This is a genomic window from Arthrobacter sp. FW306-07-I, assembly GCF_021800405.1.
Classification (GTDB): Bacteria; Actinomycetota; Actinomycetes; order Actinomycetales; family Micrococcaceae; genus Arthrobacter.
The window spans coordinates 733,374-790,728 of sequence record NZ_CP084550.1 but is presented as its reverse complement, the minus strand read 5'-3'; the positions used below and the strand labels follow the sequence as shown (position 1 = coordinate 790,728).

General features: G+C 62.5%; 52 protein-coding genes, 1 tRNA gene, 2 rRNA genes and 2 pseudogenes (2 of these 57 only partly in view). 33 read left to right on the top strand and 24 right to left on the bottom strand.

From position 1 onward, the window contains the following. Positions 1 to 171, top strand: the final stretch of a protein-coding gene (locus LFT46_RS03755) for an Ldh family oxidoreductase (protein WP_236821294.1). 906 nt of this gene lie to the left of the window's left edge; the window shows 171 of its 1,077 coding nt (coding positions 907-1,077); its start codon lies off the left edge, out of view; its stop codon occupies positions 169 to 171. Between the two features lie 11 nt (positions 172 to 182). Then, positions 183 to 1,058 carry a fumarylacetoacetate hydrolase family protein gene (locus tag LFT46_RS03750; RefSeq protein WP_236821293.1) on the top strand — a complete coding sequence of 292 codons (876 nt, stop codon included), beginning with the start codon at positions 183 to 185 and terminating at the stop codon, positions 1,056 to 1,058. Positions 1,059 to 1,768: 710 nt separating this feature from the next. On the opposite strand, the pseudogene LFT46_RS03745 reads toward LFT46_RS03750, so the two are convergent. Then, a pseudogene (locus LFT46_RS03745) lies at positions 1,769 to 2,056 on the bottom strand (integrase core domain-containing protein); the annotation flags it as partial. 43 nt (positions 2,057 to 2,099) lie between these two features. On the opposite strand from LFT46_RS03745, the gene LFT46_RS03740 reads away from it, so the two are divergent. Then, positions 2,100 to 3,497, top strand: coding sequence for an IS30 family transposase (locus LFT46_RS03740; protein WP_168225705.1), 1,398 nt, complete (start codon positions 2,100 to 2,102; stop codon positions 3,495 to 3,497). A gap of 7 nt (positions 3,498 to 3,504) precedes the next feature. On the opposite strand, the pseudogene LFT46_RS03735 reads toward LFT46_RS03740, so the two are convergent. Then, a pseudogene (locus LFT46_RS03735) lies at positions 3,505 to 4,385 on the bottom strand (IS3 family transposase); the annotation flags it as partial. Positions 4,386 to 4,536: 151 nt separating this feature from the next. Here LFT46_RS03735 and LFT46_RS03730 point away from each other — a divergent pair. Then, on the top strand, positions 4,537 to 5,079 hold the full coding sequence (locus LFT46_RS03730; RefSeq protein ID WP_236822112.1) for a hypothetical protein: 543 nt from the start codon (positions 4,537 to 4,539) through the stop codon (positions 5,077 to 5,079). Here LFT46_RS03730 and LFT46_RS03725 read toward each other — a convergent pair. Continuing rightward, a complete protein-coding gene (locus LFT46_RS03725; RefSeq protein WP_236821983.1) occupies positions 5,032 to 5,613 on the bottom strand; it encodes a recombinase family protein in 582 nt (193 codons plus the stop codon). The two genes, LFT46_RS03730 and LFT46_RS03725, sit on opposite strands and share 48 nt — an antisense overlap. A 457-nt stretch (positions 5,614 to 6,070) precedes the next feature. Further along, complete coding sequence (locus LFT46_RS03720; RefSeq protein ID WP_236821292.1) at positions 6,071 to 6,304, bottom strand: hypothetical protein; 234 nt, start codon at positions 6,302 to 6,304, stop codon at positions 6,071 to 6,073. 518 nt (positions 6,305 to 6,822) lie between these two features. Here LFT46_RS03720 and LFT46_RS03715 point away from each other — a divergent pair. Continuing rightward, complete coding sequence (locus tag LFT46_RS03715; RefSeq protein WP_236821291.1) at positions 6,823 to 7,611, top strand: ABC transporter ATP-binding protein; 789 nt, start codon at positions 6,823 to 6,825, stop codon at positions 7,609 to 7,611. Then, the gene (locus LFT46_RS03710; protein ID WP_236821290.1) at positions 7,604 to 8,377 is read left to right on the top strand and encodes an ABC transporter permease; all 774 of its coding nucleotides are present in this window, start codon (positions 7,604 to 7,606) and stop codon (positions 8,375 to 8,377) included. Before LFT46_RS03715 ends, LFT46_RS03710 begins: the two co-directional genes overlap by 8 nt. A gap of 183 nt (positions 8,378 to 8,560) precedes the next feature. On the opposite strand, the gene LFT46_RS03705 is transcribed toward LFT46_RS03710, so the two are convergent. The 5 genes from LFT46_RS03705 to LFT46_RS03685 all read right to left on the bottom strand — a co-directional run bounded on the left by LFT46_RS03705 (position 8,561) and on the right by LFT46_RS03685 (position 10,985). Next, on the bottom strand, positions 8,561 to 8,902 hold the full coding sequence (locus LFT46_RS03705; protein WP_236821289.1) for a ParB N-terminal domain-containing protein: 342 nt from the start codon (positions 8,900 to 8,902) through the stop codon (positions 8,561 to 8,563). Between the two features lie 110 nt (positions 8,903 to 9,012). Beyond that, positions 9,013 to 9,300 carry a hypothetical protein gene (locus LFT46_RS03700; RefSeq protein ID WP_236821288.1) on the bottom strand — a complete coding sequence of 96 codons (288 nt, stop codon included), beginning with the start codon at positions 9,298 to 9,300 and terminating at the stop codon, positions 9,013 to 9,015. 76 nt (positions 9,301 to 9,376) lie between these two features. Further along, positions 9,377 to 9,523, bottom strand: a complete 147-nt coding sequence (locus LFT46_RS03695) for a hypothetical protein (RefSeq protein ID WP_236821287.1) — start codon at positions 9,521 to 9,523, stop codon at positions 9,377 to 9,379. A 271-nt stretch (positions 9,524 to 9,794) separates the two neighbouring features. Then, on the bottom strand, positions 9,795 to 9,971 hold the full coding sequence (locus tag LFT46_RS03690; protein ID WP_236821982.1) for a hypothetical protein: 177 nt from the start codon (positions 9,969 to 9,971) through the stop codon (positions 9,795 to 9,797). A gap of 399 nt (positions 9,972 to 10,370) precedes the next feature. Further along, positions 10,371 to 10,985, bottom strand: coding sequence for a recombinase family protein (locus LFT46_RS03685; protein ID WP_236821286.1), 615 nt, complete (start codon positions 10,983 to 10,985; stop codon positions 10,371 to 10,373). A 570-nt stretch (positions 10,986 to 11,555) separates the two neighbouring features. Here LFT46_RS03685 and LFT46_RS03680 point away from each other — a divergent pair. The 8 genes from LFT46_RS03680 to LFT46_RS03645 all read left to right on the top strand — a co-directional run bounded on the left by LFT46_RS03680 (position 11,556) and on the right by LFT46_RS03645 (position 19,757). Next, a complete protein-coding gene (locus LFT46_RS03680) occupies positions 11,556 to 12,470 on the top strand; it encodes a LysR substrate-binding domain-containing protein (RefSeq protein ID WP_236821285.1) in 915 nt (304 codons plus the stop codon). Then, positions 12,467 to 13,567: a mandelate racemase/muconate lactonizing enzyme family protein gene (locus LFT46_RS03675; RefSeq protein WP_236821284.1), complete on the top strand. Its 1,101-nt coding sequence runs from the start codon at positions 12,467 to 12,469 to the stop codon at positions 13,565 to 13,567. Before LFT46_RS03680 ends, LFT46_RS03675 begins: the two co-directional genes overlap by 4 nt. Before the next feature lie 18 nt (positions 13,568 to 13,585). Then, a complete protein-coding gene (gene catC, locus LFT46_RS03670) occupies positions 13,586 to 13,897 on the top strand; it encodes a muconolactone Delta-isomerase (protein WP_236821283.1) in 312 nt (103 codons plus the stop codon). Positions 13,898 to 14,051: 154 nt separating this feature from the next. Next, positions 14,052 to 14,900 (top strand): catechol 1,2-dioxygenase, encoded by an 849-nt coding sequence (catA, locus tag LFT46_RS03665; RefSeq protein WP_236821282.1) that lies wholly within the window; start codon positions 14,052 to 14,054, stop codon positions 14,898 to 14,900. A gap of 138 nt (positions 14,901 to 15,038) precedes the next feature. Then, positions 15,039 to 15,617, top strand: coding sequence for a flavin reductase family protein (locus tag LFT46_RS03660; protein ID WP_236821281.1), 579 nt, complete (start codon positions 15,039 to 15,041; stop codon positions 15,615 to 15,617). Between the two features lie 32 nt (positions 15,618 to 15,649). After that, positions 15,650 to 17,248, top strand: coding sequence for a 4-hydroxyphenylacetate 3-hydroxylase family protein (locus LFT46_RS03655; RefSeq protein WP_236821280.1), 1,599 nt, complete (start codon positions 15,650 to 15,652; stop codon positions 17,246 to 17,248). A gap of 182 nt (positions 17,249 to 17,430) precedes the next feature. Next, positions 17,431 to 18,579, top strand: coding sequence for an MBL fold metallo-hydrolase (locus LFT46_RS03650; protein WP_236821279.1), 1,149 nt, complete (start codon positions 17,431 to 17,433; stop codon positions 18,577 to 18,579). A 104-nt stretch (positions 18,580 to 18,683) separates the two neighbouring features. Next, positions 18,684 to 19,757 (top strand): maleylacetate reductase, encoded by a 1,074-nt coding sequence (locus LFT46_RS03645; RefSeq protein ID WP_236821278.1) that lies wholly within the window; start codon positions 18,684 to 18,686, stop codon positions 19,755 to 19,757. 395 nt (positions 19,758 to 20,152) lie between these two features. Here the strand turns inward: LFT46_RS03645 and LFT46_RS03640 are convergent, their stop codons facing one another. Genes LFT46_RS03640 through LFT46_RS03630 form a run of 3 tightly spaced genes read right to left on the bottom strand, consistent with a single transcriptional unit; the run spans position 20,153 to position 22,955 of the window. Continuing rightward, positions 20,153 to 20,965, bottom strand: coding sequence for an AAA family ATPase (locus LFT46_RS03640; RefSeq protein WP_236821277.1), 813 nt, complete (start codon positions 20,963 to 20,965; stop codon positions 20,153 to 20,155). Positions 20,966 to 20,967: 2 nt separating this feature from the next. Beyond that, on the bottom strand, positions 20,968 to 22,350 hold the full coding sequence (locus LFT46_RS03635; protein WP_236821276.1) for a Mu transposase C-terminal domain-containing protein: 1,383 nt from the start codon (positions 22,348 to 22,350) through the stop codon (positions 20,968 to 20,970). 8 nt (positions 22,351 to 22,358) lie between these two features. After that, entirely contained in the window at positions 22,359 to 22,955 is a 597-nt protein-coding gene (locus tag LFT46_RS03630; RefSeq protein ID WP_236821275.1) for a recombinase family protein, read from the bottom strand. Positions 22,956 to 24,223: 1,268 nt separating this feature from the next. Between LFT46_RS03630 and LFT46_RS03625 the strand changes: the two genes are divergently transcribed. Continuing rightward, complete coding sequence (locus tag LFT46_RS03625; RefSeq protein WP_236821274.1) at positions 24,224 to 25,117, top strand: hypothetical protein; 894 nt, start codon at positions 24,224 to 24,226, stop codon at positions 25,115 to 25,117. A gap of 111 nt (positions 25,118 to 25,228) precedes the next feature. On the opposite strand, the gene LFT46_RS03620 is transcribed toward LFT46_RS03625, so the two are convergent. The 3 genes from LFT46_RS03620 to LFT46_RS03610 all read right to left on the bottom strand — a co-directional run bounded on the left by LFT46_RS03620 (position 25,229) and on the right by LFT46_RS03610 (position 26,913). Then, positions 25,229 to 25,903, bottom strand: coding sequence for a hypothetical protein (locus LFT46_RS03620; RefSeq protein ID WP_236821273.1), 675 nt, complete (start codon positions 25,901 to 25,903; stop codon positions 25,229 to 25,231). After that, on the bottom strand, positions 25,900 to 26,520 hold the full coding sequence (locus LFT46_RS03615) for an RNA polymerase sigma factor (RefSeq protein WP_236821272.1): 621 nt from the start codon (positions 26,518 to 26,520) through the stop codon (positions 25,900 to 25,902). Before LFT46_RS03615 ends, LFT46_RS03620 begins: the two co-directional genes overlap by 4 nt. 117 nt (positions 26,521 to 26,637) lie before the next feature. Continuing rightward, positions 26,638 to 26,913 carry a DUF6572 domain-containing protein gene (locus LFT46_RS03610; RefSeq protein WP_236821271.1) on the bottom strand — a complete coding sequence of 92 codons (276 nt, stop codon included), beginning with the start codon at positions 26,911 to 26,913 and terminating at the stop codon, positions 26,638 to 26,640. Positions 26,914 to 27,174: 261 nt separating this feature from the next. On the opposite strand from LFT46_RS03610, the gene LFT46_RS03605 reads away from it, so the two are divergent. Next, positions 27,175 to 27,444 carry a hypothetical protein gene (locus LFT46_RS03605; protein ID WP_236821270.1) on the top strand — a complete coding sequence of 90 codons (270 nt, stop codon included), beginning with the start codon at positions 27,175 to 27,177 and terminating at the stop codon, positions 27,442 to 27,444. A 155-nt stretch (positions 27,445 to 27,599) separates the two neighbouring features. Here the strand turns inward: LFT46_RS03605 and LFT46_RS03600 are convergent, their stop codons facing one another. The 3 genes from LFT46_RS03600 to LFT46_RS03590 all read right to left on the bottom strand — a co-directional run bounded on the left by LFT46_RS03600 (position 27,600) and on the right by LFT46_RS03590 (position 31,604). Further along, positions 27,600 to 28,064: a hypothetical protein gene (locus tag LFT46_RS03600; RefSeq protein ID WP_236821269.1), complete on the bottom strand. Its 465-nt coding sequence runs from the start codon at positions 28,062 to 28,064 to the stop codon at positions 27,600 to 27,602. Positions 28,065 to 28,371: 307 nt separating this feature from the next. After that, on the bottom strand, positions 28,372 to 29,058 hold the full coding sequence (locus tag LFT46_RS03595) for a DUF2625 family protein (protein WP_236821268.1): 687 nt from the start codon (positions 29,056 to 29,058) through the stop codon (positions 28,372 to 28,374). Positions 29,059 to 29,342: 284 nt separating this feature from the next. Further along, complete coding sequence (locus LFT46_RS03590; RefSeq protein WP_236821267.1) at positions 29,343 to 31,604, bottom strand: PEP/pyruvate-binding domain-containing protein; 2,262 nt, start codon at positions 31,602 to 31,604, stop codon at positions 29,343 to 29,345. A gap of 102 nt (positions 31,605 to 31,706) precedes the next feature. Between LFT46_RS03590 and LFT46_RS03585 the strand changes: the two genes are divergently transcribed. From LFT46_RS03585 to LFT46_RS03545, 10 genes are all read left to right on the top strand, one after another. Next, positions 31,707 to 32,039, top strand: coding sequence for a PadR family transcriptional regulator (locus LFT46_RS03585; RefSeq protein WP_236821266.1), 333 nt, complete (start codon positions 31,707 to 31,709; stop codon positions 32,037 to 32,039). Next, positions 32,036 to 32,710: a permease prefix domain 1-containing protein gene (locus LFT46_RS03580; protein ID WP_236821265.1), complete on the top strand. Its 675-nt coding sequence runs from the start codon at positions 32,036 to 32,038 to the stop codon at positions 32,708 to 32,710. Before LFT46_RS03585 ends, LFT46_RS03580 begins: the two co-directional genes overlap by 4 nt. Positions 32,711 to 33,131: 421 nt before the next feature. Further along, entirely contained in the window at positions 33,132 to 33,356 is a 225-nt protein-coding gene (locus LFT46_RS03575) for a phage tail assembly chaperone (RefSeq protein WP_236821264.1), read from the top strand. 215 nt (positions 33,357 to 33,571) lie between these two features. Beyond that, entirely contained in the window at positions 33,572 to 34,792 is a 1,221-nt protein-coding gene (locus LFT46_RS03570; protein ID WP_236821263.1) for a serine/threonine-protein kinase, read from the top strand. Further along, the gene (locus LFT46_RS03565; protein WP_236821262.1) at positions 34,789 to 35,199 is read left to right on the top strand and encodes a hypothetical protein; all 411 of its coding nucleotides are present in this window, start codon (positions 34,789 to 34,791) and stop codon (positions 35,197 to 35,199) included. Before LFT46_RS03570 ends, LFT46_RS03565 begins: the two co-directional genes overlap by 4 nt. Positions 35,200 to 35,365: 166 nt before the next feature. Further along, entirely contained in the window at positions 35,366 to 35,572 is a 207-nt protein-coding gene (locus tag LFT46_RS03560) for a hypothetical protein (protein ID WP_236821261.1), read from the top strand. Positions 35,573 to 35,587: 15 nt separating this feature from the next. Then, entirely contained in the window at positions 35,588 to 36,118 is a 531-nt protein-coding gene (locus tag LFT46_RS03555; RefSeq protein WP_236821260.1) for a DinB family protein, read from the top strand. A gap of 588 nt (positions 36,119 to 36,706) precedes the next feature. Then, a complete protein-coding gene (gene mobF / locus LFT46_RS03550) occupies positions 36,707 to 40,282 on the top strand; it encodes a MobF family relaxase (RefSeq protein WP_236821259.1) in 3,576 nt (1,191 codons plus the stop codon). 124 nt (positions 40,283 to 40,406) lie between these two features. Further along, the gene (locus tag LFT46_RS21320; protein ID WP_442863668.1) at positions 40,407 to 40,652 is read left to right on the top strand and encodes a helix-turn-helix domain-containing protein; all 246 of its coding nucleotides are present in this window, start codon (positions 40,407 to 40,409) and stop codon (positions 40,650 to 40,652) included. A gap of 133 nt (positions 40,653 to 40,785) precedes the next feature. Beyond that, on the top strand, positions 40,786 to 41,859 hold the full coding sequence (locus LFT46_RS03545) for a tyrosine-type recombinase/integrase (RefSeq protein WP_236821258.1): 1,074 nt from the start codon (positions 40,786 to 40,788) through the stop codon (positions 41,857 to 41,859). A gap of 122 nt (positions 41,860 to 41,981) precedes the next feature. Here LFT46_RS03545 and LFT46_RS03540 read toward each other — a convergent pair. Together LFT46_RS03540 and LFT46_RS03535 are read right to left on the bottom strand one after the other, a co-directional pair. After that, positions 41,982 to 42,055, bottom strand: a tRNA-Thr gene (locus tag LFT46_RS03540). 147 nt (positions 42,056 to 42,202) lie between these two features. Continuing rightward, complete coding sequence (locus LFT46_RS03535; protein WP_236801125.1) at positions 42,203 to 43,090, bottom strand: DsbA family protein; 888 nt, start codon at positions 43,088 to 43,090, stop codon at positions 42,203 to 42,205. Between the two features lie 177 nt (positions 43,091 to 43,267). Here LFT46_RS03535 and LFT46_RS03530 point away from each other — a divergent pair, with 177 nt between their 5' ends. The 5 genes from LFT46_RS03530 to LFT46_RS03510 all read left to right on the top strand — a co-directional run bounded on the left by LFT46_RS03530 (position 43,268) and on the right by LFT46_RS03510 (position 49,651). Continuing rightward, positions 43,268 to 44,770, top strand: a complete 1,503-nt coding sequence (locus LFT46_RS03530; RefSeq protein WP_236821257.1) for an alpha,alpha-trehalose-phosphate synthase (UDP-forming) — start codon at positions 43,268 to 43,270, stop codon at positions 44,768 to 44,770. Further along, entirely contained in the window at positions 44,760 to 45,596 is an 837-nt protein-coding gene (gene otsB / locus LFT46_RS03525) for a trehalose-phosphatase (RefSeq protein ID WP_236801123.1), read from the top strand. Before LFT46_RS03530 ends, otsB begins: the two co-directional genes overlap by 11 nt. A 216-nt stretch (positions 45,597 to 45,812) precedes the next feature. After that, positions 45,813 to 46,895 carry an ABC transporter ATP-binding protein gene (locus LFT46_RS03520; RefSeq protein WP_236801122.1) on the top strand — a complete coding sequence of 361 codons (1,083 nt, stop codon included), beginning with the start codon at positions 45,813 to 45,815 and terminating at the stop codon, positions 46,893 to 46,895. A 192-nt stretch (positions 46,896 to 47,087) separates the two neighbouring features. Next, positions 47,088 to 48,506 carry a DUF4032 domain-containing protein gene (locus tag LFT46_RS03515; protein WP_236801121.1) on the top strand — a complete coding sequence of 473 codons (1,419 nt, stop codon included), beginning with the start codon at positions 47,088 to 47,090 and terminating at the stop codon, positions 48,504 to 48,506. Between the two features lie 152 nt (positions 48,507 to 48,658). Continuing rightward, positions 48,659 to 49,651 carry an IS481 family transposase gene (locus LFT46_RS03510; RefSeq protein WP_236820561.1) on the top strand — a complete coding sequence of 331 codons (993 nt, stop codon included), beginning with the start codon at positions 48,659 to 48,661 and terminating at the stop codon, positions 49,649 to 49,651. Here LFT46_RS03510 and LFT46_RS03505 read toward each other — a convergent pair. Continuing rightward, complete coding sequence (locus tag LFT46_RS03505; protein WP_236821256.1) at positions 49,648 to 51,018, bottom strand: FAD-binding oxidoreductase; 1,371 nt, start codon at positions 51,016 to 51,018, stop codon at positions 49,648 to 49,650. The two genes, LFT46_RS03510 and LFT46_RS03505, sit on opposite strands and share 4 nt — an antisense overlap. Positions 51,019 to 51,196: 178 nt before the next feature. On the opposite strand from LFT46_RS03505, the gene LFT46_RS03500 reads away from it, so the two are divergent. Further along, entirely contained in the window at positions 51,197 to 52,942 is a 1,746-nt protein-coding gene (locus LFT46_RS03500) for a glycoside hydrolase family 13 protein (RefSeq protein WP_442863686.1), read from the top strand. 2 nt (positions 52,943 to 52,944) lie between these two features. Next, the gene (locus tag LFT46_RS03495) at positions 52,945 to 54,000 is read left to right on the top strand and encodes a LacI family DNA-binding transcriptional regulator (RefSeq protein WP_236821254.1); all 1,056 of its coding nucleotides are present in this window, start codon (positions 52,945 to 52,947) and stop codon (positions 53,998 to 54,000) included. A 9-nt stretch (positions 54,001 to 54,009) separates the two neighbouring features. Here LFT46_RS03495 and LFT46_RS03490 read toward each other — a convergent pair whose 3' ends face one another. The 3 genes from LFT46_RS03490 to LFT46_RS03480 all read right to left on the bottom strand — a co-directional run. Beyond that, positions 54,010 to 54,504, bottom strand: coding sequence for a hypothetical protein (locus tag LFT46_RS03490; protein WP_236801117.1), 495 nt, complete (start codon positions 54,502 to 54,504; stop codon positions 54,010 to 54,012). A 369-nt stretch (positions 54,505 to 54,873) separates the two neighbouring features. Beyond that, positions 54,874 to 54,990, bottom strand: a 5S ribosomal RNA gene (gene rrf, locus LFT46_RS03485). 168 nt (positions 54,991 to 55,158) lie between these two features. After that, positions 55,159 to 57,355: ribosomal RNA gene (locus LFT46_RS03480) — 23S ribosomal RNA — on the bottom strand; it runs 933 nt beyond the window's last position.

The window sequence follows — 57,355 nt, the reverse complement described above, 5'->3', positions numbered from 1 at the left end:
GCACCCGGCAGCGACGCGATCCGCATGCCGGGCGAGATCGAGCTACGCGTCAAAGACAAAAACACCCAGGACGGAATCAGCCTCCCCGCATCCGTCACCGAAGGTCTCATGGCGCTGGCAAGGAAAGCCCACGTCGGCGAGGACCTGATCAACAACCTCCCCACTGCCTGAAAGGACACACCATGCATTTGCTTCATTTCTATGAAGACGACCGCCCAGTCCTGGGACTGAAAACAGACCGGGGCATCTTCAGCATCCCCCGTGCAGCAGCAAAGCTGAGCGAGCAGGTCCCCGGAGACGTCCAAGAACTCATCGCGCAGGGAGATTCCGGCCTCGAACGGATCAAGAACCTTTACGACAAGACCAGCGGCGTAGACGAGCTCTTTACTTCCGAAGAGGAGACACGTTTCGCCCCCGCGGTCCTTCAGCCGCAGAAGATCATCTGCGTCGGCCTGAACTACATCGACCACGCAGCGGAGTCAAAGATGGAGATCCCGAAATCTCCGATCCTGTTCAACAAGTACAACAACGCACTCACCGGACACAAAAAACCCGTTCGCCTGCCCGCAGGGGCAACACAGTTCGACTACGAAGCCGAACTGGTCGCAGTCATCGGAAAGCGGGCCAGCAACGTCTCCGAGGACGAGGCCCTTGACTACGTCTTCGGATACACCATCGGAAACGACCTCTCAGCCAGGGACCTCCAGTTCCGCACCGGACAGTGGATGCTCGGAAAGTCCTCCGACGGATTCGCCCCCATCGGGCCAATCCTCGTGACCCGGGACGAGCTCGACCCGGCGAACCTGGCAATCTCATGCACGGTCAACGGTGAGGTCCGCCAGTCAGCCAACACCAAAGACATGATCTTCAACTGCGCCTACCTGATCAGCTACATCTCCAAATACATGACCTTGGAGCCAGGGGACGTCATCTTCACCGGCACCCCGGACGGCGTCATCCTGGGCTACCCGCAGGAAAGCCAGAAATGGCTGGCACCCGGCGACGAGATCCAGGTCAAAATCGAAGGAATCGGCACGCTGGTCAACACCCTTACCTAGGGCGACCGTCAACCTGTTCGTGAGAGCGCTCCTGAGTACTTAGGAGACCAATGCAGGGTCCTAGCCCATCTTTGGGGGGAGGAGGCTAGGACCCTGCTGCTTTACGAGGCGGCGACGGCTCAATCGCGGGCCCGGAGTGCCCATTTATCAATGTGTTGCGACCCTTCCCCGGGAGGGCTCTATTCTGGCAGCCGGGGGCTCCCCGACGCCGTACTTGATGAGGTAGCGGTAAAGGGTGGCGCACGCCCTGCGGACCGCGTCGACGGCCTGCTGCGCGGCCTTGCCGGTATTCCACATGTGCAGAATGAGTGGAAGCAGGTGCGGCCCCACGCCCGACCCCCACGCACAGCTACGGAATTGTGCAGATCCTGACAGCAGCCTTTAACGGGCACCGCCCCTTTTGGATTACCGTCAGGCTCGACTACACCCCAAGCTGACGTCCCGGGCGTCTGACAAGGGAGGACTCCGCGCGTGAGCGGAGCCATGGCTTGTTTCAGACGCCCGCCCGGTCCCAACATGTGACACAGCCACCCCTTGCCAGGTCAATTCATCAAAAACCAACATTCGTTGGGCTATTACGACTACTACCCACTCGGATCTTCTGCTCCTCCGACTGTCAGGGTGGGATCTGAGAACATGAAGAACCACTGTCTATAAAACGGAATTCGGGACTGCTGAATGTTTAGTTGACAGCTGGGGTTGATATTTTCTTACGCGGCTAAGGCCGCGTTTTTTATTGTCTCAAACTCGATGGGTGTCAGCCGTCCGAGGGCGCGTTGACGGCGTTTTCGGTGGTAGCTGCGCTCGATCCAGGTCGTGATGGCCAGCCGGAGCTCGGCCCGGGTTTCCCATCGTTTCCGGTTCAGGACGTTCTTCTGAAGCAGGGAGAAGAACGATTCCATCGCAGCATTGTCACCGCAGGCCCCTACCCGGCCCATCGATCCGTGCAGGCCGTAGGTGTTCAGCGCCAAGACGAACTTTCTGGATCTGAACTGGGCGTATTCAACCGGTCGAAGCAACACCTGGTCACGGAGGTGTTGGATGTCGGTTCGCAATCGTCAGAAGCAGGTACGGGCGTATAGGGGGCAGATCCCTTCGCCGGGTCGGCCGTCGGTGGCTTGGCGCGAGGACAGGGTGCGGTTCTGGGTCGCGATCGCCTCTGGTGCGAAGACCCGGGACGCCGGCGTTGCGGCAGGCGTGTCAGAACCGGTGGCGCATCGCTGGTTCCTGCACGCTGGCGGTGTGAATCCTCAGCTGGCCCCGACACTGTCCGGGCGGTATCTGTCCTCGAACGACCGTGAGGACATCGCACTGTGGCGTGCGCAAGACTGCGGGGTGCGGGAGATCGCTCGCCGGCTGGGGCGAAGCCCCTCTACGATCTCGCGGGAGCTGCGTCGGAACGCGTCGACGAGAACGTACCGCTTGGACTACAAGGCCTCGACGGCGCAGTGGCATGCCGAACGACGAGCCCGCCGTCCAAAGACCGCGAAGCTGATCACGAACGAGGGCCTCCGCGATTACGTCAACGACAAGCTCAGCGGACACGTCAGAGCCGGCGGAGGAGAACGTTTGGGGCCGGTCGGCCCGGTCTGGGACGGGAAGAACAAACCGCATAGGGAGGACCGCGAATGGGTGAGGGGGTGGAGCCCTCAGCAGATCGCGAAACGTCTGCCGGTCGAGTTCCCGGATGATCCAACGATGCGGATCTCGCACGAAGCGATCTACCAAGCCCTTTACGTTCCGGGCCGGGGCGGACTGACCAGGCAGCAGGCGTGGCACCTGCGCCGGGGGCGCACGAAACGCACACCAAGAGCGCGAACACGTCAGCAAGCCTGGGCGCATGTCACCGACGCCACAACCTTGAAGAAGAGACCCGCCGAAGCCGACGAGCGGAAAGTCGCAGGCCACTGGGAAGGAGATCTCATCATCGGTCTCAACCGGTCAGCGATCGCGACTCTGATCGACCGCACGACGCGTTTCGCCATGCTCGTTCATCTGCCTCGGCAGAAGGGTTACGGCCTGGTCAAGCCGACAAAGAATGGGCCTGCATTGGCTGGCTACGGGGCGGTCACGATGAAGAACGCACTCGTCCGGACCTTCGAGGTGCTGCCGGCGGATCTGCGCCGCTCCCTGACGTGGGACCGTGGGAAGGAGATGTCCGCGCACGCCCTTCTGACGCAGGAAATCGGGTTGCCGGTCTATTTTGCCGATGCGAAGAGCCCGTGGCAGCGCGGGAGCAATGAACATCTCAACGGGCTACTTCGGCAGTACTTCCCGAAAGGCACCGACATCTCTCGCTGGAGCACTCCAGAGATCCAAGCTGTCGCCGACATCATCAACAACCGGCCGCGCGGCGTCTTAGGATGGCGCACTCCAGCGGAAGCCTTCGCGGACCAGCTAAGCTCAGTCCCAATAGCAACTGTTGCTTCGACCGGTTGAATACGCCCTGGGACCCTCTGTCCGAGTGGACTACCGTGCCGGCCGGTTTCCTCAGGGCCACAGCGTGGTCCAGGGCGGCGACGGCCAGGGACGCTTTCATCCTCCCGTCCATCGAGTACCCGACGATCCGGTTCGAATGCAGGTCCTTGATCGCGCACAGGTACAGCTTGCCCTCCGCGGTGTGGTGCTCGGTGATGTCCGTGAGCCATTTCCGGTTCGGTGCCGTGGCACTGAAGTCCCGTTCGATGAGGTCATCGTGGACCGGAGGGCCGGCCTTGAGCCCTGACCGGCGCCGGCGGTGGATCACCGAGAGGATGCCGTTCTGGGAGCACAGCCGCCAGATCCGGCGTTCGCTGGCCACGGGATGGGGTCCGGCGTTGATCTCATCGGCGATGAACCGGTAGCCGAAGGCAGGATCGTCGCGGTGGTGGTCGTGGGCGGCGTTGATCAGGTGGGCTTCCTCCCAGTCCCGGGTGGGGACGGGGTTGGCGGCCCACTGGTAGTAGGCCTGTCTGGAGAAATTCAGTACCCGGCAGGACACTGCCACGGGGACCCTGATCGGGGCGTCCCTGGCAGCCAGCTCGCGGACCAGCGGGTACATCATTTTTTTGGATTGATGTCCCGGGACAGGTAGGCCACGGCACGGCGCATGACTTCGGCTTCCTGTTCCAGGAGCCGGATGCGTTTGTTGGCCTCCCGCAACTTCGCGGCGTCATCGGACACGGCCCCGGACTTCACCCCATCTTCTCTGTCGGCGATCTTCATCCAGCGGTGCAGTGCAGCGGGCGAGACACCGAAGTCCTTGGCGATCTGGGTGATGGGCGCTTCGCCCTTGCGGGCGACCGCGATGACATCGCGGCGGAACTCTTCGGGAAAGGCTTTGGGCATGATGAACATCCTTTCACCAGCAAGGATCAAATCCTCACAGGCAAAGTGTCAATCAAACCTTCAGGAGTCCCTGGCGTCGCAGTTCTGCCTGTGCTGAGTGCCGACGGCGCGTTGAAGCATCTGCAAGCACCCGGTACGAGAGCATCGAGCAATGGAACTGCTCGCCTCACTCGTCGACATTCTTAAAACCGTCGCGATGCCCCTTGGAATAGCACTCGTTACTGCTCAAGTGACGCTCAAAGCTGGGCGTCAACAAATTCGTGCTCACGCAGCTGAGCGCCATGAGAGCCGCCAGTATGAACACGAAAAACGCCTCGAGGATAACGGAGCGTCAGCGCGTGCTGTCCGAGGCGAGACCATCGAAGCCATCAGTGACGCCATTGACCAATACATGGAGGATGTCCGGAGCGAGAAGAACCCCACCACTGCTGCTGTAGCACGCTCCCTATTCCGACTCTCTACCCGGTGCTCTGCAGACCACTTGGCCGATACATGTCGAAGTTACGTTGAAGACGCTGCTCATGCTCCCGACCGGGGGCACGCTGTAGATGCGATGCTCGATATCCGCCGGCGCCTACTTGGATGGCATATCGACCATCTCACCCTCGAAGACACAGAGCGCCTTATACAGGAGGGCCACCGGGAACTAGTGGAGCACCTCGACGATATCCGAGCGGCTGAGGGCACGAGTTAATGAAGAGACGCTGACGCTGAGTATCTGCGCGGTCTCATTGAGAGTCTTTCCCTGGCTGCGCAGTTGCCGAGCAGCCTCCGTTTTCGAAGGAGTCATCGTTCGAGGGCGGCCGCCAAGTCGCCCTCGTGCTTTGGCCGCCGCTAGACCGGCCTTCGTCCGTTCGGAAAGCCGGGACCGCTCGTATTCAGCCAGGGAGGCGAACATGTCAAAAATGAGCTTGCCGTGTGCGCTCGTCGTATCGAGCCATGGTTCAGCTAGAGAGCGGAAACCTATCCCCCGCTGTCCTAATACCGTTACGATATCGGCCAAGTCCGCAGTGCTACGGCCCAGCCTCGTTAGATCAGTGACTGCCAGGACGTTCCCGGGCTGTAGATAATCAAGGCATTCCTTCCAGCGCATCCTTGCCTGGGTGGCGCCGGACGCGTACTCCTGAAACACGCGCACTGCCCCTGTGGCGACGAGTGCATCCACTTGGGAATCCAGCGACTGCCCGCGGGTACTTACCCTCGCATACCCAATTAGGTTCACAGACACGTCAAAAAGCCTCCCTGCTAAGTTTTGACCAAGCTTCATTTCGGAAACCAGTTTTGACCAACGATATGAGCGCATTTTCTTCATTTCGCGTGTCAGTTTCCGAAGTCGTCTGCACAATGTCCAAAGTCGTCTGCACGGGAGTGCTGGTGGATCCGCAGACACTGAGGCCGCGATCAAAGAATCAGTAACCGAAGGCCGGCTGTCCGGGCTGCCGGCCTTCTGCACCTCGTCGGAACCGGGCAAGACATCGTCGAGGAGGAAACGCAGCGGTGCTGGACCGATGGCAGACCTGGCTCAAGGGGCAAGACGCTGATGCCGTCGGCAGCGGGCAGCTACCGGTGATCAACGAAGCCCCCGACGCGGGTTTTACCTCTGCCCATCGAAGGAACGGACCCCCAGTTCACGATGTATTGGCGCTCTTCGGAGCAAGAACGCCCGTAACGGTCCTTCTTCGGAGCTAGTCCGGTTGCTCGTCGTGGAAGCGCCAGCCTCCGTCTTTTGTGAAGGCTGCGATGACTGAGCCCTTACCGAAGGTGGGTTTGGGGTCAGGTGAGAAGAGCAAAGCTGCGCTGATGCATTCCAGACCCCGCAACGCGTCTTTTGCCTTGGCAAGCGCGTGATTGAAGTCCAGGCCGTCCACCGTGAAGCAACCCGCACTAACCTCTGTTAGGTATTCGAGTAAATACGGCATACCGAAAGCCTGACTACTCGGGCGGCTGCCAGCTATGGTCCAAAGACCCGGCTTATTGCACGAATATTCCACATGTGGGAGCTAGACCTGATGTGCGGTAGACAACCTTCCTGGACGGGAAGACGCTCTATGGGCCGGGCGGTGCCTCCCGCCCATCGTTCGCTATACGCTTCCCAGCCTGTACGCGTTCAGGCCAGCCTTGGACAGAGGACGACGCAGCGGCGGTCCGGGATACTGGCGCCCCCTCCGCGGCTACCCACTGGAGGACCAACACAACCTCTAGCTCTGGTGAATCGTGTGTACCCTGTGACCATCAGGGCGTTGAACGTGAACCAGGGACCCTTACCAGCGGGGGATTGTTTGATACAGCGATGGCACCGCTGAGTCACTGACATCTCCGAGCGGGGCGCGGTGAGGCGCCGGCGCCGTGCTCACGGGTTCGGGGTTACTTTCAGTTTCTCCCTTTAGGCTGGAGCCACCGCGACCTGCTCGGGGTCGCGTGGAGGGGATTCGTGCAGATGACTAACGTGAATGAGCCGCCAGCGCCACCGTTGTTGGAGGTCAGCAACCTGCGCGTCGTTTACGGGACTCGAACGGCCGTGGACGGTCTGACCTTTGGCATTCTCCGGGGAGAGATCTTCGGTCTGCTCGGCCCCAATGGTGCCGGGAAGACGAGCACTCTCAGCGCCCTGGAAGGATTGATCAAGCCTGCATCCGGCCGCGTACGCGTCAACGGAATGGATGTTCAACAGCATCCTTCAGAGGTGAAATCCCTGCTCGGTGTGCAGTTACAGTCCTCCAGCTTCCAGGACGAACTGGGCATCGGGCAGATCGTGAAACTCTACGGGGGCCTGTACGGGGTGGAACTCTCGAGGGAGCAGATCAGCGAGAGCATGACCAGCATCGGACTCGGCGAGGAACTCGGTAAAAGGTTCAAACAGCTCTCCGGTGGCCAGCAACAACGACTCGCGCTCTTCATCGCGTCCCTCCACAACCCCCTGCTGCTCCTGCTGGACGAACCAACCGCAGGGCTGGACCCGCAATCCCGGCGCGCATTGTGGGGCCGGATCGACCGGCTGCGCGGTGACGGCAGCAGCATCCTGCTCACCACCCATTCCATGGAGGAAGCCCAGGCTGTGTGTGACCGGGTGGCGATCATCGACCACGGGACGCTGCTCACGGTAGGGACACCCGCCCAGCTGATCACCAAACATAAGGATGATCCCGAGGTGCTGGCCGTAGCACGCGGCCCGGTCACCCTCGAAGACGTTTTCATTGGACTGACGGGAAGTGAGTTCCATGACTGAGACAAGTACCAGTACAGGGCGCGGACGGATGGGCCTTGCGATGCGGTCCCTGCTTCGCGCGGACGCCGCAGTGCTGCTGCGCAGCAGGGTCTCGACAGTGCTCAGTGTTCTCCTGCCGATCGTGATCCTGGTGGCCACGACCTTCGGCAAAGCCCAGCCGCGGCTCGGCAGCCCCGAAGCCGTCCTCGGCCTGGCACTGACCCTCGGCCTGGTCACGTCCTGCCTGCTGGGCTACAGCCTGACCCTGGCGCACGACCGTGAAGTCGGTGTGCTGCAACGGCTTCGCGTCACCCCAGCGCCCACCTGGATGATCATGGCCAGCAGGCTCCTCGTGCAGATAACCTCCAACCTCGTCGCCTCGGTCATCGTCGTCATTGTCGGGACCATCCTGCACGGGCTCTCACTCAGCATCGGCCAGTATGCCCTCGTTATCGCCGTCGCCGTCCTCGGCGCAGCAATGTTCCTCTCTATCGGCCAGGCACTCGTTGCCTTGGTGAAATCCACTGCCGCCATCAACGCCATCGGCCGGGTCCTTTTCATCATCCTGATACTCCTGGGCCTCCTTGGCGGAACCGGGATCCTGGGCGACACCATCAAAGTCATCGCACAGTGGTCACCGATCGGTGCCCTTATGACGCTCTTCTCCGACGCGCTGAACAATGTGGCTTGGAACGATCAGGACGGCTTCTCGCTGCTGGCCTGCGCCGGATACATCGTCGTGTTTTCCTTCGTCGGAATCCGGTGGTTCCGCTGGGAATCCCGGTAACCAGGAGCCGGCCAGACCTCGCCATTGCCCGGGTATTGGAAGACGGCGCAGAGCTTCCTTAACGACAAGTTCAGGCCCCCGCTCTGCGCCGGCCAGAAAAGTCAGTGGATTGGGCCATCAGGTCATCTGTGACAATCCATATTGATCCCAGCAGCGTTTCCAGGGGACGGTGCTTCTCTTACCTCACTGGACTGGTCGTCCCCGTCCGGCGATGGCGTCGAGTACCTGTTCGGTGCTGATGCCGCGTTGCTCTTTGGCGTGATCGATGGCGAACTGAAGCGCTTCGCCTCGTTGCCCTTTTCGGAGCTCAGCTTTCACTCTCGTGCGTCCCAGCTTCTGCGCAGCAGCTACCCGGTGATGGCCGTCCGCCAGTAGCAGCACACCCTCGACGTCGAAGACTACGACAGGCAGTGACTCGTCGAGGTGCTGCAGGTAATACGACACCCGATCGGGGTCCAAGTAGGGACGGCTTCGTTCCAGGGAATCCTCGGCCAGCCGGGAGATTGGAAGGTCCACAGTTACCATGCGGCCAGTCTGACGTCACGCCTTTTCGTTGTCCATGCCTCGGCTACTGGAGACGGTCTAAGGTGACGACACGCTGTCTGCGCTCCGTACCAAAGAAGCTGGAAACTGAGCTACTGGGCTGATAGTTCTTCGACAACCCAGGACAAGATAAGAGCGTCATACTCGTCTAAGCCCAGAAGTCCGTAAATGCCGGCCTCAAAGTCGAGCTCATCGGCGTCGCCGCCGTAGGCAAAATACCTTAGCCAGATCGTGAAGATGTCGATCTCGTCTCGTTGCACCATATCCAATGCTGCTTGGCGCGGATCGCCCATAACGACATTCTCGTTACTGCCGCAGTGACCTTCGCCCGGCGGCCGCTCGCATGATCTTTTATCCCCGCTGTTGGAGTTACCGTCCATGATGACAACTTCCCCCACCCGAAGTCATCCCTTTTCAGCAAAACCGCGCAATGCACCAGGGAACGCCGCGGTAGGTTCACTCGATCCTGGTAGCGCGGCCGGCCCTGCGGTTGCTTTCTTCAACGCCTATCTCGTACCGGACGATGGCGGACGGTTCAGGCGCAGGAGTATCCAGGTCCCGGAAGAGAGCGTCCAGTAGCCCGGCCAGTTGTTCATCGGACATGGCGGAAGTGACGACCTCGGGTCCTGTGGAGTCTTTGATGATTCTGCCAAGGTGTGGGTCCGTCATCGTCAGGTGTCGCCCCTGTGCCAGCTAATGACCAATGCTGCCCCCTCCAGTCCCGCTCTTAGTGGGTGATCCCAGCGTACGGCCGGCAGGGCAGCAGCGACAGAGTGCGCGAGACCGCTGACTATGGAAACCTGTGGAAATTATTCTCTGGCCACCCCGTAACAAGGCGAGAGAGTAGGTGTGGATGTGATCATCCTGTCTGGGCTCAGAGGTGTTCGTTGAGTTCGTCGCGCAGCTGCACCATGGTGAGTTGGCCGCAGATTTCCATTTCCGTCAGCAGCACCCGAACCTTGTCCATCCGCTGCTTCCGGACCGCGTCCTCCATCTTCAGTGCCAACTGCTCAAGCCGGAGTGCTCCCAGCATTCCGGCGGACGTTTTCACACTCAATACCGCATCCATCAACGCCTCGCCATCGGCCGCGTTCAGCGTGGAAACCGTTGCCCAAAATCAGCAAGGAAAGGAAGAGCCGAACACCCCCTCCGGCCCACTGTGCCCTCCCCTCAGGCATGGTCCTTCACACGGTGGTCATGGAGGATCCACGGACGTTTAGGGTTTCATCAGGTTCCTCCCACCGCAGCAGGTTGGCCAATACCTAGCTATGTGGCCTGACCGTTGCCGATGGGATGTGAGCTGGCCGCAGTGGAGCTCGTCAGGGGGCCGGGCCGGGCGGCAGGACCGGAGCGCTGTTCAGCCCCGCCGGCGTGAATCCAAGGTGAAGAAACTTTGACCTGAAGCGTGCCCGCAAGACGGTCGGTCGGGCACAAAGGCACCGAGCGGTGGTCACTTCGATTTAAGAAGCTTTTCGCCGTCGGCGCGCAATTCTCCTTTGGGTGAGACGTGCCTGTAAAGGGTCTGGCGGGTGATGCCGAGCTCGGTACAGAGTTCGCTGACCTTGGTGCCAGGCTTGCCCATGGATGCCATGGCCAGACGGAGCTTCGCCGGGCTCATTTTGTAGGGTCGTCCCCCGTTTCGGCCGCGGGCCCTGGCGGAGGCCAGGCCCGCGAGGGTTCGTTCCGAGATGAGTTCGCGTTCGAATTCGGCGAGGGCGGCGAAGATTCCGAAGACGAGCTTTCCGGAGGCTGTGGTGGTGTCGATGGCGGCGCCCTGCCCAGTGAGGACCCTTAACCCGATGCCGCGTTCTGTCAGGTCGTGGACGATGTTGACCAGGTGCCGCAGGTCCCGTCCGAGCCGGTCCAGCTTCCAGACTACGAGGGTGTCCCCCGGCCGCAATGCTTTGAGGCATGCCGCGAGCTGGGGTCGGTTATCTTTCTTTCCGGAGGCCAGGTCTTCGTAGAGCGAGCCAGCGTCGATGCCGGCGGCCAGGAGAGCGTCGCGCTGCAAGTCGGTGGTCTGGGATCCATCGGCCTTTGAGACCCTCATGTACCCAACAAGCATGGCGCGCTCCCCCCATCACTTATACGTTCGTTTAAGTGACAGCAGACCCTCTGATCGATTCGAAATCGAAACGTGTCACTTATGTGACTGTTCGTTCAGATTGGCGGCTAAATCGCAGCTCAGAATGGCGGTCTGCGGCACCGGTCGTCTTGCATCGCATGGGATACGCGACGCGAAGGTTTTGCGACACCGATTCGGCCAGGAGACGGGGCCAGCCGCGCAAGTCAAAAGCTTTCCTGTGTCCACTGCATGGCCAGGATTACGGGTTGCTGTGTTGAGAGAAAACGCCTCGTTGAATGGGCAGGCCCGGAACCAAGGTCAGCGACCTCTAAGCCGAACTCGGGATCACCCCGCCCGACCCCGTACCGGCCACGTATCACCGAAGGGGAACTGCTGGCTTACGGGGGCGCGCCCAAGGCTGCAGGGCAGCACCGGAGGCGGAGTCTAGCAAAGACTAATATTCAAAACGTCTCATTCATGTCCAAGTTGGTATTTCTGTTTACTAATCTGCGCAGCCTAGTCTGTTTGGGACGGAGAATTCAGCCTGCGTCGGACTTGTGAGGGGCTTCAATGGAGACGCGTCATCTCAAATACTTCATCGCTGTTGCCGAGGAGCGGCATTTCGGCCGGGCAGCGAAGCGGCTGCACATAGCCCAGCCCCCTCTGTCCCAGCAGATCCGCCAGCTAGAGGAACAACTCGGCACGCTCCTGCTGGTGAGGACCACCCGGAAAGTTGAACTGACGCCCGCCGGGCAGCTCCTACTGGACCGCGGACGGCGGTTCGTGGACGCGCTTGAGGCGCTGGAATCCGACGTCGCCCAGGTGGGTGCTGGCGTCACCGGTGTCATCCGGGCCGGCTTCACCGGCACGGCCACGTACCGGCTGATGCCTATCATCGTGCAGTCGGCGCGCCGCCGACTTCCTGGACTGCGTATTACGGTCCAGGGGGAAATGCTGACCCCGCAGATAGAGGCAGCACTTGAGGAGGGACGTCTCGACGTGGCCGTGCTGCGGCCGCCGGTGCGTTCTAGTGAGGTGGAGCTGAAGTTCCTTGAGCAGGACGAGTTGGTGGCGGCCCTGCCGGCCGATTCCGAGCTGGCAGAAAAAGGCACGCTGGACATCAAAGATCTTGCGGAACAGGACTTCATTGGCTATCCGGCGCATTCGTCCGTGAACACGATCTTCATGGACGCCTGTCGGCAGGCAGGTTTCAAACCGCGGATGGTCCAAGAGGCGACAGAGACGTCCACCTTGCTCTCGCTTGTGGCGGCCGGAACCGGCATTGCCCTGGTGCCCATGACATCTCGGATGTTCACCTTCCATGGCGTCGCCTTCCGACCCTTGCGGAATCCGCCGCCTGTGGACCTGGCCGTGGCCTGGAACCGGAACAACCGGACCCCCTTGATCGACAACTTCCTCGCTCTCTTCGACACCCTGCCCAACATTGCGCCGGCAGCGGCCGTAAACAAAGGACTCAGCACATGAAGATTGAGCGCATTGAAGCCATCCCTTATGCCATCCCGTACGCACGCCCCTTGAAGTTTGCCAGCGGCCAGGTGACAACTGCAGAGCATGTCCTGATCCGCGTGTACACCGATACCGGCATCGTCGGTGTGGCGGACACCCCGCCGAGGCCTTACACCTACGGGGAGACCCAGGATTCCATCATCTCCGTGGTGACCAAGGTGTTCGCACCTCAACTGATCGGCCTGGACCCTCTGGACCGGTCAAAGGTCCAGCAGATTCTGCGGCGTACCGTCAACAACCCCACGGCCAAAGGTGCCTTGGACATCGCGCTGTGGGACGCCCTCGGCATTTCCCTGGGAACACCTGTACACAAGCTGCTGGGCGGATTTACGGACAGCATGCGGGTTTCGCACATGCTGGGTTTCAAGCCGGCCGCCAAGCTCCTGGACGAGGCCCTGGAATTCCGCAGCGTGTACGGTATCAATACCTTCAAGCTGAAGACCGGCCGGCGGCCGCTTGAGCTGGATATCGAGGCGTGCCGGGTGCTCCGTCAGGGGCTGGGCCCGGAGACGGAGATCTACCTGGACGCCAACCGCGGCTGGACCGCCAATGAGGCTATGGAGGTGCTGCGCCGCACCGAAGACCTGGGCTTGTCCATGCTCGAGGAACCGTGCGAAGTGGGCGAGGCCCTGGGGCGCCGGAGGCTGGTCCAGCACTCCAGGCTCCCCATCGTCGGAGACGAAAGCATGCCCACCCTGGGCGATGTGTCCCGCGAACTGCTCTCGGGCGGCAGCAACGCCGTGTGCATCAAGACGGCCAGGAGCGGCTTCACGGAAGCACAACAGATTTTGGGGCTCTGCGTGGGCCTGGGCGTGGACGTCACCATGGGCAACCAGATCGATACGCAGGTGGGCAGCCTGGCCACAGTCACCTTTGGCGCGGCATTCGAGGCCAGCTCGCGGCGGGCCGGGGAGCTATCGAACTTCCTGGACATGACAGATGACCTGCTGGCCGATCCTCTGGGCATCGTCGACGGCGCTATCAGGGTCCGCGACGTTCCAGGCGTGGGTGCCGAAATTGATCCCGACAAGCTGGCCAAGTACCGCCAGGACTGACAACCTCTTGGAGAAGACATGCTGTATCTGGTCCGAATGGACGTCACCATCCCGAACGACATGCCCCAGGAAACTGCTGAAGCCATCAAGGCTGAGGAACGCGAGTACTGCCAGGGACTCCAGCGGGATGGCCGCTGGAAGCATTTGTGGCGCGTGGTGGGCGAATACTCCAACTACTCGGTTTTCGACGTTGCCGACAACGATGAACTGCACGCGCTGCTCTCCGGGCTTCCGCTCTTCCCCTACATGGTCATCAAGGTCACCCCGCTCGCCAAGCATCCGTCCGCCGTCGAACAGCCGACGGATGATTCCCCACGGATTCATATGTAAAAGCTTTCAATCTAGCCTAAATAAGTATTTCACTTCGCTCAATTCGACTCCTAGGCTTGTTCCATAATCAGGATGTGATCCGGCGCACAATGGGCCGATTGACTCCGGGCGCCGGAGGAGCATCGCTGAGTCGTTCAGAGACAAAGGAGTCATCATGAAGACGGAAACTCAGGCAACCGCCGCCGCTTCAGGCGCAGGGGCCACCGCCCGGTTCCGGGAGAACAAGCAGTTCACCGCGGCAACGAGCCAGGAGCGCGTCAGCAAGCTCGCAGGCCGTGTCATCAAAGCCGTCAACGACACCGTCCTTGAAGAACATGTCAGTTACGACGAGTACAACGCCCTCAAGGCGTGGCTCATCAAGGTCGGCGAAGACGGCGAGTGGCCGCTGTTCCTGGATGTTTGGGTGGAGCACTCAGTGGAGGAAGTGGCCAACGCCAACCGGCACGGCTCCAAGGGCACCATCGAGGGCCCCTACTACCTGCCGGATTCGCCCGAACAGAACACCCCGGCCACACTCCCCATGCGCGACGACGAGCCCGGCACCCCGTTGCTGTTCCAAGGCCAAGTCACCAACGTTGCCGGCCAGCCGCTCGCTGGCGCCAAGATCGAAATCTGGCACGCCGACGACCTCGGCTTCTACTCCCAGTTCGCCCCGAACCTCCCGGAATGGAACCTCCGCGGCACCGTGGTGGCGGATCAGGAGGGCAATTTCCAGATCAACACCATGCAGCCCGCCCCCTACCAAATTCCCACGGACGGAGCCTGCGGACAGCTCATCGCCGCAGCCGGCTGGCACGCCTGGCGCCCGGCACACCTGCACCTCAAGGTCTCGGCACCGGGGCACCAGCTCATCACCACCCAGCTGTATTTCGAAGGCGACCAGCACGTCGCCGACGACATCGCCTCGGCGGTCAAGCCCGAACTTGTCCTGGCGCCGACCGACCGCACAGACGGTGCGGGCCGGGAAGTCACCTACGACTTCGTCCTCGACCCGCAGGACTGACACCCGGGACCACCCGGCGGACACACACCAACACCCCTCTGGCGGGCCGCAAGTACCGCATGCAAGCAACTGGCCCGAACAAACCACCCACCCTGATACCGCCTTGCCGAAAACAGGCCAAATCCTTAGGAGGCAGCAGTGACTCAGCAAGCAGTCATGGCTCCGATTGACACCCGCGAACTGCGTCACGCCTTCGGCACGTTCGCCACCGGTGTCACGGTGGTCACCACACGCTCGGACGACGGAGTACCGCACGGCGCGACTGTCAACGCCTTCACCGCCGTCTCCCTGGATCCGCCACTGGCCCAGGTGACGCTGACCCGGACGTCCCGGGCCGCCCGCTACCTGGAGGGCGCACCCTTCGCTATCAACATCCTCTCCCTGGAGCAGATGGACGTTGCCCTGCACTTCGCCGGCAAAGTCATGGACGAAGAACCGGAATGGACCGTCGACGGCACCGTGCCCGTGCTGACCAAAAATGCGGCAACGCTCGAATGCCGGCCCTGGAATATCTATGACGGCGGCGACCATATCATCGTCGTCGGCGAAGTCATCGCTATGGAGATCACGCGGCGGCCCCCGCTCCTGTTCTACGGCGGAAAGTTCCGCGAAATCGGAAGGCTGGTTGAAGGCGCCCCCTGGGACCACTCCGGCGACGCCCCCGAGTCCGGCTGGTTTGCTGGCTCCAGCTCCTTCAAACCCTTCACCAACCCTTAACCCTTCCGCAGTCTTTCCTGAAAGGAAATATCATGACCGAGACCCTCGACCAGAATGTTCCTTCATCCGGCCCCTCCATGGATGAAAGGACCACGCCCGCTAACCCGAAGATGCCAATGACGGGGGATGAGTACATCAACTCGCTCAAGGACGACCGGGAAGTGTGGATTTATGGTGAGCGCGTCAAGGATGTGACCACCCACCCGGCGTTCCGGAACTCCATCCGCATGGCGGCCAGGCTCTACGACGCCATGCACAAGCCCGAGTTGCAGGACAAGCTGATGGTGCCTACGGACACCGGGTCCGGGGGCAAGACGATGTCTTTCTTCCGCACCCCGCACAGTGTGGAGGACCTGAAGAAGGACCGCGTCGCGATCGAGACCTGGGCGCGGATGAGCTACGGCTGGCTCGGCCGCTCCCCGGACTACAAGGCAGCTTTCCTGGGCACCCTGGGCGGCATGCCGGACTTCTACGAACCGTTTCAGGAGAACGCGAAGCGTTGGTACAAGGAGTCCCAGGAGAAGGTCCTGTACTGGAACCACGCGATCATCAACCCGCCGGTGGACCGCCACCTCCCGCCGGACCAGGTGGGCGACGTGTTCATGAAGGTCGAGAAGGAAACAGACTCCGGCCTGGTCGTTTCCGGAGCCAAGGTCGTTGCCACCGGCTCGGCCATCACGAACTACAACTTCATCGCCCACTACGGCCTGCCCATCAAGCGCAAGGAATTCGCCCTGATCTGCACCGTTCCGATGGATGCGCCCGGGGTGAAGCTGATCAGCCGCGCCTCCTACAGCCACCAGGCCGCTGTGATGGGCACTCCTTTTGATTACCCGCTCTCGTCCCGGATGGACGAAAACGATTCGGTCTTCGTGTTCGATAAGGTCCTGATCCCGTGGGAGAACGTCTTCGCTTATGGGGATGTGGAGAAGATCAACAACTTCTTCCCGCAGACCGGGTTCATCAACCGCTTCACCTTCCAGGGCGTCATCCGCCTCGCCACAAAGCTGGACTTCATCGCCGGCCTGTTGCTCAAAGCCCTCGAAGTTGCTGGTACCCAGGACTTCCGCGGCGTGCAGACCCGCGTCGGTGAGGTCCTGGGCTGGCGCAACATGTTCAACGCACTCATCGACGGGATGACGCTGAACCCCGACCAAGGCCCCAACGGCACCGTTCTTCCGAAGCTGGACTACGGCCTGGCGTACCGGATGTTCATGGCCATCGGTTACCCGCGGATCAAGGAAATCATCGAACAGGACGTCGCCTCCGGCCTGATCTATCTGAACTCCTCAGCGCTGGACTTCAAGACCCCGGAAATCCGGCCCTACCTGGACAAGTACGTCCGCGGGTCCGACGGCGTGGAAGCCGTGGACCGGGTCAAACTCATGAAGCTCCTCTGGGACTCCATCGGCACCGAATTCGGCGGCCGCCACGAACTCTACGAACGGAACTACTCCGGCAACCACGAGAACGTCAAGGCCGAGATCCTCTTCGCCGCCCAAGCACAGGGCACCACGGACTCCATGAAGGGTTTCGCGGACTTGTGCATGTCCGAGTACGACCTGGACGGCTGGACCGTCCCTGACCTCATCAACAACGACGACGTCAGCCTGTTCCTCAAGCGCAGCTGAGCCTGCTCACACAAGTCAATCATTTTAGGGGCACCCCCGGCCTGGTTTCGGGGGTGCCCCTCGCACAACAAGCACACCCGCCCGCCGGCAGAGTCGCCTGCGGGTGGAGAAATCTGACAGGAGCCACCTTCATGTGCGATGTCCTTGGAAGTTTGGAATCGGCGGGAGTATCCCGCCGTCGCATGCTTGCCAGTTTCGGGTTGGGCGCCGCGGCCGTGACGCTCACGGCCTGCACACCGACGTCGGGAAGTGCCGGAGCGACCGCGTCGGCCAGGAAGTTTGGTCCTGCCGCCGCTGATGGCCACCGCACTCGCCTGGTGCTTTTGGGCACCTCCGGTGGCCCGCCCTACTGGCCGGGCGGAACACGGGAAGGCATTTCCTCGGCACTTGTTGTCGGGGACCGCTACTATCTCATCGACGCCGGCCACGGGGTCATGCGCCAATTGCGGGCAGCGAAACTCGGGCCGAATTTCGACAAGGACCTGGACGGGCCGCTCGACGTGCTCGCGGGGATATTCCTCACGCACCTCCACTCGGACCACGTCGTTGACCTGAACAACATCCTCAGCGAAGGACTGTACAACGGACTCCAGACGGTCAAGAAGATCCCCATCTGGGGTCCAGGCAACCGGGGCCAGGTCCCGGCGCTCTTCGGCTCCGGTGTTGCCCCCGAACCGGTTAGCCCAGGGAACCCGACGCCGGGAACGAAGGAAATGACGGATCTGATCGTTCAGGCCTATGCCACTGACTTCAACGACCGGCTCTTCGACAACCGCAAACCCCGCCCGGAGCAGTTGTGGGAGGCCCATGACGTGCCCGTTCCCGCCCAGTACCTGAAGAGCCCGAACACGCAACCGTGCCCCGAGATGGATCCGTTCACCTTCTACGAGGACGACCACGTCAAGGTTTCGGCAACGCTCGTGAACCACGCCCCCGTGTTCCCGGCCCTGGCCTACCGATTCGACACCGCAGACGGTTCGGTGGTGTTCTCCGGCGACACTGGGAAAAATCCCAACCTCGTGAAGCTCGCCAAGAACACAGACGCCCTGGTGCATGAGGTCATCGACAAGGCATGGCCGGAGTCGCTCTTCCCCACGCCACGCACACCGGCACAGGAAGGACTGTATGAACACCTGGTCAAGGCACACACCTTGATCGAGGACGTCGGCCCCGTGGCACAGGAAGCGCGAGCCAAAACACTTGTTCTCTCGCATCTTGTCCCGGGAAACAGGCCCGATGAGGTGTGGGCGGATTGCGGCAAGGGCTTCGACGGGCAGCTCGTGATCGGCCACGACCTCGACGTCATCGGCATCGGAACCGCCACGGCGTAGGCAGCCGGCAGACCCTGCAGCTGCCCGCAGCAGGGTCTGCAGTCTGGGCACCTAACTGCAGCCTTGACAGTTACGATCACAATTCCAAGGAGGAAGGAGGGCCGATGGCACTTCAATTCGAGCACGTAGCCCCGCACCAACGGGTCCTCTTCGGATCCGGCACGGCTGCCGCGCACCTGGCCGCAGAGGCTTCGCGACTTGATGCACTCCGGGCGATGCTGATATCCAGCCCCAGGGACAGCACAATGGCCCGGAACCTCGCCGCAGGCGTTCCGGTCGTGTTGGACTACCACGGCGTTGCCCAGCACGTTCCTTCGGCCAAGGCCGTCGCGGCCCGTGATGCCGCATCCTCCCACGATGTTGATCTCCTGATCGCTGTCGGTGGCGGGTCCGCAATTGGCCTGGCCAAGGCCATCGCCCTCACCACAGGGCTCCCCATCATCGCGGTGCCCACAAGCTACGCCGGGTCCGAAGCCACGGATGTCTGGGGCATCACCGAACAATCCCGCAAGTCCACCGGCGTCGATGACCGGGTGCTGCCCTCGGCGGTGATCTACGACGTCACTCTGACGTATTCTCTGCCGGTCAGGCTCTCGGTGACCTCCGGGCTGAATGCCATGGCCCACTGCATCGACGCCCTCTGGGCGCCGCGGGCCAATCCGATCAATGCCGCGCTGGCCAGCGAAGGCATGGGCCTCCTTGCCAGGGGGCTGCCGGCGGTCAGTGCCACGCCCTCAGGATCGCACGGACGCGAGCAGGCCCTCTGCGGAGCATATCTGGCCGCGGCGTCGTTCGCTTCTGCCGGTGCTGGACTGCACCACAAGATCTGTCATGTGCTGGGCGGGACCTTCAACCTGCCCCACGCCGAGGTGCACGCCGTCGTGCTGCCCCACGTCACCGCGTTCAACGTGCCGACAGCACCTGATGCCGGCCGGCGCATCGCCACAGCCCTGGCCAGCTCCGAGGCCCTTGCCGGGCTCACAGCCCTCTACGAAGCCCTCGACGCCCCGTCCGCGCTGCGAGACCTTGGCTTCAACGAAGACCAGATCCCCGCAGCCGCCAAACTCATTCTGCCCACCGTGCCGCCATCGAACCCCCGCCGCGTCGGCACCGCGGACCTTGAAAGGCTGCTGCATGCCGCATGGGCCGGAACCAACCCGGCCCAAAGCGGCGCCTGAGCATCCGACAAGAACCTCCCAGCAACTCCGCCGACGGGCAGGACGACGCCGTCCCGCCACCACGCCGCCTCATCAAAAAGGAAACAGACCGTGATCCCGCTGCTGAACCACCTGGCAATGATGCTGTACCAAGAACACCACCTCGATGCCTTCTCATGGGGCGGGCCACCGTCCCCGGCCGGGGGCCGACTGACATCATCCGCATGGGCCGGCTGGTGGTATGAAGAAAGGAACTCCCGGTCAGAGAAATGAGGCGTGGTGGCCCCGTATAGGTACTCGAACCGCGAGGCTGCTGTCGTATGCAAAAACGACCGTTTCCGCTACAAACTCGGAACTTCTTCCAAGAGTGTGGAGTTCGGCGCTCTCTGGCGGTGTTTTGTTGGCGCTCTTTGTCGTTAGTTGCCGATGACCAGGGTGCTGGCGGCTGCTTCGATGACGTCGTCGGTGATGGTTTCAAGTTGATTGATCTTCAGTACGCGCGTGATCTGGGGGAAGAGTCGCTCGAGCAGCCGGAAGTTGCCGCGTGTGATCCGCTCGATCGCGGCTATCGCTTGGGCGTCGGTGAAGTCGTCGGGGTCGAGTGATCGCCCGATTCTTTTCCAGTGCCGGTCCAGGACGAACAGGAGTTCGTCGCGGCCGAGGGGGCGGTAGCGGTGGGAGAATCCGAGGCGGCTGTAGAGCTGGGGGTAGTGGCGGAATCGTTGGTCGATGCCGGGCATGCCGATGAGGATGATCCCGAGCTGGGTGCGATCGTGTTTGTCCCGGAGGAGTTCCAGGGCTGTTGGGGTGAGGCGTTCGGCTTCGTCGATGATTAGCAGTTCAACCAATTTGGTGATGCCGTTCATGAGGCGAGGGGTTGTTGGATCGTTGCGGTGGAGGTGGTCATCGATGCATGAGGCGATCCGGACCTGTGAGCGGTGGATTTCTGCCATGAGTTCTTTGGGGCGGCAGAGTACTTCGGGGGTGTAGAAGACGGCACGGGTCTTGTTGGCGAGTGAGAAGTGCTTGGCGTCTTCCTCTGCGTCGCGGGCCCGCCAGTCCGTTATGTAGGGTTCCAGCGCATCCCAGTTTGCGTAGCGGCGGGCGGAGTAGGTTTTACCGACGCCGGCGTCCCCATGGCAGATACCGATGGTGCGCTCTTTCCGCACGGCGTTGGCGAACTCGGTGAAGCGCCGGTGTTCCTTGGTCACGATGAATGGCTGGTCCATCATCAGTCCTCTTCGTAGGTGCGGAGCCGCGGCCGGCGGCGCGGTGGTTCAGAGATGCGGGGTTGTTCGCGGTCAGCAACGGTAGGGATGCGGTCGTTAATGGTGCGGCGCAGCTCGCGTCGCCGTGCGCGGCGGGCGGCTTCGACGTCCCGAAGACTCAGCCGGAGATTCGGGTGGTCCTCGTCGATGGCGGTGCAGATAAAGGTGTCATGGTCGAAGACACGGATTTCGGAGATGTCGCGGGGGTCGTAGCGGATGGTGATGGTGCGTCCCACGAACGGGGCCAGGGTGGGCGAAAGGTAGCGCTGGCCCTGGAAGTGGATGCCGTCACGCTGCACCACACGGTTTTTCGGAACGGTAAGGAGGAGCCCATCGAGATCTTCCAGGGTGTCCGGCATGCGGGGAAGCCATCCGTCAGCGACCCACGAGTCCCGCGGTGAGATGCCAAGCTCGCTATGTGCCCGGTCGTTGTAGATGGCGATGAAGGCACCGATCTCCCGATCAAGTGCCGGCAGGTCCAGCACAGGCTGTGGTGCGCGGATTCCGGGTCCGAGGCGCCCGGGCAGGGCCGCGAGGACCTCGGTATTGATCGTGCCGAAAAAGCGCTCGATTTTGCCGCGGCCCTGCGGCCGGCCGACGGTGGAATGGATTGTCCGGATATGCAGCGCCACAGCGGTCCGCTCGAGGTGCTCGCTGGTGAAATCGGGGCCGTGATCGACGTGCAGAATATCTGGAAGTCCGCACATCACCCAGGACGGATTCTGTTTGCGCCAGATCGCCTGCCGAAGTGCGAGGGCTGTGTTCAGGGCTGAGGGTGCGCCGGTAAAGACGGTGTAGCCGCAGATTGCCCTGGAGTAGTCGTCCATCACCGTGGTCAGCCAGGGACGGTCCGGTTTACCGCTTGCGCCGAGAATGAGGATGTCGAGCTGGGTGTGATCGGCCTGCCATATCTGGTTCGGCTGTTCCGCCCGGCGGCGGTACACGAGTTCGTGCCGGTCGCGGTAGGACGCCGGCCCCTCAAGGGCGAGGGTGACGAGCCCGGGATCCAGGGCCGAAACGATGTCCCGAACGGTTGAGTACCCAGGCGCAGGATCGTTCCTCTGTCGGGCATCGGCGACAGCGAGCCGGTGCAGGGTTGCAAGGCTGGGGCGGGGCTTAGTCAGCGCGAGCCTCTCGATGAACGCCACGGTTTCCGCTGCTGTGCGGCGCCTGCCGGCATCGACCCTGGGACGTGGATCCAGCGCCGCGATGCCACCGTCTTGGAACGACCGGTGCCAGCGCTCAAGCGTGCGCAGGCTGACCTTTGATTCCCGGGCCAGCTCCGCGAGTGGGATCTCGTCTTCGACGTGCAATCGAAGGATCCGCCACCGCTCCGCGCCTTTCATGACGGCAGCTACATCGTGGTGCTCTCGCGGGCAGCGAGGGCTTGCTGGTGGCGGTAAAGCGTTGCCCGGCTCCACCCGACTAGGCGGGCAGCTTCCTCGGCGGTGCGGCCCTTGGCCCGCGCGTCGGTCACGATCCGCAGCTTGTCAGCTATCACGATGGGGTCCGAGAGCGGGCGGCCGAACCTTGTTCCGCCCTTTCGTGCAGCAGCAATCCCGGCGTTGACCCGTTCGACGATCAACTCCCGCTCGTACTCCGCCAAGGTGGCCAGCATGTTCAGCATCAGCCTGCCCGACGTTGTGGCAGGGTCAATGCCATCCGAGACTGACCTCAGCTGCACACCACGCTCCCGAAGCAGGTTCACTGTGTTCAAGACATCTATGAGGGACCGGCCGAGCCGGTCTATGCGCCACACCACGACCGTGTCGCCCGACTCCACATAGTCCAGGAGCTTCTTCATCCCAGGCCGCTCGATCGCAGTCCTGCTTCCGGAAGTGACATCGGCGAAGACATCACGCTTTTGGACTCCGACGCCGACGAGTGCATCAAGCTGCAGCTTGGCGTCCTGGCCGGCGGTGCTGACCCGCGTATATCCGAGATGTCTCACCGGCTCATTCTGCCTTAGAAAACCCCTTCCGGCATCCGTCTAAGACAAAACACGGCGAGACAACTTTCCAAGACAACGAGATGCCCGTCCGGACGCCGCTTCAGTTCGGCTTCCCAGGGAAAGAGGCAGTGTCTTGAAAAGCTGCAGTTTTCCGAGACATCCATTTGGTCAGACTTCGCAGGAAGCCAGGTAGCTGTTAGCGCCCCCTCATCGTTCATTTCATCGTGCGGGTCTTACGTACATGGCGTGGGCTAGCAACCGCGCGGAACGTGGTGGCTGACTTCCACGGCATGGTGATCGACCGGCTTACGGGCGCACTCATTTACAGGCCATCTGTTGCTACTCGGTTTCGAACGGAGGCAGCGAGCCAGGTCAAGACACGCTGATCTAAGCTGACGCAATGAGACCGTTGGAGCGATGGCTGACCCTTATCGGATGCTGCGGCGGCGCCGTCATGGCTGTCTACGGTGCCATAATAGGATCCCCGTGGTGGGTTCTGGGGCTGTTGGTGTCTCTGTTCGCCGCCTACACACTGTGGGTGACGCGGCGGAAGAAGAAAGCATGACGTCCTTGTAACCATCCCCTATCGAGCGGCGAACCGCGTCTTTAACAGCGGGGACACGCACTGGCGCTGGCTTGTCAGGATTTAGCCGCCCACCACCTGCAGATGCACATTGCCCGGTTCCCGGAGATCATTTACCCAGATGTTCTCTTCTCCTGGTCAACCTGCTTGCGGCAACGGACATCGTCGGCAGCTGACCGAAGAAATGGGATTGCGTAAATAATCGCCAGGATCACGAATGCCGCGGTTGTCGCGCCTAGGAAGCTGATCGGAATGTAGAAAAAAGGACTCGTGACATTCGGGCGTGTAATCAAAACCGTTGTGACGACCACTATCGCTTCGCCCACGTTGACCAGCCAAGCGATCAGAAAGAACTTTTGGAAGCGGTTTAGGTAGTTCCGGCTTTTGTTGCTAAGCCGTGTGAGCCGACCGAGGCCACGCTCACTTTTCGGTTCCTCTCGTCCTTTGTCCGCTCTCGCGCAGGCTATCATCCGCCGCGGCCCTGGAGAACAGCGACGAGGGACAAAGTTGAAGGTCATTTACCGCTCAGTGGAACCTGTGCGGCAAGGGATCCGTAATCGTGCTCTGAAGTGCGCGGTCGACCACCGTCTTCCGGACGTTGTCTCATCAGGGTCACCGGCAGCGATTCATCCCTCAATTGGCAGAACCTAATCAGTACCGGTGCAGAGGCCTACACTTTTCAGCTATGGGGGACTCAGAGTCGAACGGCGGGACAACTCCGGTGATCGGGCGGGTAGCAGTCGGCGTCTGCGCCGCGGCCACCCTGACCATTGTGGGTCTGATCGTCACACAAGTGGCATCCAGCAGCGCCGCCGCGGTCTTATCCGCCATGGGCCCACCATCCGGGCGCCTCGGTCTACTGGCGACCGCCCTCCACGCTTCCATCATCATCGGCTCGATCTTCGCGGTGAACTCCCTGACCGGTCCCGATCCCGACTACGGGAAGATTTTGAATCTCTTCCGGCGCAACAACCTGAAGGGATTGAGCGAGGCCGCACCCGCGATGCCGCTCCTGGAATACTCGTTCCTGAGCTACTGGACTGGCTGCATCGGCGTAATGTACACCGCGTGGCGAGCCCACGAGCCGGGGTCTGCCATGTCAGCGGTGGCCGGCGCCCTCACGCTCGTCGGCGCGGCCGCCCTGGCTCTGTGGATGATCCTGGTGGCTCTCGGCAAGAGGTCACTTCGCTCGGCAGGAAGTGGCCCACAAGAGCACGACCCGGTACTCTTGCCGACCACACACAGCCGACCGGAGAGCCGAAGACCGATGGAGCCTTATCGAAGTAACGTCGGCATCGAGTACCGGACAATCCGCGCCACGATACCGCTCGTAGAGCTCACCGCGACCGAGGAGGAACTCAATTTTAGGTTTCGGTTGGGTCTCGGACTCATGTTCGGGCCATGGCACTTCCGCAGGGAACAGGTACTCGAGGTGTTCACAACACGCGCACTATTTTCCACGCGCATCCACATCCGCGGGGAAGGCTTTGAGATCTACGTCTACGCCTCACCCCCAGAGCCACTGCTGCTAACCCTCGAGGAACTCGGCTACCCCGTGGACTGGATCATAAGACGATGACAGTGCCGGAATGTACAGGTTTATTCGGGTTCGGTGGAGGATCCGCTTAGAGGGATCCTCCACTGAGCATGACAGGGCCGTCGCCCGAGGCGTCCAGCCGCACCGCCTTGCCTACTTCTCCAGGGAGGGGATTCCGAGGTGGGCGCAGATTTCGGGTCCGCCTGGGATGACGGCGACGCTGTTGTCGAGGACGCATGCGGTCAGTTGGGGGACGTAGTGGCCGATGAGTTTGTTCGGCCCGGCGGGGCCGCTGAGTGGATTGCCGTACTTATCGCTTGGCATGCCGTTGGCGCTGGACTTGCTGGGGTCGGCCGTGGGCTTGGTTTGGACGAAACCGGGCGGGATGAGGTCATCGGTGATTCCTTGGGGGTTCATCATTCCCAAGTCCCAGTTCCGGCCACACTGGTTGACGGGGTCGCTGATCTGTTGCATTCCTGCGTCCGGGTCCCCCGGGTTCGGGTTATTCTTGGCGTCGAATCCCGGGAGGAAGTTCCCTGTGGTGATGTACGGCGGCATGATCACTTTAGGGTTCGCTTTGACGGGGTATGTGGTGGTGAGGTCGGCTCGGTAATAGCAACGGATGCCGCGTTTGTCGTTGACCGGGGCATTGGCCGTGTAGACCCCGGCGGCGGTGGTCCCGGCCAGTGCTGTGCCGGCCACAGCGATCACGACGGGCAGGGCAAGCCATTTGCGTTTCCGTTTCGGTGTGCGGCGTGCTTCCTGGACGAGCAGGTTCCGGACGCGGTCTTTCGTTTCCTGTGGGTAGGTTACTTCGGGCAGGTTCATGACAGCCTCGCTTCAACGATCGTGGTGTCCAGGTGTTCGACGTGCACTGTGGTTTCGTTCATCTGGGCCAGTTTGGCTTTTGCCCGGTGCAGTCTTGATTTCACGGTCCCGACGCGGATGCCGAGGGTTTTGGCTGCGTCTTCCTGGCTGATCCCGTTCATCAGGCACAGGATCACGACGTCCCGTTCCCCCTCGTGCAGCCCCGCGGTGGTGTCGAGCAGTTCGCGGACTTCACGTTCGGCGTCGACCCGGGAGGTGACGGATTCGGCGTGGTCTGCTTCGTGTTCACGGTGCCTGGGATCAGAATGCGGCAGCCTGGTCAGGAAGTCGGCGTACCGCCGTGACGCCCGAGCCCTGTTGAGGTTCGCGTTTGTTGCTACCCCGAGGAGCCATGGGAGGAGGCTGTCCTTTTGTGGTTTGAGCTTGTTGCGTTGCCGCCAGGCCTCCAGGAAGGTGATTGAGACGAGTTCTTCGGCGTCGTGCCAGGATCCGCAGCGGGAGAGGCAGTACCGGAAGACCGCGTCGGCGTGCCTGTTGAACAGGGCGCCGAAAGCGTCAGCGTCGCCGCCGACGCACGCACTCCACAGGTTCTCGTCGGATTCCCCCATATGCCTCATACCTTGTAGTGTCCGCAGGACCGGAAAAGGTTCCCGCTCCTCGAATCGTTTTCGCAGCGGAGATGCTCGGGGCGTGACCGGTGTTTCGCCAGAGAGGGGCAATCCATGAGGCGGTGTTCACTCAAGCCGGTTTACGGCGAACCGGATGCCGTAATCAATGAGTCTTTCCGATGCCAAGGCAATAAGTTCCTGAACCTCTGCAGTGGGCGTATTCACGCAGTCCAGTTGGATGCATACGGGATGTCCGGCCGCCTCGGGGTAGGAGCGCAGGAGGCCCTCATCAAGGACGAACATGGCGTAATTGTTGATCTTCTCTTTCAGCTGTTCCAGCTGGCCGGGAGCGGTCGCCCATGGACGGTTTTCGACCATGATCAGCTTGTATTCGTCGTGCACGGGATCGTGCGTTACGAGATCGATGACGTTAGGTTCGTGGATTCCGGACAGGGCAGTCTCCTTGTGAGTTAAAGCGGGGCATGCATGTCGACACAGTTGATCCCGGATGCAGGAGAGTCGACAGCAACGCCAGCCTACCCGGGGGACGGACTCGTTGCCGGTTCGCCGCCGGCCCGCGCCTGCGGCTGGTCTTTCCTGCGTCGCGTACGCTCGCTCTCATGGAAAACGCAAAGGTCGACCGTGCTAGGGATTGGGCCCAAGATGAGTACTGATTTTGAGCCAAGAGGACCAAATGCAATCGCGTCTAAAGACGGTGAACTCCATATCGCTCGCGTGGGTTTATCTGTGAGCTTTCGGGGACACAAATATGAGATTGACTCAGAAATGCTTGCCCCTCCCATGAGCATAGCCATCTATTTCCGGAACAGCTCGGCGGCGAAGGCGGCTGCGAAGGCGCATGAGTCAGAGCAACTACGAGAATTTGTCCGAGATGCGCTGACGTTCGGCGGGTTCTATGTTGAGTTTGACTAGCCTTCGTCTTCTTGGAGGACCTTTCTAGACTTCATCGCTGATTGCAGCTGGGCGTCTGTCTTGAGCTCCGCTCGGGTTCACCAGAAGGCCCGCAAGCGGTCGCTGAAAGGAGCGGTGACCACCCCTTTAGCCGATCCTCCAGTGCGCACCGGGGCCTAGGCGAAGCCGTGCAACCATTCGTTACCCCTAACTGGCTGGGGCTTGTGAGGCCAGTTACTCGTGTCCCCTTCGATGAGCAATCCGTCAGAGCCGTAAAAACCTAGATTGTCTCGCTCAATGCCCAGAGCACGACAGTATTCGTTCAGGGAATCAAGTGTGAACCGGTCCTGGATCTTCTTTGCCTTGTAGCTTTCAAGGTTCTCGAAGGGTTGCGGATCACCGAAGAGCGTCCACTCCCAGCGGGATTGATAGCTCGCCTGGATGGAACGGATATGACGCGCTCCGGCGTGAATCCAGAGCGCTGTGCTGCCGTAGCTGACGATCTTTCGATCACGAATGATGTGGGGTTGGTGGGACGTGCGGATGTTGAGGCAGTCGAGACGCGCACCGACAACATTCGCACTCGCTATATCGCTGCCCTGGCTAAACACTGCGGTCCATTTGTCGGCGGAGGTTGCCACCACGAGCTGTTTCCACGAGGGCATAGCCCATGGGTCGAGGTGGTGAAGCATGGACGGGAGTGGCTCTCGGAGACGAGTGAAGTTTCTGCCTCCCAACCCATTGAGCCATTCAGTGGCTTCTGTGACGACTCGCTCGAAGGGTGCCTCGTGAACCAGATTGGATCCGTGCATGGCAGCTGCATTTCCAAAGTATGCCCCGTCCGGGACCAGAAAACTGTCCGAGCCACGCGCGCCGGTAAGCCGGTGGCCTAGCGTGCGCTTCGGCCGTTCGATAGGGGATCGCTCACCGGATGCCAGTTGGCGGCCCTTATTCTGATCTCGCGCTGAGGCTTTTGGCCATGTGTTCGTTCAGAAAGAGCAGCTCCCGGAAGGGCACAGCTTTTCTTGCCGCCGTCGCAATGTTCCGCCCCTCTTCCGTGAAGAGAAACGGGTAGACGCTGATGCCCTCGTCGAGGGACAGAGCTGCGACCTCTTCTTCCCATCCCGGCCATCGCAGCTCGCGGTAGAACTCCGTAGCTCCGCCCCTGACGAGCCACTCGACGAATGCCGTGTGGCCAGCTCCCAGCGGTGTCCAGTCCAGAGTGTCCGGACCCCAATAGCAGACTTCACCGGGCTCGGCAGGAAGATCATCGTGATTGATAGCGAAGACACCACCCAGAACGTCGTAAGCGATGACGAGATGACCTGGGGGCGCTGCACGATGATCGGGATCACCTAAAGCGTTTACTGTAGCGATGTCCTCGATTCCATGGGCGCCAGCGCCGAGAATGCGTACCCATCCGTGATCGATGATGATAGCCGCGCCGTTCGACGCAATTGCTCCCAGCGTCGACGCGGCAGTCACTTGTAGACGGAAGAGAACGTCCCTTTTCGACGTGTCGTCCGCTGACAACACTTTGAAGTCGACGACCGCGCCAGCCAAGAGTGTTTCCAGCCACGGCCACGCGGGAGAATCGACGCCAAGAAGCTCATCAGCAGATCGTGTTGGAGTCATAAACAGATGCTGTCACAGGTGGCGCTTGCCCGCTTGCCGCGACTCCCGGAATGACAGACCAGCCAGGCCCTTTCCGGCGGCGCGCTGATCCCCTTCATGCGCACGCTGAAGGATCCCCTTTCGCGCTGAACCATGCGCCAAACAGCGCCGCAAAAACACCGCCATTTATCGCCGCGAGTCACACCCCCGGATTCTCGATTCAAGCCGTTCTTGAAATCCTTCGTTTTCAATAACTCGTTGTGGTTTCCTCTTCTGACGCTGGGTCTTGAGGTTCGCTGGCGTGATCAGTTGTCTGTCTGGGCCGGCATGACTATCCCGGTACCGCCGTCTACGGTGATTCTTTGTCCTGTGCGGAGCAGGTGGGTGGCGTTGCGTGTTCCGACGACGGCGGGGATGCCGAATTCGCGGGCAACCAGGGAGGCGTGGGCGGCCAGCGTTCCGCCGTCGGTAACGACGGCCGCGGCGCGGGCGAAAAGAGGGGTCCAGGCCGGTGCCGTCGATTTGGCTACGAGCACTTCGCCTTCGAGGAAGCTGTCGAAGTCTTCCGGGCCGCTCATGATACGGACGGTTCCTGTCGCCCGTCCTGTGCTCGCGGGATGGCCAACGATGGCACCTTCGGGCAGGTCGTGCGAGGTTCTTGCCGCCTCCACGGCCCGGGCGATTGGATCTCCAATAAGCCCGGTGGGCTCGCCCAGCGTCAGCGGGGCGTCCAGGCTCCGCTGACGCTGCCAGGTCTGGCGTCGGCTGCTCACCGGCGGCCGGTTGCCCGGGGAGGGGCGGGTGGCTTCGTGCAGTGTCAGGAAGTAGACGTCTCCGGCATCGTCGATGATTTTCTCGGCGACCAGGTGTTCGCCGAGCCGGCGGGCGCAGCGGCGCAGAACCGGCCACCCCAGACTGAGGTCGAGCGCCTGTTCCTCACGCAGCAGCGCGTAGTGCTGCGCGACACGAAGGAGGGCATGGAACCGTGCAAGGACCCGCGGCTGTTCCTTGAGTGCATCGCGGGCGGCCGCCTCGGAGGCGGCCCTTTGTGCTTTGAGGGCCGCAGACCTACTGCGGTGGACCGGCGGTGATTCCTGCTTCTGGTGTGCCGGGGGCGCCTCGGCCGCGGTGGGGTGATACCAGTCCAGAGAGTAGACGGCGTGGGCAGCCTGCGTGGACGTGGGTGCGCTCAAGCCGCGTAGAAGAGCCTGATGGCCTGTTTCCCCGGCCGTTGTCCCGTGCAGAGGCCCGGCTAGATGCTTCTGCCAGAACCTGGCCAGCGCAGACTCCATTTTCCAGGCCGATCCCCCGAGAATAGCCAGTGACCACGAATAGATTCCCGCGTGGTGACAAACAGTGTTGATTAGTTCGACCAGCCTTGCCGGGGAAGCGGAATCGATGTCCTGCCCGGCCCTTTCCACCAGCTGGCGGTACGCCGGAAGCAGCTCTGTTCGCCATTTGAGTTCCAGAGCATGAAGTACTGCGCGGTCGGCGGCCGCGGGATTATGGGAGACACGGGAAAGGGCGTTGAATAGGAACCAGGGTGCCCGGCCGCGGCCCTCCCGGATCACGCTCGCGAGGACCCGCACGGAGGGTATCGGCGGGGCGTTGTAGTACCAGCCGTTGACGGAGGCGTAGCGGAAGGGGACCCGCGCGCCGATGTCAGCGTGCATCCCGTCCAGGAATCCCGATTCGATCCGGGGCAACAGCCAGTCCTCAAACAGCGGGGTCATCGGGTCCGGTAGCCATTCGCCGAGGCGGAAGTTCCGTGACCACATGCCCTTGCCTGGCGCCGCCCAATCAACAGGGTCAGGCAGGGCGGTCATCGGCCTGGCCTGCAGAAGGAACAGCACCCCGTCCGCATCGATGGCCCATTCGATGTCCTGCGGCACTCCCGCGTGGGCAGCGACGCTGTGGGCCAAACCCGCGACCTCGAGCGCCTGCGCTGCGGTAAGGATCCCCGCGTTCCGGGTGCACGTTGCCTCCTGATCCCGGATGATCCATTCCTCTCCAATGGCATCACCGGCCACGAGGGATTCACCCAACCCCTGGACGGCGTTAATGATGCTTTCGCTCCTGTTGCCGGTCAGCGGGTTGGCGGTAAAGGCGACTCCAGCGGCAACTGGTTGGACCATCTGCTGGATCAGTGCCGCCATGGCCGGTACCCCAGTTTCCGGCTGACCCGACGTGCCGCGCGCCGATTTGTAGGCAGCCACTCGCCCGTGGGCAGCGGAGGCCAGACACCGCCGTATCCCATCATGAAGCTCACCCCGTTCGACGTTGAGGAAGGTCTCGTAAAGGCCCGCATAAGAGGCCCCGGGCAGGTCCTCCGCGGCGGCCGAGGACCTGACGGCAAATGGTCCGGGCCCGGTCCGGTCCGCTGCCTCGGCCAGCTCACCGGCGAAGCGGGACCCCAGCCGTTCACCAGCCTCTGCGGTGACGACGAAGCCCGGTGGAACGCGGAAGCCTTTGGCTGCAAGCTCATTGAGCGTGGCTGCCTTACTGCCCAACAACGCCTGTCCCGCGGCAATCTCACCGAGCGGAGGAAACACCTTTTCCGTGCCCACCAGTCAACCTCCAATAAGTAGCAATGCTATATGTAGCGATGCTACTCTAGGGTTGTTCCCGCAGCCGGTCAGCGGGCGAATTTCTTGAAGAGGGGGACTCGGATGCTTCCGATCAGGCCGGAGTCACTCAAGGGGCACCTGGACGCACTCCTCCTATCGGTGCTGGAGAAGGGACCACGGCACGGTTACGCCATTATCGAGAGCGTCCGTGAGGGCAGCGGAGGGGCCTTCGACCTGCCTACGGGCACCATCTACCCTGCGCTGCACAGACTCGAGCGGGCCGGGTTCATCCGTAGCGAGTGGCAGGCCTTCGGCGGACGCCGCCGCCGCGTCTACGAACTAACGACGTCAGGACGCCAGAGCCTCATAACGGAGCGGGTTGCCTGGGCGAAGTTCTCCGATGCGGTAAGCGCCCTGCTCGGAGGGAAGGCATGAAGTCACCTGGGGACGACAAAGTCGTCATTGAGTACCTGTCCGAACTCCGCAGATTGCTCCACGGCCCCGCACACACCAAGGCAGCTGTCGTCGAAGAAGTTCGTGGAGGGATATTGGATGCCGCCCAAGCCTTCACAGCCAGGGGACTGTCGCCCGCCTCCGCCGCTGAGGCGGCCGTAGCTGACTTTGGCGAGCCAGCCCTTGTCGCCTTGGCGTTCGCCAGCGAGTTGGCCATGGCGCAGGCCCGCAAGATCCTCTGGTCCCTACTGATCACTGGACCCCTAGTCGGCATATGGTGGTTTCTGCTGTGGGTGCCGGCGTATGGGAGATCATTCCCTGGCGCACTGATTTCGGCCGTCCCCGTGCTCCCGCTCGTTGCGGCGGCCGTGGTGGCTGGAGTGTTTGTCCTCGCCACCAGCGGATCGCTGATCCGCTGGATACCCGAAGTGACACCAGGGCAGGCGTTGCTCGCCGCCGCCGTCATCGGCGGAACCTGCATCGCCGCCGACGCAGCAGTTCTCGCGATCCTCTGGGCACGCATGGCGGCGGGAGACGCATTTCCGCCACTTCTCGTGAGCGCGGCCGTCACAGCCAGCTTCGCGCGTTTGCTCGCCGCGGGCTGGGCCGTCTTCAGGTGCTTGCGCACCAAGAGTCACCTCAGCGAGCCCTGATCCGTCCGGAGGCGCGTGCAGACGACTTTGGACATTCCGTGCAGACGACTTCGGAAGAAGACCCGCCGAGCAGAGGTAACGGCGGGCCTTCTCCTAGCCCTGGAACAGCTCCGGCCAGTCCGGCGGAGGAACGAGTTCCACTCTGCTGCAGAAATCGGCTCACAGGGCCACGAGCCGCGTCTGCTTCACGGAACGGTTCAGGTTAGCCCGCGTGCCTCAAGATTCGGTTAAGGGACTCCCATTGTTCGCCCAGGTTTTGAAGTGGACCGCCTCCCGCCCGTCCCTGACGCCGCCCTGCGACGCAGCTTTTGAGGTGAAAAAGCACCCCCATAAGGGGTTCCTAAACCATCAGATCATAAGTAGCCTTACCATGTTGTAGCGTTGCGCAGAAGCTTTTGAGCGAACGAAGGCGGTGGACGTGATGGATATGCAACCCAAGGACACTTCGCTGATTGGCGCGGAGTATGCACCGCAATTGCAGATCCAGCTGCAAGCCATGGAAATCATCGATGAGATTCTCAGCGGTACCGACTTGGCCGAACAAAGCGCCCGAGAGTCATTACGAGGGCATGTGAGCCGGTGGCCCGGCCAGCCCGAACGTGCCCTGCTCGCGCACATGATGACCATCCAGCGCACCGATCGTTGACGTTCCCACGGGCTTTTTGGAAACAGGCTGCGGCCATTCCTTCTTGCTGGATGCCATCACCCCCGGGGCGGGTAGAGACCCCTGTTCACTGAGACGGAACGGGCTGAACGTATGATGAACCCTGGACTTGACCGGGCTTCATCAGCGCCGCCGCGCAGGCCGGGCTTTACGTCAGACCGGCTGGGCTTCACCGTCTACAGGAAATGGGAGTGGCAGTGTCCGAGGGTTCATTCGTTGGCTCGCCGGATGCTCTGCTTGCTGGACGGTACCGGATCACTGCCCTGATCGGGCAGGGCGCTACAGCGGCGGTCTACCGGGCACGGGATGAACAACTGGGCCGTGAAGTCGCCCTGAAGATTTTTCCCACCGAACCTCATAACGCAGCCGGCGGCCGGGGCCGGGTCGATTCGGAAATGCGGCTCCTGGCCACCTTCAACCACCCCGCCCTGGTAACGCTGTACGACGCCGGAACTGATACGACGGTGCCGGACGGCCCCCGGACTTTCCTGGCCATGGAACTGATCGACGGACCCGACCTGCACACCAGGCTGGGCCGCGGCCCCCTGCCCGCCACCGATGTTGCCCGGATCGGAGCGGAGCTCGCCTCAGCCCTGGACTACATCCACGTCCGCGATGTCATCCACCGGGACATCAAACCAGCCAACATCCTTTTGCCAGGAACCCTGACCCGCCGCTCCCAGCACGCCAAACTCACGGATTTCGGGATAGCCCGCCTGCTCGAAGGCTCAAGGCTTACCGCGACCGGCACTACCGTCGGAACGGCCCCGTACCTCAGCCCCGAACAAGTCTCGGGAGCCCAGCTCGGAGTGGAAAGCGACGTCTACTCCCTCGGGCTGGTCCTGCTTGAATGCCTGACCGGGACTATTGAATACCCCGGGACCCACGTCGAGTCGGCCATCGCACGGCTGCACCGCCCACCGCGGATTCCGGCCGGTCTCGGCCCGCAGTGGAGTGCCATCCTCGAAGCCATGACAGCAACCGAACCCGCTGCCCGCCCCACGGCACGGGCGATTGAAACAGCACTCACTGAGGGAACCGGCAGCGGCGTGCCCGGAGCGCTGCCGGGGACGACACGGGAGACAACGCCGGCAATGCCCGCCAGGCCGGAGCGTCCGCCCCAGGCAGGAACATCACCTGCACGCACCCGCGTCCTGATCCCCAGCCTCCCCGCCGACAGCGATGAATACCCCGCCGTCATCACGCCGGCCCCAAGCCCGTCCCGCCTGGGCCAAACCCGGAAGCTGCAGTCCAGGGCAGTACTGTTCCTCGGTGTCGGCCTCGCAGTGGTCCTACTCGCGGTCCTGGTCGCCGCTGTCCTCCACGTGCAGGCGCCGGCGCCTGCACAACCCTCGCCAAGTATCTCCGGAGACCTGGGAAAACACATCGAGCAGCTGAGGCGAAGCATCACACCATGACCACGAGATTGACGCGATTCCTCAACACCGCAGCCATGGCCCTGCTAACCGCCGGGATCCTCGCAGGATGCGCGAACACCCCCACCGACCTGCAACCAGGCGCCGCCGCGAAGCTCCAAACCCGCCTCCAGTCACTTTCCCGGGACGCCGCCGACAACAACCTGCCCGCCGCGAAAGCCGAACTTGACCTGTTCACCAGCGAATTCTCCACCGCCGCAGCCAACGGCGAAATCTCACCAACACGCCGCCAGGACATCCAGAACGCCATCGACCTCATCCGCGCGGACCTCGCCGCAATGACCACGACACCCGCACCCGCGCCCACCCCATCACCCACCGCCCAAACGCCAACGCCGGTCGCACCCCAACCGCCGGCCAAAGGCAAAGCTAAAGGCAAAGACGACTAACAGCAGGAGCCGGACAGCGCTCCCACCCATCACTCAAGGCTGAAATACTGGAGAACTATGGACTACGAACTGCGGATCATCCCCGAATGTCCCAACAGCGTGTCGGCCCTGGCCCTGTTCCGCCAGGCCATCCGGGCTACCGAAAACGGCGATGGAGACCTCCGTATTGTTGAACTTGACACGGAGGAACAAGCTCACGCTGCACTTCCTCGGCTCGCCGTCCTTCATCGCGGACGGCCGTGATCTGTTCCCTTCGGCAGCGGCACCTGCGCTGAGCTGCAGGGTCTACCTCGGCGCAGACGGCATGAGCGGCCTGCCCTCGCAGGAGGACCTCCAGGCCGCACTGCGCTCACGAACCGGCAACGAAACCTAAGACGCGGGGTACGACGTGGAACCAAACAAAGCAGACATCATGGCCGAATACGGCCGGGCACGTGCTGACCTTGACCATTGGCTGGAGAGCGCAACCGCGGACGACCTTAGCCGCAGGAGCAACGGCACAAAGTGGACCAATGAGGAACTGCTCTTCCACATGGTTTTCGGCTACATGGTTGTCCGCGCACTGCTTCCCCTGATCCACGTCATCAGCCGACTGCCCAAACCCGTCGGCGCGGCCTTCGCCGCACTCCTGAATTCAGGTACGCGCCCATTCGACGTCATCAATTACTGGGGATCCCGGGCAGCGGCCATGGTCTACAACAAGCGACGGATGGGCCGGAAACTCGACACGACTCTCCTTGCGATCACCCGCAGACTTGAACACGAAAGCCCTGCCTCGCTGTCACGGTCCATGCCGTTTCCGGACCGGTGGGACCCGTTCTTCAAACCGCTGATGACACTCACCGACGTCTACGCATACCCCACAAATCATTTCGACTTCCACGCCCGACAGTTGAGTATCAGGCGCCACCAGCAATAGACGCCTGCTGCTGCTCCCTGCCGAACAGTACCCACACCATCGGGGCGTGCATGAGAGACGGGCACTCCGCCACGATTTTGGCCGGCGTGCAGAGGACTTCTGACATTCCGTGCAGACGACTTCTGAAAATGACACCTGACGTCAGTAAGAGCGTCGGTAGAAGTCAGGATTGGGTCGGAATTCGATATTCCTGACACCGGCAGTCCAGGGTCTCAGATTTCAACCGGACACTCTTCACTTCGAGGGCGGCCTCTGTCAAGAAACCCTCACCGACCAACAACCCAGCAATTCTCGTCCCCCTCGCGTCAAGGAACTGGCGCATACATGGCAGCTGTCAGCAACATTCACACCTCTGGCACCTAAGGCGCGGCCGTGAGCCCCGACTCAAGGCGGGTCATGCCGCCAGGTGATTGGAGAGGGATGAATCACCGTGAGGACGAATCATTACAAGGCGTCCGAGGACGGTTTTAACCCATCCCAGACGTCGCAGCGTTTCTGTTCGCCAGCATGGCCGACGGACCAGGCGATCGTCGGCCGGGGTCCTCTTACAGCCGCCGCGGGGCCGATCCGCGAGGCAAGGCTTAGCGCATGACTATGTCGATCGCCCGGCTCTCTGCCCAGTCCGGGCTCAGGTATCTGTTCAAGACCACCATGATGGATGATCTGCCCCTCGCCCCGGTTGATGCCACCAGCTACTACCTGAAGGCCGGGACGCCACCGGGCCGCTGGATCGGCTCAGGGCTGCCTGGCATCAGCCGCAGCGCCAAAGATGCTGTCACGGAAATAGACGCGAAAGCACTCTTTGAGTACGCCGTCCATCCGGACACCGCCGCCCCTTTGGGCCGGCCACACAGCAAACCCACGGTCGTCAGAACAGCGCGGGGCCGGACCGAAACGCGCCATGCCGTCGTCGGCTTCGACCTGACCTTCAGCGTCCCGAAATCCGTGTCGGTCCTCTGGGCACTGAGTCCGCGGTCGGTCCAGAACGAGATCCTGCAAATCCACCACGCCGCCGTCAAATCTGCCCTGCAGTGGCTCGAGGATACCGTCGTCCACACCCGTTCCGGACGCGGCGGCATCGCCCAGTTCGGTACCAGGGGTGTGATCGCCGCTGCCTTCGACCATTGGGAATCGCGTGCCGGGGATCCACAGCTGCACACCCACATAGTCATCGCCAACCGCGTCCAACGCATCACTGACGGCGCCTGGGTCACCCTGGACTCACGAACCCTCTACAAGGCCGCCGTCGCTGCAAGCGAGCACTACAACGGCCTGCTCTTCGATGCCCTCCACCGGAACCTCGGCACCGATACGGAAATCCGCATACCGGCTTCGGGCACCCACAACCCCAGACAGCATCTCACTGGCATCGACGACGATCTGGTCCGCGAATTCTCGAACCGCTCCCGCCTCATCGACCTCGAAACCGACAAGCTGGTCGCCGAATGGACCACACAGCACGGCGCTCCCCCGACGGCAACCGCCACCCTCAAACTCCGCCAACAGGCAACCCTCTCCACCAGAACCCCCAAGCCCGAAACCATCGCACCGCTCCACGAGCTCTCGGCGCTTTGGCAGGCGCGGGCGAAGGCCCGGGGTTTCGAGGCAGGCCTCGTCCTGGCCGATGCCATTCGCCGCTCTCACCCAACACGGTTCACCGCTAACGACTTCTCCGCGGCATGGATCGATGCTGTCGCAACCTTGACCCGGCAACGCGTCGCGGCCAAACGGGCCACCTGGAACCGCTGGAACCTCCTCGCCGAGGCAGAACGAGTGTGCGCCGACGTCCGCTGCGACACGCCCGCGGACCGTAACGCGATGATCGACGCCGTCGCGACCGCGGCAGAGACTCAATGCGTCGCGCTCAACGAACACCGATACAGCCTGCCGCCGGACGCCGGGCCCGACCTCCGGTTCAGGAACGGGGCGGTGTTCGACTTCCACGGCTCCCGTCTCTACACCGACACCCAGACTTTGGCCTGCGAGGACTCCGTGATGGCGGCTAGGGACGACGACGGCGGACCCGCTGTGCGCCCCGCCCTCGCCATGGAGGCACTCACCAAATACCGACATCACGGCCGCTTTGAGCTGCACGCCGATCAGCGCGCCGTCGCCGGCGAGGTCCTCTCGAGCGGCAACCGGCTCGACGCCGTGGTCGGACCGGCCGGTACCGGCAAAACCACCACGCTCGGCGCGATCAAAGCAGCCTGGGAAACAGAGCACGGTGCAGGTAGCGTCATCGGGCTCGCGCCGGCTGCGGCGAGCGCAGAAATCCTCGGCCGCGAACTGGCGATGACAACGGAGAACGTCGCCAAGTGGCTGCATGAATCAGTCGGTCGAGGCGCTGCCCAACGGGCAGAGCAGTTCTATACTTTGGAGCGGCGGTTCGGTGATACCGCACTCCCTCGAACTCCTCTGGCGACCAGGCTGGCGCAACAAGCCACCCGGCTCGCTGCCGAACAGAACAGATGGCGGTTCCACCCCAACCAGCTCGTTGTCGTCGATGAGGCCTCCATGGTGTCCACTCCCCAGCTCTCTTCCCTGGTTACCCAAGCCCGGGACGCCGGAGCCAAAATCCTGCTGGTTGGTGACCCTGCCCAGTTGGACGCGATCGACGCCGGGGGCATCCTGGGCTGGCTGGACCGGCAACACAAAACGGCGCGGCTGACTACCATCTGGCGCTTTAACCAGCCCTGGGAACGGGACGCCTCCCTGCAACTCCGTGCGGGGAACTATTCAGCCGTCGCCGCGTACGACCAACACCAGCGGCTGCGCCATGGCAGCTACCTGGACATGGTCGACCTGGCCTACCTGAACTGGCAGACCGATACCGTCGCCGGAAAGGCATGCATCCTTATCGCCCCGGACAACGACACCGTCCACATGCTCAACGAACGCGCCCAAGCAGCCCGCGTCAACCAGGGCGTCGTGGATGCCGAACAGACGGTCAACATCAGCGACGGGCAACGGGCCGGACGGGGAGACACGATCATCGCCCGGCATAACGACCGCACCCTCAGGGACAGCAACGGCGACTTCATCCGCAATGGAACACTGCTCGACGTCGTTTGTGTATCCGGGCGTGACAGCTCAGTCCTGGCCGCCCGGCGAGACACCGGCGCAACTGCCATTCTGCGCCGGGACTACCTTGAAGCCTCTGTCGAGCTCGGGTACGCGACCACGGCACACCGGGCACAAGGCATCACCGCCGACACCAGCCATACTGTCGTAACCCAAGGACGCCTTACCCGCGAACTGTTCTATGTGGGCATGACCCGAGGACGCACAGGAAACCACGCCTACGTCTGCGAAAACGACCCGCTCGACGACGAGGTTCTCGGCCCTGGAGAGCGGCCGTCATGGCGCCAGATCCTCGGGGAAGTCCTCGCCGCCGAAGGCGCGGAACGTACCGCCCACGAAACCCTCGAAACAGAACAAGCAACGGGAGACAGCCTGGAACGGCTCAGCGCGGAATTCGACTACCTCGCGCAAATCGCCGGGGCAGAGGACCTGTCCAAGCTAGTCGAGTCCCACGACGCCGGAGCAGTTGCCGGGTTTCAGCAATCCCCTTCCTGGGGTGCCGCCGTCGCGGCCTGGCGCCGGGCATCGTCAATCAATCGCCCGGGCGCAGAACGCCTTGTACGCGGCGTTGTGGAAACGGTCGCCTCCGCAAAGGACCCCGCAGCCGTCCTTCACCACCACTTCCGTCAATACATCGCCAAGATGCCGACGAACGGGCCAGCCGATATACACGAAACTGTCCGGACAGCTCGTCCCGACGTCGCCAACTTGATGGAACAGGTCCGGGCCCGGATCCAACACCGGCAAGAACAGGTAACTCAGGACGCTTTGATGCTGGAGACCGAGTGGAAGCACAACCTTCTCGAATCCCTGCCTCGAGTTGTCCCTCCAGAAGTCGTTCTCAAAGTTTTGAGGGGAGTCGCAATTTTCAGGGACACGTGGGGCGTTGGCGACTCTCCGCTCCCCTTGGGTCCCGTGCCTGCAGACTACGAATGGGCACAGCAAAAGGAACGCGCCAGCCTCGAACAAGCCATCGACCAAGCTCGCCGCTACCGGCCGCCAGAGAATCTGGGACACACGAACTGGGTCAACAACGGGCTCCACACGCAAGCATCATCTAGTGCTGCTGGCTGGGAACTTTAGGCCCAGAGCAGTAGAAGAGGCGGCAAGCCCAGTCAAGCGCACCCTCGACGCTGTAGACCCATTTAGAGAGTCGACGGCAGCATTGTCATGCGGTCCAGAGCGATTACTCCCATGAACCAGTACCATGCCGGCAATAGACACAGCGGAGACCCTCATGACCACAGTGCCAGAACGAAGCAGCTCAATAGACGCGGTGGAGGACAAATGGCTGACACCGAAGGAGATTTGCGCGCAGCTCCAGATTCCCGAGCAGACTTTCTACCAGTGGCGCGCGAAACACGTGGGTCCTCCGGCGTACCGTATTGGAAGGCATCTGCGGATCAGCAGTCGGGACTTTGCCGCGTGGCTTTCCCTGCACGCGGAGCAATAACTCGCGGCGAAGGAATATGAGCAGGCAACCCACTCCTCTCGGCACGTGGGGAGTCGTTCGCGTTGATCGGGCTACGGCCAAGACGTGGCGCGCGAGAGCCCACTACCGCGACATGGACGGGAAGCTCCGCAAGGTGGAAGCGCGCGGCCCGTCAGCAGCCTCGGCGCGTCAGCAACTGCACCTCAAGCTGCAGCATCGCCAGACACCCCGCAGCTCCATCGTGAGCGCGGCCAGCACGATCGGGCAATTGGCCGAGGTCTTCCTCGTGGAGCTGGAGCGATCCGATAAAGCTTCCAGAACCAAAGACAAGTACGCCACCACCGTCAAGAAATACATTGCCCCAAAGCTGGCATCCATCCGGATAGGTGAAGCGTCGCCCGGAGTCATCGACTACTTCATCCGGAACGTTGCCGACAACACGGGACCGTCCACGGCGAGGACCTGCGGAGCGGTGCTGTCCTGGATGTTCAAAATTGCTCTCCGGCACGACGCCGTGTCCGTCAATCCCGTCCTTGGTCTATCCATTCCAAGGACGCAAACGGCCAAACCTCAAGCATTGGACGCTGCACAATTCCAGGAACTCCGGACCAAGCTGATCGCTTGGGAAAAGGAACCTGCCTTGGGCCGGACCCGGACGCAGGAGCTCCACGAAATGGTCGATTTCCTCATCAGCACCGGGGTAAGGCCTGGCGAACTCCTCGCATTGCGCTGGGACGATCTCGACTTGGAATCCGACCCACCAACGATCTTCGTGAATGCAACGGTTATCAGGACGAGCAACGGGGGCGTCGCCATCCAGAACCATCCAAAATCCCAGCACGGCATTCGCCATGTCACCGTCCCTGCCTACCTGGTCGCCCAGCTTCAGGACAGGCGGGAACGACAAGTGAAGGCCCTCACGCCCAACCCGCTCAATCTAATCTTTCCTTCGTCCACAGGTACCGTCAGCGACGCGAACAACGTGGGAAAGACCTGGCGCAAGGCAGCGGACTCCATCGGGTTCGGCTGGGTCACCCTCAAGACGTTCCGCAAAGCGAATGCCACCCTTATAGCCAGAACCATGGGCGTTGAAGCCGCGGCCTACCAAGCGGGGCATTCCAAGGTCTCAATGACCGCCAAGCATTACGTCGAGGAGTACAAGGAAGCCCTGGACACCCGCGCGGTCCTCGAACCGTTCAAGCCCCCATCTGGTCCGTCGATGAGCTGAAAATCGCCCTCACAGAGGACGTTCCTGAAAGTCAAAATGGTGAGTTTATGGTGAGTTAAGTCGGAATGGGCCCACTTTGGGCGACCCACTCGGGATAAAACCGCAGGTCAAAAGGGATTGAGAGCCCCCTGTCGGATTCGAACCGACGACCCCCGCTTTACAAGAGCGGTGCTCTGGCCAACTGAGCTAAGGAGGCGCGCCCCTGGGGGCATGCGCCAGAAGGCGCTAGATAAGCGTAGCCCAACTCCCGCCGGGCGTAAAAACGCTGCTGCAGGTGTTGCCCGAAAGCAGGGGCCCGCCCCGGAAACGTTCCGGAACGGGCCCCTGCCAGCGCTGTTGATTCCTAGCCCTTGGCGGCGATGGCGGCCTGCAGGAAGTCGGGGAACGGCGTCTGGGCGCTGTCTCCCTTGCCCCACTGCTTGCCGTCCACGAAGACGGTGGGCGTACCGGTAACGCCGATGGCGGACGCTTCCTTCGTCGTGAACTTCACGAACGGGCGGTAGGTCTTGTCATCCACGCAGGAGTTGATGTTCACGCCCATGTCGGACGCCATCTTCTTCAGGTCGTTGTCGGACAGGCCGGCGCTGCCCTCTGCGGGCTGCTGGGCGAACAGGGCGTTGAAGTAGTCGGAGTACTTTTCCGGGGCCGTGTTGGCCACACAGGCTGCAGCGTTAGCGGCACGGGACGAGTAGTTGGTGGTGGACCGGCTGTCCAGGAATCCAAGCGCGCGGTACTCGACGGTGATCTTGCCATCGTTTCGCAGCGTGGTGAGCTGGTCGTTGTACTGCGTTTCGAAGTTCTTGCAGACCGGGCAGATGAAGTCGATGTACAGGACCACCTTGACCGGTTTTCCGGCCTCAGCCTCTGCACCGGGGGCCACCACCTGGGCGGGCGGAGTCTTCGGAGCATCACCCAGGGAACTGGCGTCAACGGTGGCCGGCTCCGTCTTGGCTACCTCATTATTGGCCAGCAGCGTCACGCCGCCGTGGGCGTTGGCGTTGGCAGGAGTGGGTCCCTGGTCCGCGATCGGGGCATTCCGCTGGATGTTGCCGGCAACCACCAGGCCCACGACCACCAGGATGGCCACCACCGCCGCCACGATGCCCCAGCCGATCAGCAGCTTGTTGCGCTTGTCCTTCTTTGCCTGGGCTTCCCGGATCAGGCGCGCTTTTTCGCGCGCCTCCGCCGTTCGCTCAGCCTTGGACTTACGTACTTCGTTTGCGGGGCTCATGAGTTCCTTGGGTCGGTCGACGTAGGGGACCACTTCGTGGCACCCCAACATTTTAGGGGAGAAAGCTGATGGCTTGCGGGTTCAACTATTCCTTCGGCTTGACCAACGGACGAATAGCCCCGATGATTCCGTCCGGCTAGGGTGGCTTAGAGGCACAAGCAACCCCAGGGGGCCGCAATGCAAACACCCGTCCAGGAAAAACCCGCCCGCACAGCAACGGCCGGCGGATCCGGTTCCAGCCACGCCGGCCATACGAAGTACGACTTCATGGTGGTCTCCAACAGACTGCCTGTCGACCGCGTGACGCCGGGCGACGACAGCGACGACGGCTCCGGTTGGCGCCGGTCCCCCGGCGGCCTGGTGACCGCGCTGGCGCCCATGATGACCAAGACCGACGGCGCGTGGGTCGGCTGGCATGGAGCACCGGACGAAACCGTGAAGCCGTTCAGCCACGGCGGCATGGACCTGGTCCCGGTCCAGCTCAGCACCGACGACGTGGAGCTGTACTACGAGGGCTTCTCCAACGCCACCCTCTGGCCGCTGTACCACGACGTCATCGCCCCACCGGAGTTCCACCGCACATGGTGGGACGCCTACCGCAAGGTCAACCGCAGGTTCGCCGACGCCGTCGTCCGCCACGCCGACCAGGGCGCCACTATCTGGGTCCAGGACTACCAGCTGCAGCTGGTTCCCCGGATGCTCCGCGAGGCCCGGCCCGATCTGCGCATCGGATTCTTCAACCACATCCCATTCCCGCCGCCGGAAATCTTCGCCCAGCTCCCGTGGCGCCAGGCCATCATCGACGGCCTGCTCGGCGCCGACCTGGTGGGCTTCCAGCGCGTCAGCGATGCCGGCAACTTCATGCGCTCCGCCCGCCGCTTCCTGGGTGCCAGCGTCAAGCAGCAGCAGGTGCACGTCAAGGACCACAACGGCCAACTGACGCACATTGCCCGCGCACAGGCCTTCCCCATCTCCATCGACGTCAAGCAGATCAGCGAGCTGGCCGCCAGGCCCGACATCATCGAACGTGCCCGGCAGATCCGGCAGGACATGGGCAACCCCAAGACCATCCTGCTCGGGGTGGACCGGCTGGACTACACCAAGGGCATCCGGCACCGGCTGAAGGCCTTCGAGGAACTCCTGGCGGACGGCCGCCTCACCGTGGGCGATGCGACCCTGATCCAGGTGGCCTCCCCCAGCCGCGAGCGCGTGGAACAGTACCGTCTCCTCCGTGAGGAGGTCGAGGGCACTGTGGGCCATATCAACGGCACCTACGACACAATCGAAAACACGGCGGTCCGCTACCTGCACCACAGCTACCCGGTGGAGGAGATGGTGGCGCTGTACCTGGCGGCTGACGTCATGCTGGTCACCGCCCTGCGGGACGGGATGAACCTCGTCGCCAAGGAATACGTCACCGCCCGCAACAACAACGACGGCGCCCTGGTGCTGAGCGAATTCGCCGGCGCAGCAGACCAGCTCAAGCAGGCCCTGCTGATCAACCCGCACGATATCGCCGGCCTCAAGAACACCATCATGACCGCCGTCGAACTCAGCCCCCGCGAAGCCGCCCGGCGTATGCGGTCCATGCGCCGGCAGATCCTGGACCACGACGTTGACCACTGGTCCGCCGATTTCCTGAACGCGCTGAACGAAAAGGTGGTCCGCGATGACTCCTGACGGCCGCGGCACCAGGGCACCCCTGGCGCTCACTCCCGAACTCCGGGAAGCCCTGCGCCGGATCGCCCGGACGGAGCACCTGCTGGTGGCCATGGATTTTGACGGCACCATGGCGCCGATCGTGGACCGTGCACCGGATGCCCGGCCGCTTCCGCGTTCAGCCGCAGCGTTTGCGGGCCTCGCCGTGCTTCCACGCACGACGACGGCACTCATCTCGGGCCGCGCCCTCGCCAGCCTGCGGGAGGTTGCGTCCCCGCCGGTGGACACGCTGCTGATCGGCAGCCACGGCGCCGAAGCGTGGCTGGGCCCAGGCTCCACGGAACTTTCTTTGGAAGAGGACCAAAAAGCGCTCCTGGAAGAAGTGCGGGCCGAGTTGGCGGACATCGTGGCCCACGCTCCCGGCACCTCCCTGGAGTACAAGCCTGCCGGCGTCGTCCTGCACACCCGCCAAGCCCCGGACGACGTGGCGGAGGACGCAGTGTCAGCTGCCAAGTCGGTTCTGCAGGACCGCAGGGGCGTGTTTTTGAAAGAGGGCAAGCGCGTCCTGGAGACCTCGGTGGTTCACGCCTCCAAGGGCGAAGGCGTTGCTTTCCTGAGGCAGGCAACGGGGGCCACCGCTGTGCTGTTCGCAGGCGATGACGTCACGGACGAGGACGCCTTTGGCAGGCTCGAACCCAGCGATGTCGGGGTCAAGGTCGGCCTCGATTTCACCCAGGCCCAGTACCGGGTGGAGGCTCCTCTCCACGTGGCAGAGCTGCTGGAAGCACTGCTCCAGGAGCGGAGCATCGCCGTGGCTGAAGAAGACCCCCAGGCGGCCTCCGGTTAAGGGACGGTCAGCAAGAGTTGTGACGTTCGTAACATTTACGCTAAAAAGAGCAACCTCTGGCATACTCTTTGTGTGATGTGGCGCACAACAAGCGTGCGGCGTCACTCGATGCTCCGCGGAAGCCGCGGAGCATTTTGCAGGAACAAAACTGAATAAAAATGAACCATTCACAACGGATCGTCCGGCACGTACCTGCCGGTGAAGGGATTGATAACTGTGGCTACAGTTACTTTTGACAACGCTACGCGTCTGTACCCGGGCACCGAAAAGCCCGCCGTCGATAAGCTCAACATCGACATCGCCGATGGCGAATTCCTGGTCCTCGTTGGACCCTCCGGTTGCGGCAAGTCCACCTCCCTGCGCATGTTGGCAGGCCTCGAGGACGTCAACGCAGGCCGCATCCTGATCGGCGACCGCGATGTCACCGATGTTCCCCCGAAGGACCGCGACATCGCGATGGTTTTCCAGAACTACGCGTTGTACCCGCACATGACTGTGGCCGACAACATGGGCTTCGCCCTCAAGATCGCCGGCGTCTCCAAGGAAGAGCGCGCCGAGCGCGTCCGCGAAGCCGCAAAGCTCCTTGACCTCGAGCAGTACCTGGACCGCAAGCCGAAGGCACTCTCCGGCGGCCAGCGCCAGCGTGTTGCCATGGGCCGCGCAATCGTCCGTAACCCGCAGGTCTTCCTCATGGATGAGCCGCTGTCCAACCTTGACGCCAAGCTCCGCGTCCAGACCCGCACCCAGATCGCATCCCTGACCCGCCGCCTGGGCGTTACCACCGTTTATGTGACGCACGACCAGGTGGAGGCCATGACCATGGGCGACCGCGTCGCCGTGCTGAAGGACGGCCTGCTGCAGCAGGTTGACACCCCGCGCAACCTCTACGACCGCCCCAAGAACGTCTTCGTTGCCGGCTTCATCGGCTCCCCCGCCATGAACCTGCTGGAACTCCCCGTAGTCGACGGCGGCGTGCAGTTCGGCGGCACCGTCTACCCCGTGCCGCGGGACGTCCTCGAAGAGGCCCACGGCTCCACGGTCACCCTGGGCAGCCGTCCCGAGGACCTGGAAACCGCTCCGCACGGTGAAGGCCTGAAGGTGGAGGTCGACGTCGTCGAAGAACTCGGCGCCGACGCCTACGTCTACGGCCACACCACCCTTGATGGTAAGGACCACGACATCGTGGCCCGCGTCGATGGCCGCCGTCCTCCGATGAAGGGCGAGGTCATCTACGTCCGTCCGCAGTCGGGCCACGTGCACCTGTTCGACACCAAGACCGGCCTGCGCCTGGGCGACTAGTCCTCCCCACCGGCACCCTAGCCTCGCTTCGCTTCGGCCAGGGAACCCTGCCGGCGTGGGCCCAACCGGCACCCTGTCCATCCCACGCACGCAACTGACGGCGGCCCTCCTTACTGGCGGGCCGCCGTCGGCCTTTAACCCATGCCTGCATGGGATTTAGCCGCCCTGCCCCGAGTACGGAAGAATTGAGCCATGACCGAGGAATACAGCGCCCAGTGGCACGACGAACCCACCGACTACGCGCAGATCGGCAAGCTGCCCCGGTTCGTGGCAGCCAGCGCCGATGACAACAAGGCGGCCTCGGTAGCTTCATCGCTGAACATCACGGCCGCGGCGGCTGATCCCGAACTGCTGGACCTGCCATGGCATATCGCCTTGGAGGAGTGGCCGGCAGAGTACCTGGCTGCACTGCCCCGCGGCATCTCCCGGCACATCGTGCGGTTCGCGCACCTGGGCGGCTCCGTGATCGCCATCAAGGAAACCTCCGAGCACGTGGCCCGCCACGAATACCACATGCTCCGCAAACTGGCCCGTCTGGACGTCCCGTGCGTGGAGCCGGTGGCGGTGATCACGGGGCGCACTACCCCCGACGGGCGCCCACTCAACCCGGTGCTCGTGACCCGCCACCTGAAGTTCTCCATGCCCTACCGCGCGCTCTTTTCCCAGATGCTTCGCAAGGACACCCTCACCCGCCTCATCGACGCGCAGGCACTGCTCATGGTGCGGTTGCACCTCATCGGCTTCTACTGGGGCGACGTCTCGTTGTCCAACACCCTGTTCCGCCGCGATGCCGGTGCTTTCGCCGCGTACCTGGTGGACGCTGAAACCGGTGAGCTCTACCCGGACCTTTCCACCGGCCAGCGTGAATACGACCTGGAGATTGCCCGTGTGAACATCGCGGGCGAGCTGATGGACCTGCTGGACGGCGGGCTTATCGAGGAAAAGGTGGACCCGGTGGCCACCAGCGAGCTGATCATGGACAGCTACCGGCGGCTGTGGGCTGAGCTGACCGAGAAGGAATCCTTTGAGCTCGGCGAGCGTTGGCGCGTGGGCGCCCGCATCCGGCGGCTGAACGAACTCGGCTTCGACGTCGAGGAGTACGCCATCAAGACCACCCAGAACGGCTCCACCATCCAGCTGCAGCCCAAGGTGGTGGACGCGGGACACCACCAGCGGCGGCTCCTGCGGCTCACGGGCCTGGATGCGCAGGAGAACCAGGCCCGCCGCCTCCTCAATGACATGGACTCGTTCCGGGCCGACAACAACCCGGAGATGGACGAGGAATACAGCGCCCACCTTTGGGTGAGCCAGATCTTCGAGCCGATCGTGCGCTCCATCCCGAGGGACCTCTCCGGCAAGCTCGAGCACGCCGAGGTGGTGCATGAGGTCCTGGAGCACCGGTGGTACATGTCGGAGAAGCAGGAGCGCCACATTCCGCTGGCAGAGGCCGTGCAGTCCTACATCGACTCGATCCTGCGGCACCGGCGGGACGAGGCCGCCATCATGCTCAACCCGGACACCGAGCTGCTGAAGATCCTCGAGGTGGAAAACGAGGAGTCCCGCTACGGGGCCGACGAATCCGCGGACGAATACCCGGACTCGGACGACTGATTAACTTCGTATGACCGGGTCCTAGATGTACTACCCAGGGACGTTGGTTGGGTGAATGTGATGACTCGCTGGAGTCGTTGACCCAAAGGTGAGGACCTCCGGTTGCACAGTGGAGTTGCTTAGACAACCGCTGCAGCGACCAGGAGGTCCTCATGTCCCACGCTAATGCCGCTTTGACTCCGCGCCAACGTTTGCGCGTCGCGCGTCTGATCGTGGACCACGGCTGGCCAGTATCCCGGGCTGCCGAGCAGTTCAACTGCTCCTGGCCGACCGCGAAACGGTGGGCGGCCCGTTACGCCGCGATGGGTGAGGCCGGTATGGCTGAGAGGTCCTCCCGCCCGTACCGGGTGGCCAACCGGACGCCGCAGCAGCTGGTGCGCAAAGTCGTGCACCTGCGCTGGAAGCAACGGCTGGGACCGGTCGCGATCGGGGCGAAGCTGGCCATGCCGGCCTCGACCGTGCACGCGGTCCTGGTCCGGTGCCGGCTGAACCGCCTTCATCACGTGGACAAGCGCACCGGAGAAGTCATCCGCCGCTACGAACACGAGACTCCCGGAGCGATGATCCACGTCGATGTGAAGAAGCTCGGCAACATCCCCGACGGCGGCGGCTGGCGCTACGTCGGCCGGCAGCAAGGCAAACAGAACCGTGCTGCGACTCCCTCAAAGCCCCGCAGCAAACACCGCAACCCGCTGATCGGGACCGCCTACGTGCACACGGTCATCGACGACCATTCCAGGGTCGCCTACGCCGAGATCCACGGCGATGAAACGGCAGCCACCGCAGTAGCAGTCCTGCAAAGGGCTGTGTCCTGGTTCGCTGCCCGCGGCGTCACCGTGGAACGGGTTCTCTCTGACAACGGGGCGGCCTACAAATCACATCTCTGGCGCGACGCCTGCCGGGAGCTGGACATCAGGGCAAAGAAGACCCGACCCTACCGGCCGCAGACCAACGGCAAGATTGAACGTTTCCACCGAACCCTTGCCGACGGGTGGGCATTCAAACGCTTCTACGCTACGGAATCAGCCCGCAGAAACGCCCTCCCGGCATGGCTGCACCACTACAATCACCACAGGCCCCACACCGCAATCGGAGGCCACCCGCCCATCAGCCGCTTAACCAACCTGCCTGGGCAGTACACCTAGATCGCCTTTCCGGGGTTGAGGATCCCGGCGGGATCGAACAGGTCCTTGATCCTGCGCTGGAGTTCCCGGATAGGTTCCGGCTGCTCCTGGCCCAGCCACCGGAGCTTGTACTGGCCTACACCGTGCTCCCCGGTGATAGTGCCGCCCATGGCCAGGGCCGCAGTGATCGACTCGTCCAGCGCCGCCTGCAGCCGCTGCATGGCGCCCGCGTCCACGGTTGCCCCCTGCCGGTCGATCCAGAACGTGGGGTGGAGGTTGCCGTCGCCGGCATGCGCCACCACTTTGAGGTGCACCTGCTGTTCCGCAGCCATGGCTTCAAGGGCTGCCACATAGTCCACCAGCCGGGACCGCGGAACAGCCACATCTTCACCGACGCGGTACTCATCGTCCACCTCGGCGCCCCTGCTGTGCCGGCGGAGCTCCACCAGCCGCTCAGCCTCGGCGCTTGCCTCGGTGGTTACGGTGGCACCGCCATCGCGCAGGACCTGGCGCACCACGTCGGCCTCCGCGGCAGCTCCGAACCCGTCCGTCTGGATCAGCAGCAGGGATTTTCCACGGGTGCTGAGGTCAGAGCCGTGGATCTCATCGAGCTGGGCCAGCGTCCCGCCGTCGAGCAGCTCCATGATGGCGGGCTGGACGCGTGCCCTGCCCACGGCCAGGACTCCCGCAGCAGCCATCCGGAAGTCCGGGTAGAAAGCCGCCACGGTGTGGACTTCCCCGGGCAGGTACTTCAGCCGCACGGTGATGCCGACGACGATGCCCAGGGTTCCTTCGGACCCGACGAACAGGCTCGTGAGGTCATAGCCCGCCACGCCTTTGAAGGTTTGGTGGCCGGTATGGATGAGCGACCCGTCAGAAAGGACGACATCCAGCGCCAGGACGGAGTCCCTTGTGACGCCGTACTTGGCGCAACGCAGGCCACCTGCGTTGGTGGCCACATTGCCGCCGATGGTGGAGCTGCGGAAACTGGCCGGATCCGGAGCATACATGAGGCCGTGCCCTGCGGCTGCTTCGTTGAGGACGGCGTTGACTACGCCGGGCTCCACGACGGCTGTTTCGTCGTCGGGATTCAGCGCAAGGATCCGGTCCATCCGCTCCAGCGACAGGATGATGCAGTTATTCGTGGCGTGGGCGCCGCCGGACACCCCGGTACCGGCCCCGCGGGGCACGAGGGGTACCCCGCTGCCGGCGCACACCTTCACCGCAGCTTGGACATCGGCCACCGATTCCGGGAACACCACAGCCAGGGGAAGCTGGAAGTCAATGACCGGCGCCTGGTCGATCGCATACCGGCGGAGCGACACCTCGCTCACATCCAGCTGCCCCGGAGCCAGGACCGCTTCCAGTTCGTCAACGATGCTTCCCACACAGCCTCCATCCGTCGTCGGACATATCTTCCCAGTCTAGGACGCGCTTTTGGGTCGACTCCGAACTACCCTGAACCGCAACCGCTTCCAGTTCCTTTCCGTGGTTGGTGGAGAAGACGGTCACGCGTTGCGAGGAAACAAAGATGGAAGCGTTTTCATTAAATCACCGCACGTGGTTATGCTGACTTCCATGTCCGTCGAAACTGTGATCCACGACACTTCCACCTCCGCTGGCCCACTCACCCTCATCCACGCCGCCGATCCGGCTCCGGGCTGGTGGCGCTCCGCCGTGATCTACCAGGTCTACCCCCGGTCGTTTCGGGACCTGAACGGCGACGGCGTGGGCGACCTGGCCGGTATTACCGAGGAACTGCCGCATCTTGCGGACCTGGGCGTCGACGCCGTCTGGCTGTCCCCCTTCTTCCGTTCCCCACAGCGCGATGCCGGTTACGACGTCAGTGACTACTGCGACGTGGACCCCATCTTTGGCACGCTCGGCGATTTCGACGTCATGATGGCTGAATCGCACCGGCTGGGCCTGCGGGTGATCGTGGACCTGGTGCCAAACCACTGTTCGGACCAGCATCCTGCATTCCAAGCGGCCCTTGCAGCACCGGCCGAAAGCCCGGAGCGGGACATGTTCATCTTCCGGGACGGAACCGGGCCGGACGGACAGGAACCGCCGAATAACTGGCAGTCACACTTTGGCGGGCCCGCCTGGACGCGAGTGCTGGGGCCCGACGGCCAACCCGGTCAGTGGTACCTGCACCTCTTTGATTCCTCCCAGCCGGACTTCAACTGGGACAACCCCGCCGTCCACGCGGAGTTCGAGCGGGTGCTCCGCTTCTGGCTGGACCGCGGCGTCTCTGGTTTCCGGGTGGACGTGGCCCACGCCCTGGTCAAAGCGCCGGGCCTCCCGGAATGGGGCGGACGCGCTGACGGCGGCAGCAGCGATGGGTACCCCGGCCACGAGGCACCGATGTTCGGGCAGCCCGGCGTCCACGATATATACCGGAAGTGGCGGCTGGTCCTGGACGAATACGGACCAGACCGAATTCTCTGCGCCGAGGCAAGTGTTGACCTGCAGCGGCTGGCACACTGGGTTCGGCCCGACGAGATGCACCAGGCGTTCAACTTCCCTTATCTCCACGCGGGCCTGGACGTGTACCGGCTGCGTTCTGTCATCACCGACTCGCTGACGGTCCTGGACGGTGTTGGTGCCCCGAGCACTTGGGTGCTTTCCAACCACGATGTTGTCCGCCATGCCACGCGTTTCGGCTACAACGGCCAGGGTCCACGGGACGGGGACGGCATTGGTTCCGCAGACCCCCAGCCGGACGAAGCACTGGGCCGTCGCCGCGCTGCCGCCGCCTCACTGTTCATGCTTGGGCTGCCGGGTGCCGCATACCTGTACCAGGGGGAAGAGCTGGGCTTGCCGGACGGCATCGACATCCCGGGCCACCTCCGCCAGGATCCGACATTCGGCCGGACCGCCGGACAGCGGCTTGGGCGCGACGGCTGCCGGGTGCCCTTGCCATGGCGCGCTGGTGACCAGCACCTCGGCTTTGGTTCGGGTGAAGATCCGTGGCTGCCCATTCCAGCCTCCTTCGGGTCACTGGCGCGGGATCTGCAGGCAAAATCACCGTCGTCCCACCTCTCCCTGTACCGTGATGCCCTGGAGCATCGCCGGCAGCTGGACTTGGGCAGGGGCTCATTGTCCTGGGCAGAAGACTGGTGCACAGGGTCGTCCCTGGGCTACCTGAACGGCACTACGCTGGTCCTCATGAACCTGAACCATGAGCCGCTGCCGATGCCGGCGGGCCACGTGCTGATCCGCAGCCTCCCCACGGAGACCGCCCATGCCCTTGCCTCCGGCGAGACCGCATGGATACAGCTTGGACCGGACTTCACCATCGCAGATTGACCATGGCAGGTATCAAAGAGGTTGCCAGCCGGGCTGGCCTGTCAGTGGCAACAGTCTCGAGGGCACTGAGCGGCAAGACGAACGTCTCGGCGAGGAGCCGCCGGCTTGCACAGGAGGCGGCCCGGGAGCTCAGCTTCGTCCCTTCCTACCACGCGTCCAGCCTGGCGTCCGGGCGCAACCACAACATCGGGCTAGTGGTGCCCAACGTGCAGCGCTGGTACTTCTCCTCCGTGCTGGAAGGCGTTTCGGAGACCCTGCTGGACGCGGGCTACGACTTGACCCTGTACAACGTGGGCGAGCAGCCTGAGCGACGCAGCAGCATCCTGAATGACTTCCTGCTCAGAAAACGCCTGGACGCCGTCATTGCCGTGGCGCTGGTACTCAGCGAGGACGAGATCCAACAGCTGCTGGCAGTGCACCGCCCCATCGTGGGCATCGGCGGTGCGCTGCGGGGAGCGTCAACGATCAGGATCGACGACGAGGGGCTGGCTGCCCTCGCCACCCGCCATCTGATTGGGCTGGGCCACAGCAGGATCGCCCACATTACTGGATACGGGGAGTTGAACCGCGACTTCAAGCTCCCGCGGCTGCGCCAGAAGGGTTTCGCCTCCGCCATGGCTGCAGCCGGGCTGACGGTAAGGCCCGAGTGGAACGCGACCGCCGACTTCACCATCCAGGGCGCCTATGCGGCGGGCCGCCGGCTGCTGGGCACCAGCTCCGAACGCCCTACCGCAGTTTTCGCTGCCTCAGACGAGATGGCCGTGGGCATCATGCTTGCCGCCCGCGACTTTGGACTGCAGGTTCCGCAGGACCTCTCCGTCGTCGGGATCGACGGGCACGAGCTCGCCGAAACTTTTGGACTCACCACCGTCAACCAGGATCCGCGGGGGCAGGGCCGATTGGCGGCCGCGACTGCCTTGTCTTTGCTCGAAAAGCCGGGCGGGGATTCCGACGGCGGCACGGCAGCGGCCGCAGCACAGGACCAGGAGTTCCCCACGGAGTTCGTTATCCGGACCAGCACAGCTGTCCCGCCAGAGGCGGCCAGACAGCGCGCTTAGGCAGGAAGTTCAGGCTGCGCTGCCCATGAACCGGGCAAACCTCTCGAGGATGAGCGGCCAAGCTTCCTCATATTTCCGCCGCGCTGCTGCGGGGTCCTCAGCGCCCTCCCAGCCCTCGTGGAAGACGCGGACCTCCGTACCCGTTTCCACCGCGCGGAACACTACCAGGAGCTCGGTGGACCAAAGGGCTGTGGTGCCGGGGTGCCAGGTGGCATGGAAGGACAGGGGCGGCTGCCAGTCATCAAGGGTTCCCCAGATGGTGGTGCGGCCGTCGTCAGCTGTCTCGAGAATCAGGTTTTCTTCGAACTCCACGTAAGAAGCGGCGCCATACACCCCATGCTGTTCCAAGGGCCACCACAGGTGGGCGTGGTCGGTAAAGCCAGCGAACGCGCGGGCGACTGGCCCTGGAACAACCATTGTGTTCACCACAGGTTCCAGGGGGTCAGCTGCTGGCCGCCCGGCTTCTTCGAAAGGATCCTGGGCGTGGCTGAAGATGCTGCTCATGAGGGACCATCCTACCCGCGATGCCCCCATCAGCTCCTGCCGCTCCCCCGGCGCCGGCTCGCTTCTGGCGGGTTCTCCCCCGGCGCCCGCTCACGTCTGGCAGGTTTTCGCTGAACGCCCGCTCTCAAGGCATCGTTACCAGGTGAGCGGGGGTCGATGGTTTTCCCGCCAGAAGTGAGCGGGGGTTGATCGCTTACCCGCCAGAAGTGAGCGGGGGTTGATCGTTTACCGGTCAAAGGTGAGCGGGGGTTGATGTTTTACCCGCCGGAGGTGGGCTGGGGTTTCTGGGGGCCGTCCCCGGTACCCTTTTTGGTTGTTAAATGTGGGAGGCCCCAACCGTGTGGTTGGGGCCTCGACCAGTTAATGATGTTCCGGCGGTGACCTACTCTCCCACACCCTCCCGGGTGCAGTACCATCGGCGCTGTGGGTCTTAGCTTCCGGGTTCGGAATGGGACCGGGCGTTTCCCCCACGCTATGACCGCCGTAACCTTTTCACCCGAACCCCTTAGGTGTTGCCGGGGGTGGGAAGACTTTGTGGTTACAACATTGGTGGTGTTATTGTATTCAGTTGTTGGTTCCGTGCCATCGACCCGTGTTGGGGGTTGTTGGTTGGGAACCACATAGTGGACGCAAGCAGAGTTTTGTATGTTCTGTGTGGTGTAAGTTGTTGGCCTATTAGTACCGGTCAGCTTCACGAGTCGTTAGTCCTCGCTTCCACATCCGGCCTATCAACCCAGTGGTCTGGCTGGGGGCCTCTCACACCCGAGGGTGTATGGAAATCTCATCTTGAAGCGAGCTTCCCGCTTAGATGCTTTCAGCGGTTATCCCATCCGAACGTAGCTAATCAGCGGTGCACTTGGCAGTACAACTGACACACCAGAGGTTCGTCCGTCCCGGTCCTCTCGTACTAAGGACAGCCCTTCTCAAATTTCCTGCGCGCGCAGCGGATAGGGACCGAACTGTCTCACGACGTTCTAAACCCAGCTCGCGTACCGCTTTAATGGGCGAACAGCCCAACCCTTGGGACCTACTCCAGCCCCAGGATGCGACGAGCCGACATCGAGGTGCCAAACCATGCCGTCGATATGGACTCTTGGGCAAGATCAGCCTGTTATCCCCGAGGTACCTTTTATCCGTTGAGCGACGGCCATTCCACAATGTACCGCCGGATCACTAGTCCCGACTTTCGTCCCTGCTCGAGATGTCTCTCTCACAGTCAAGCTCCCTTGTGCACTTACACTCGACACCTGATTGCCAACCAGGCTGAGGGAACCTTTGGGCGCCTCCGTTACTTTTTAGGAGGCAACCGCCCCAGTTAAACTACCCATCAGGCACTGTCCCTGACCCGGATTACGGGCCGAAGTTAGATGTCCAAAGTGACCAGAGTGGTATTTCAACGATGACTCCACCCGAACTGGCGTCCGGGCTTCAACGTCTCCCACCTATCCTACACAAGCCACTCCGAACACCAATACCAAACTATAGTAAAGGTCTCGGGGTCTTTCCGTCCTGCTGCGCGTAACGAGCATCTTTACTCGTACTGCAATTTCGCCGAGTTTATGGTTGAGACAGCGGGGAAGTCGTTACTCCATTCGTGCAGGTCGGAACTTACCCGACAAGGAATTTCGCTACCTTAGGATGGTTATAGTTACCACCGCCGTTTACTGGGGCTTAAATTCTCAGCTTCGCCTTACGGCTAACCGGTCCTCTTAACCTTCCAGCACCGGGCAGGAGTCAGTCCGTATACATCGTCTTGCGACTTCGCACGGACCTGTGTTTTTAGTAAACAGTCGCTTCCCCCTGGTCTCTGCGGCCCCGATCCCCTCCCACCAGCGATGTGGTGTTCAAGGTTGGGGCCCCCCTTCTCCCGAAGTTACGGGGGCATTTTGCCGAGTTCCTTAACCATAATTCTCTCGATCGCCTTGGTATTCTCTACCTGATCACCTGTGTCGGTTTGGGGTACGGGCGGCTAAAACCTCGCGTCGATGCTTTTCTCGGCAGCATAGGATCACCAAATCCCCCCATACGGGGGTCCCATCAGATCTCAGGCCATATGAATGGCGGATTTGCCTACCATTCGCCCTACATCCTTAGACCGGGACAACCATCGCCCGGCTCGGCTACCTTCCTGCGTCACACCTGTTAATACGCTTGCCTCCCGGGATCAGGTCCTGCGCTCCACCAAAACCCTTCCGTCCAAAGGACGGTCGGGCAGGTTTCGGGCAGTTAGTATCCCCCGCTCAGCATGGGCGGTTTTTCGCCGGTACGGGAATATCAACCCGTTGTCCATCGACTACGCCTGTCGGCCTCGCCTTAGGTCCCGACTTACCCAGGGCAGATTAGCTTGACCCTGGAACCCTTGATCATTCGGCGGACGGGTTTCTCACCCGTCTTTCGCTACTCATGCCTGCATTCTCACTCGTGTAGGCTCCACCACTGGTTTACACCGCAGCTTCACCGCCCACACGACGCTCCCCTACCCATCCACACTCCTGAACCACGAAGGCTAGGACAATATGTGAATGCCACAACTTCGGCGGTGTACTTGAGCCCCGCTACATTGTCGGCGCGGAATCACTTGACCAGTGAGCTATTACGCACTCTTTTAAGGGTGGCTGCTTCTAAGCCAACCTCCTGGTTGTCTGGGCAACTCCACATCCTTTCCCACTTAGCACACGCTTAGGGGCCTTAGTTGGTGGTCTGGGCTGTTTCCCTCTCGACTATGAAGCTTATCCCCCACAGTCTCACTGCTGCGCTCTCACTTACCGGCATTCGGAGTTTGGCTGACGTCAGTAACCTTGTAGGGCCCATTAGCCATCCAGTAGCTCTACCTCCAGCAAGAAACACGCAA

Coding starts and splice junctions, on each gene's coding strand:
- LFT46_RS03750 (WP_236821293.1), top strand. CDS start 183: ATGCATTTGCTTCATTTCTATGAAGACGACCGCCCAGTCCTGGGACTG.
- LFT46_RS03740 (WP_168225705.1), top strand. CDS start 2,100: ATGTCGGTTCGCAATCGTCAGAAGCAGGTACGGGCGTATAGGGGGCAG.
- LFT46_RS03730 (WP_236822112.1), top strand. CDS start 4,537: ATGGAACTGCTCGCCTCACTCGTCGACATTCTTAAAACCGTCGCGATG.
- LFT46_RS03720 (WP_236821292.1), bottom strand. CDS start 6,304: ATGCCGTATTTACTCGAATACCTAACAGAGGTTAGTGCGGGTTGCTTC.
- LFT46_RS03715 (WP_236821291.1), top strand. CDS start 6,823: ATGACTAACGTGAATGAGCCGCCAGCGCCACCGTTGTTGGAGGTCAGC.
- LFT46_RS03710 (WP_236821290.1), top strand. CDS start 7,604: ATGACTGAGACAAGTACCAGTACAGGGCGCGGACGGATGGGCCTTGCG.
- LFT46_RS03705 (WP_236821289.1), bottom strand. CDS start 8,902: ATGGTAACTGTGGACCTTCCAATCTCCCGGCTGGCCGAGGATTCCCTG.
- LFT46_RS03700 (WP_236821288.1), bottom strand. CDS start 9,300: ATGGACGGTAACTCCAACAGCGGGGATAAAAGATCATGCGAGCGGCCG.
- LFT46_RS03695 (WP_236821287.1), bottom strand. CDS start 9,523: ATGTCCGATGAACAACTGGCCGGGCTACTGGACGCTCTCTTCCGGGAC.
- LFT46_RS03685 (WP_236821286.1), bottom strand. CDS start 10,985: ATGCTTGTTGGGTACATGAGGGTCTCAAAGGCCGATGGATCCCAGACC.
- LFT46_RS03680 (WP_236821285.1), top strand. CDS start 11,556: ATGGAGACGCGTCATCTCAAATACTTCATCGCTGTTGCCGAGGAGCGG.
- LFT46_RS03675 (WP_236821284.1), top strand. CDS start 12,467: ATGAAGATTGAGCGCATTGAAGCCATCCCTTATGCCATCCCGTACGCA.
- catC (WP_236821283.1), top strand. CDS start 13,586: ATGCTGTATCTGGTCCGAATGGACGTCACCATCCCGAACGACATGCCC.
- catA (WP_236821282.1), top strand. CDS start 14,052: ATGAAGACGGAAACTCAGGCAACCGCCGCCGCTTCAGGCGCAGGGGCC.
- LFT46_RS03655 (WP_236821280.1), top strand. CDS start 15,650: ATGACCGAGACCCTCGACCAGAATGTTCCTTCATCCGGCCCCTCCATG.
- LFT46_RS03650 (WP_236821279.1), top strand. CDS start 17,431: ATGCTTGCCAGTTTCGGGTTGGGCGCCGCGGCCGTGACGCTCACGGCC.
- LFT46_RS03645 (WP_236821278.1), top strand. CDS start 18,684: ATGGCACTTCAATTCGAGCACGTAGCCCCGCACCAACGGGTCCTCTTC.
- LFT46_RS03640 (WP_236821277.1), bottom strand. CDS start 20,965: ATGGACCAGCCATTCATCGTGACCAAGGAACACCGGCGCTTCACCGAG.
- LFT46_RS03635 (WP_236821276.1), bottom strand. CDS start 22,350: ATGAAAGGCGCGGAGCGGTGGCGGATCCTTCGATTGCACGTCGAAGAC.
- LFT46_RS03625 (WP_236821274.1), top strand. CDS start 24,224: ATGGGGGACTCAGAGTCGAACGGCGGGACAACTCCGGTGATCGGGCGG.
- LFT46_RS03620 (WP_236821273.1), bottom strand. CDS start 25,903: ATGAACCTGCCCGAAGTAACCTACCCACAGGAAACGAAAGACCGCGTC.
- LFT46_RS03615 (WP_236821272.1), bottom strand. CDS start 26,520: ATGAGGCATATGGGGGAATCCGACGAGAACCTGTGGAGTGCGTGCGTC.
- LFT46_RS03605 (WP_236821270.1), top strand. CDS start 27,175: ATGAGTACTGATTTTGAGCCAAGAGGACCAAATGCAATCGCGTCTAAA.
- LFT46_RS03595 (WP_236821268.1), bottom strand. CDS start 29,058: ATGACTCCAACACGATCTGCTGATGAGCTTCTTGGCGTCGATTCTCCC.
- LFT46_RS03585 (WP_236821266.1), top strand. CDS start 31,707: ATGCTTCCGATCAGGCCGGAGTCACTCAAGGGGCACCTGGACGCACTC.
- LFT46_RS03580 (WP_236821265.1), top strand. CDS start 32,036: ATGAAGTCACCTGGGGACGACAAAGTCGTCATTGAGTACCTGTCCGAA.
- LFT46_RS03575 (WP_236821264.1), top strand. CDS start 33,132: ATGGATATGCAACCCAAGGACACTTCGCTGATTGGCGCGGAGTATGCA.
- LFT46_RS03565 (WP_236821262.1), top strand. CDS start 34,789: ATGACCACGAGATTGACGCGATTCCTCAACACCGCAGCCATGGCCCTG.
- mobF (WP_236821259.1), top strand. CDS start 36,707: ATGACTATGTCGATCGCCCGGCTCTCTGCCCAGTCCGGGCTCAGGTAT.
- LFT46_RS21320 (WP_442863668.1), top strand. CDS start 40,407: ATGCCGGCAATAGACACAGCGGAGACCCTCATGACCACAGTGCCAGAA.
- LFT46_RS03535 (WP_236801125.1), bottom strand. CDS start 43,090: ATGAGCCCCGCAAACGAAGTACGTAAGTCCAAGGCTGAGCGAACGGCG.
- LFT46_RS03530 (WP_236821257.1), top strand. CDS start 43,268: ATGCAAACACCCGTCCAGGAAAAACCCGCCCGCACAGCAACGGCCGGC.
- otsB (WP_236801123.1), top strand. CDS start 44,760: ATGACTCCTGACGGCCGCGGCACCAGGGCACCCCTGGCGCTCACTCCC.
- LFT46_RS03515 (WP_236801121.1), top strand. CDS start 47,088: ATGACCGAGGAATACAGCGCCCAGTGGCACGACGAACCCACCGACTAC.
- LFT46_RS03510 (WP_236820561.1), top strand. CDS start 48,659: ATGTCCCACGCTAATGCCGCTTTGACTCCGCGCCAACGTTTGCGCGTC.
- LFT46_RS03500 (WP_442863686.1), top strand. CDS start 51,197: ATGCTGACTTCCATGTCCGTCGAAACTGTGATCCACGACACTTCCACC.
- LFT46_RS03495 (WP_236821254.1), top strand. CDS start 52,945: ATGGCAGGTATCAAAGAGGTTGCCAGCCGGGCTGGCCTGTCAGTGGCA.
- LFT46_RS03490 (WP_236801117.1), bottom strand. CDS start 54,504: ATGAGCAGCATCTTCAGCCACGCCCAGGATCCTTTCGAAGAAGCCGGG.